Raw genomic sequence first — 57,671 nt, forward strand, 5'->3', positions numbered from 1 at the left:
CAGGAGAGTCCCATGCGTATTGTAACGATTGTTGTATTACTGACTGCGCTCAGCGGTTGCACCCGCTGGGCGATGAATTCCAACCTTGATCACGCCTACCGTGCCTATCAGGAAGGTGATTGTGATCGGGTGATGCTCGATCTCTCCAAGGTCGAACGCCAGAGCCGCTCACGCCGTTATGTCCAGCCGGAAGTGTCGATGTTGCGCGGCCAGTGCCTGGAACGGCAGAAATTGTACGTCGATGCAGCGCAGACTTATCAATTTCTGATGGCCCAGTATCCAGAGAGCGAATACGCCTTCCGTGCACGCGCCAGACTCGACACGCTGGCACAAACGGGTCTTTATCCCAAGGCTCAGCCGGCCAGAACCATACCTGTACCTGTTCGAAACGCTCCTGTATCGAAATAATTACCCTCGTTTGAATGGAAGGCGTTGTGTTCGGGTGGCTTTCGAATAATTCTGAGCTAGGCTGAGGTCACACATTGGACGAGCTGCAGGGCACCGGGTCGAGGCTGTTTCCTGGATCGCTTCTGTAGTGCAGCGCAGTTGAAGTCCGCAACGAATACACGGTGTTGCCTGGGCGCAACACCCGACTCGGAAGGCAGCCTGCCATGTATAAAGAGCGGAAAATCGAACGCCATCAACTGCAGGATTATCTGCAGGTTTTCAATCGCCATACTGGCAAGCTGATGGGCTGTCTGGGGAATGTGTCCGGTGAGGGGCTGATGCTTATCAGCAGCCTGCCGATCCTGGTGGGCGTCAGGTTCGATCTGTGTCTGAAATTGCCGAATGGCAATGTCGGACAGCCCATCGACGTGAGCGCCACGTGCCTCTGGTGTCATGAAGATGAGACACCTGGCAGTTATGACTCCGGTTTTGAATTGTGCCAGGTCTCGACAGAGTATCTGGAGTTCGTGCAGCTGTTGCGACAGTACTTCTGTTTTTACCCTTCCTATGAAGCCTCTGCCTGAGGCTGCTGCCTGACGGGCAGGACGTCGTTCATAACGCCCCTGCCTTTTTCCAGCTCATGTAACGGTTGACCAGCTGTGGCCCCAGTTCTCCTGGTCGCGCATCCATGATCACGATGCCTTGCGCACTCAAACGGTCGTGCAGCGAAGTACGGGCGTTGAGAAAGTCGATTGTCCCGCAATAACTCAGCGCTTCATCGTACGTGTGTACCGGTGACTGACGCAGGCCGTCGAGCACTTCTTCGCGCAGACTGGCGATCAGTACCCGATGCTGTTTGCCAAGCTGTCTTGCGGCGGCCAGCAGCTCCTCATCGTCTTCATCGCGCAAGTTGGTCATCAACACCACCAGTGAGCGTCTCTTATGACGAACCATCAGCTGGCGCACAGCGGCGCTGTAGTCAGCGGGGCGCCGGGTGGTCTGCAGGTCATAGACCGAGTTGAGCACGCGATTCAACTGCCCGGGCCCCTTCACCGGAGCTAGATAACGATCCTGCTCGCCGGCAAAGGTCGCAATGCCGACAGAATCACCCTGACGCAGCGCGACATAACTCAATAGCAGGCAGGCGTTGAGCGCATGATCGAAGTGAGACAGTTCGCCGTCCTGACTGCGCATTCGGCGTCCGCAATCCAGCATGAAAACGATCTGCTGATCCCGCTCGTCCTGATACTCCCGTGCAATGGGCGCTCGCTGGCGGGCGGTAGCTTTCCAGTCGATCTGGCGCAGGCTGTCGCCCTCGCGAAACTCACGCAACTGGTTGAACTCCATGCCCAGCCCGCGACGTTGCAGCTGGCGCACACCCAGTTGGCTCAGCCAGTTATCCACCGCCACCAATTGCCCGCCGCAGAAGCGGGCGAAATCCGGATAGACCCGCGTGGTGCCGGGCACTGCCAGGTAGCGTCGTACTGTCCACAGGCGCAAAGGCCCCGGCAGGCTGATTTCGCACCGTTCAAACGTGAAATGACCCCGGCTTGAGGGGCGCAGGCGATAGCCGATGCTGCCTTTTCCGCGTGCGCCCAGGGTGAGGGACTGAGGCAGGTTTTCGTGTTCCAGCCCGTGCGGCATATGATCGAATAGCCGCACGGTAACGGGTCGGCCACCGTCGTGTTGCACGTCGAGTCGGGCTTCGTTCCAGCGGTCCAGCGCCAGACTGCCCGCCAGCTCGCGCTGCACGCGTGGCGAGGGGCTTCTGAGCAGCCAGATTGCATCCAGCAGGCTCACGGCAACGAGGGCCAGCAATGCTCCCCAGTAAAGGTCATCGATTTTTGCCGGATACTCGATGCTCAGCGCACGAAGCGTGCCGAGCAGCAAGGCCACGCCCATCAGTCCGCCGAGCCAGCGCAGCAGCGTTATCGACGGCTTGAGGACCTGTGTCACAGGCGCGGGGCCGAGACCTGATCGAGGATCTGCCTGAGCACCTGATCCACCGACAGCCCTTCGATGTCCAGCTCCGGCGACAGCCTGACCCGGTGTCGCAGCACCGCCAGTGCACAGCCCTTGATATCGTCCGGGGTCACGAACTCGCCGCCACGCAATACGGCTCGGGCCCGCCCGCCACGCACCAGCGCAATCGAAGCGCGGGGGCCAGCGCCCTGACTCAGACCCAGCCAGGTGCGCGTGCTGCGTGCCAGCCGCACGGCGTAGTCCAGCACCTGCTCATCAATCGGCAGCTCGCTGGCAATGCGTTGCAACGCCTGAACCTCGCGGGCCTGCATGATGACCCTGAGCGGTCGCACGTCCAGCATGTCAGCCCGGGACGAGCGGGTGACCTGACGCACCATGTTCAGCTCTTCCTGCGCTTCGGGATAATCCATGCGCAGTTTGAGCATGAAACGATCCAGTTCAGCTTCAGGCAGTGGATACGTGCCTTCCTGTTCGATGGGGTTCTGGGTCGCCAGCACCATGAACGGCTGCGGGATCGGCAAGGCGCGCCCTTCAAGGGTGACTTGCCGCTCCTGCATCGCTTCGAGCAATGCGGCCTGGGTCTTGGCCGGTGCCCTGTTGATTTCGTCGGCCAGCAGCAGGTTGGTGAACAGCGGCCCCTTGCGCAGCTTGAACTGCTCGGTCTGCATGTCGTACACCGCATGGCCGGTGACATCGCTGGGCATCAGGTCCGGCGTAAACTGGATGCGGGCGAATTCGCAGCCGATACAACTGGCCAGCGCCCGAACCAGCAGCGTCTTGCCAAGCCCCGGAACACCTTCCAGCAGTACATGTCCGCCGCCGATCAGCGCGGTCAACACGTCGTCGATAACCGCATTTTGTCCGATCACGGCCTTTTGCAGCTCGTTGCGCAACGCCTGGGCCAGCTGGCTGGCGCGTTGACGCTGCTGCAACTGGGTGCTTGCCGCAACGGTCGGGCTGACAGGCTCGATGGAGGGCTCGATAAATGGCTCGGTGCTTACCGATGGGTCGGGCGTTTGCTCGCTCATGCGTTCCGGCGTCCTGTTGACGGTTGCCTGTGTTTATCGTCGGTAAATCAGGCGCTAAGCTGATTTGGCTTTTTTCAAGTTTCTCAGTGTGCTGAAAAGAGGGGGGAGCGGTCTACCACTCCGTGTGAAATCGCGCTTGTACCCGGATTATCTCCGAGCGCGACGATTGCCTCCGCTGCGCATCGTCACCCCGCCTCAAACCAGCCTTTGAGCCGATCACGAAAGCTCTGTATCAACGGTTCCCTCGATCTGCCCCTGCGCAACGCCAGAGAAAACGGTGCCTGATAGCCGAACGTGGTCGGTAGCAACACCTTCAAGCGTTTCTGATCCGCCCAGAATTGCGCGTAATGCTCGGGCAGGTAGCCGATATACGCCCCCGACAGCACCAGAATCAGCTGGGCCTCCATCGACTCCACCGTAGCGGCGCTATGTTTGAACCCATGCCGCGCCAGTTCTGCCTGGCTCCAGTAGCCGCGTCCGACCATACGCTGCCGGGTGATCACTTCTGCCGGAATGCGGCGCTGGTCGAACAGTTCATGGCGATCGCTGCAATACAGCCAGTGTTGTTCGCGATAGAGAGCCTGATACATCAGGCCGCTCATACGAACCGAGAAGGCACCGATGGCCAGGTCCAGGCGATTTTCCTGTACGCCCAGTTGCAACTGCGCCGGGCTGAGAACACTCAAGTGCACGGCAGGGTGCTCCTTGCTGTAGGCGCCGATAACGTCCGCGAGCGGCAGGGCCGGGTCGCTGACAGTGGAGTCGAGAACGCCGAGGTTGAGGGTGCCGCGCAGTTCACCCTTGAGGGCAGCGCTGTAGCGTTCGAAGCCCTCCAGTTCAGCGAGCAGCCGCAGGGTTTCCTGGTGGAACAATTCGCCTTTGCTGGTCAGACTGAATCCACCGCGGCCCCGATGGCAGAGAACCAGACCAAGCTGGCTTTCGAGTTGGCTCATGTAGGTGCTGATTGCAGACGTGGAGAGGTTGAGCTCCTGCTGCGCGGCGGCGAAGCCCTGATGGCGCACAACGCTGGCGAAGATGCGCAGCAATTTGATGTCAGGCAGGACAGAGGACATTGGCGTCTCCGATGGCAGGCGCAGCGTGGCTCGGGTATTTCCGGTTCAGGCCGGCTGGCGTGTATCTATGTTCAGGGAGTGGGTATGTAACGTTCTTGCCGTGGGCTGAGCCCCTTCACGCAGGTGCAAAGCCGGCGGGAGTGTGGAGAGGATCAGGGGCAGAGTGTATCCATGGATAGTTTAGAAATCTCTGAACTGATTTTTTGTCTGCAGCGATTCTTCCGGCTGCCAGGCGTCACCAGAATGGCCTCACATTAATGACAACACGGTGAGGCACTCCTGTGGACACGACTTTCCACCAGCCCCTGAGCGGCAACGAGATGCCTCGTTTTGGCGGTATCGCCACCATGCTGCGTTTGCCGCATGTGCAGAGCGCTGAAGAGCTCGACCGGCTGAACGCCGCGTTTGTCGGCATTCCGCTGGACATCGGCACCTCGCTGCGTTCCGGCACTCGTTTCGGGCCACGGCAGATCCGCGCCGAGTCGGTGATGATTCGTCCTTACAACATGGCCACGGGGGCCGCGCCGTTCGATTCGCTGAACGTGGCAGACATCGGTGACGTGCCGATCAATACCTTCAACCTGCTGGACGCAGTACGCATTATCGAGCAGGAGTACGACCGGATTCTGGGCCACGACATCGTGCCGCTGACGCTGGGCGGCGATCACACGCTGACGCTGCCGATCCTGCGCGCCATCCACAAGAAGCATGGCAAGGTCGGGCTGGTGCATATCGATGCGCATGCCGACGTCAACGATCACATGTTCGGCGAAAAGATCGCCCACGGCACCACATTCCGCCGTGCGCAGGAAGAGGGCCTGCTGGACAGCAACCGTGTTGTGCAGATCGGTCTGCGTGCGCAGGGTTATACCGCTGAGGATTTCAACTGGAGCCGTAAACAGGGCTTCCGCGTCGTGCAGGCCGAAGAGTGCTGGCACAAGTCATTGACCCCGCTGATGGCAGAAGTGCGCGAGAAGGTCGGCGGCGGTCCTGTGTATCTGTCGTTCGACATTGACGGTATCGACCCGGCCTGGGCGCCAGGCACCGGGACACCGGAGGTCGGCGGGCTGACCACGATTCAGGCGCTGGAAATCATTCGCGGTTGTCACGGGCTGGACTTGATTGGTTGCGATCTGGTCGAGGTGTCGCCGCCGTACGACACCACCGGCAACACCTCGCTGCTGGGTGCCAATCTGCTCTACGAGATGCTCTGTGTGCTGCCTGGTGTGATACGCCGGTGATTCGCGAAGCCGGGTGATCCGTACGGCTGAGGAACGTCGTTGCAGGCGTGCGAGACGATTGTGTTCGGCTACGACAGCGGGCAATGGCTGGCCTGGCACGCACACTTGTCGGTGGTGACATCGGTTTAAGGACGGTTTGTTCGCAACAATAACAATGAGCACGACACACGTTTCATTCGCGGGAGCGAATGTGGTTCGCGAACCGGTGGGCAAGACTCACGCACCGGTGTAGTCGCGTGCTGACGTTGGAAGTGTGCCGGAAGTCGATTGAATGGAACCCCCCCGTCCGTGGTTAACGGGCGGCTATAAAGGGTCAGCGTGCCTGCGCTGGCCTTACAACAACCGTGACAGGCGCTGGAGCAACACATGAGCCATTCGACGCGTATCGAAACCTTTGGTGTGGAACAGATACCCGACACCCAACGCGATGCTTCCCCTATCGATCTGTTTCGTCTGATCTTCGGCGGTGCCAATACCTTTGCCACGGCGGTGCTGGGCAGTTTTCCGGTGTTATTCGGGCTGTCGTTCCAGGCCGGCGTCTGGGCGATCGTTCTGGGCGTGACAATGGGCGCGTTGATCCTCGCGCCGATGGGCCTGTTCGGTGCGATCAATGGCACCAACAACGCGGTATCTTCCGGCGCGCATTTCGGTGTGCACGGGCGCATCATCGGTTCGTTTCTGTCACTGCTGACCGCAGTGGCCTTCTTTTCCCTTTCGGTCTGGAGCTCTGGCGATGCGCTGGTCGGCGGCGCTCAGCGGCTGGTCGGCCTGCCGGAAAACAATACCAGCCTGGGGCTGGCCTACGGGCTGTTCGCAGTGCTGGTGCTGATCGTATGCATCTTCGGCTTTCGCTTCATGCTGTGGATCAACAAGGTCGCGGTCTGGGCATCCAGCCTGCTGTTTCTGTCGGGAATCCTGGCCTTTGCAGGGCCGTTCGATCCGGGCTATGCCGGCAGCGTCAATCTGCTGCAACCGGGCTTCTGGGCGGCCTTCACCGGGTCGGCCTTGCTGGCGATGAGCAACCCTGTTTCGTTCGGCGCCTTTCTCGGCGACTGGTCGCGCTACATCCCGCGCGACACCTCCAGATCGCACATCATGCTGGCAGTGCTCGCGGCTCAAGCCTGCACGCTGATCCCTTTTCTGTTTGGCCTGTGCACCGCGACGCTGGTCGCGACTCAGGCGCCGCAGTACATCGAGTCCAACAACTATGTCGGTGGCTTACTGGCGATTTCACCCGGCTGGTTCTTTTTACCGGTGTGCCTGATTGCGGTGATCGGAGGGCTGTCTACCGGCACCACGGCGTTGTATGGCACCGGACTGGACATGTCGAGCATGTTCCCGCGTCTACTCAACCGAGCCGCAGCCACGCTGTTGATCGGTGTGGCGGCGATTGCCTTTATTTTCATAGGTCGCTTCACCTTTAATCTGGTGCAGAGCGTGTCGACCTTCGCAGTGCTGATCATTACCTGCACCAGCCCATGGATGGTGGTGATGATCCTCGGCCTGATCAGTCGTCGCGGTTTTTACCACGCCGATGACTTGCAGGTGTTCACCCGTGGCCAGCGTGGCGGGCGTTACTGGTTTCACCACGGCTGGAACTGGCGCGGGCTGGGCGCGTGGATTCCGAGTGCGGCGGTGGGCCTGTGCTTTGTCAATCTGCCTGGCCAGTTTGTCGGGCCGCTGGGCGAACTGGCCGCAGGCATCGACATCAGTCTGCCGATCACTCTGGGCCTGGCGGCGCTGCTGTACCTGACCTTGCTGCGCTCGTTTCCGGAGCCAGTGTCAGTGTATGGCCCCAAGGGCGCGCACCCGATGCTGGGGCGCAAGGCCATCAGCAGCGCCACCCCGTCAGCCACCGCCCATTCGTGATCCGCGCTGTGCCACTGCGGGCACAGGCGGCGAGGTTTGCCCATGAAACTGGAACTCTTTCGTACACTGTGGGGCTATCGCGGCACTTGGCAGCAGGCGCTGCTTGAGGCGCGTGAAGCGGGCTTCGAGGGCTTCGAGGCGCGCATCCCCGAGCAGACAGCCGAGCGTGCAGCGTTCGCGGCGTTCCTGCGGGATAACTGTGTGCCGTACATCGCCACTCTATTCACCTCCAGCCAAGTGCTGCCGGTGCAGGCGGCGACGCCTGCCGAGCATCTGGTGGATTTCGCCGGCAAGCTGCAACAGGCTGCCGAACTGGCGCCGCGGTTTGTCAATGTGCTGGCCGGCAACGACCGCTGGCCGCTGGCTCAGCAAGTGGATTTCTTTGGCGAAGCGCTGGAAATCGCCCGGCGCAGCGGCCTGACCTGCAGCTTCGAGACGCACCGCGCGCGCTCACTGTTCAACCCATGGCTGACCCTGCAATTGATCGAGCAGGTGCCGGATCTGCGTTTCACCAGTGATATCAGCCATTGGGTGGTGACCTGCGAGCGCTTGCTCGATGACCCGGCCGACGATCTCAGCGCTTTCGTCGAGCGTGTGCACCACATTCAGGCCCGGGTCGGTTATGACCAAGGGCCGCAAGTGCCGCACCCGGGCGCGCCGGAATACGCCGCCGCGCTGGCATTCCATCAGCAGCACTGGGAAGCGATCTGGCGCTCGCAGCGCGCCCGTGGCTTTGCCGGCACCACGCTGACGCCGGAGTTCGGGCCTGATGGCTACCTGCATCATTTACCGTTCACCAATGTGCCAGTAGCCGATCTGTGGGGCCTTAACGCCTGGATGGGCCGTACCGAGCGTGAACACTTTTCTGCGCTTTTCAACCGTCCGGGGAGCCTGCTGCCATGAGTCAATCTTCTGCTTTCACCCACGTTCCGCTGGTCGATATCCACGGCCTGTTCAGCGAACGTCTGGACGATCGCCAGGCAGTGGCCAAGGCTCTCGGCGAAGCGGCCCGGCGTGTGGGCTTTGTGTATATCACCGGTCACGGTATCGCGCCTGAACTGATCGAGAATCTGCACCGCGCTGCCGAGCAGTATTTCGCCCAGCCGCTGGACGCCAAGATGCGACATTACATCGGCGCTTCGCAGAGCCACAAAGGCTTCGTTCCCGAGGGCGAGGAAGTGTACGGGACTGGCAAGCCGGACCATAAAGAGGCGTTCGACATCGGCTTTGAAGTGCCCGCCGACAACCCATTGGTACTCGCCGGCACACCGCTGCTGGGGCCAAACGACTGGCCGGCCTTGCCGGGCTTTCGGGCGGCGGTGCAGGCCTACTATCAGGCGGTATTCGCCCTGGGGCATCAGTTGTTCCGCGGTTTTGCTCTGGCGCTTGACCTGGACGAGCATGCCTTCGATGACATGGCCCGCTTTCCACCTTCCAAGCTGCGCCTGATCCACTACCCGTTCGATGGCGATGCCCAGGACGCGCCAGGCATTGGCGCGCACACCGACTATGAGTGTTTCACCATTCTTCAGGCCGATCAGCCGGGTCTGGAGGTCATGAACGAGGGGGGTGAGTGGATCGATGCGCCGCCGGTGGAAGGGGCCTTTGTGGTCAATATCGGCGACATGCTGGAGGTAATGACCGCGGGTGCATTTGTCGCCACCGCGCACCGAGTGCGCAAGATCCAGCGAGAGCGTTATTCGTTCCCGCTTTTCTATGCCTGCGACTACCACACCCTGATCAAACCCCTGCCGCAGTTCGCGGACGGCGAGCAGAACTACGCGCCTGTCGCCATTGGCGAGCACATGTGGGCTCAGGCTTTGCAGACCTACCAATACCTTCGCCAGCGTGTTGCCGATGGGCAGCTTGCCCTGCCTCAGCACGCCAGAAAGCCTTCAAGCTTCGGGCACCTGAAAAACCAGAGCGTGACTTAGTGATCTGCCTTTTCCCTCAATCTGGAATGACGACTATGCCAAACACCACGTTTTCGCGCTTCGCCACATGTCTGTTGGGCCTGGCCCTGTTTGCCGGCAGCGTTCAGGCTGCGCCCACCGCCACACCCGGTACGCTGAAAGTCGGCATGGAGATTTCCTATCCACCGTTTGAGTCCTACGAGGGTGACAAGGTGGTGGGTTTTGACCCCGAGGTGGCGAACGAGCTGGCCAGGCAACTGGGCGGTATGAAGGTCGAGTTCGTCGACACACGCTTTCCGAATCTGATCCTGGGCCTTAACGCCAACCGCTTCGACACCATCATTTCCGGCATGTACATCACTGATGAGCGGACCCGGCAGGCCGAGGCGATTCCATATGCGCAGGTGGGCGCAGCCATCATGGTACGCAGCGACAGCACCGCGAAACCCCAGCAGCCTGAAGACTTGTGCGGCCTGAAGGTCGGTTTGCAGCAAGGCACCAACTGGATCAATCAGCTCAAGGCCGTGTCAGCCGATTACTGCGTCCGGCAGAACAAGGGCGAAATCGCGATCAGTGAGTTTCCGACCACGGCAGAGGCGTCGCAGGCACTGATCTCCGGCAATATTCAGGCACATCTGGAGATCTCGGCGGCGGCGAAAATGATCGTCGACAAGGCCCGTGGCCGCATCGTGATCAGTTCTGAAAAGTCCCTCTACCCGCAGACGCTGGGCATCTATGTGAAGAAGGGCAACGGCGAACTGATTGAAAAACTGCGCGATGTGGTCGAGCGCTACAAGCAGAGCGATGCGTACCGTGAGCTGCTGAGCAAGTACAACCTGGAACCGGCGTAAGTCACGGCTGCCCGCACACTTCACAGCAAGCGGCTTTTTGTCACGCGCGCGCATCGCGCAGCCGGCAAAGAGCTGCTTGCGCGAATGCGGTGCCTGCTTAACGGCCAGAGACGGTCCTGCGGCGACAGCGGTTCGCCGTTCGGCCTTCGCCATCCATCTGCTGCACCGAGGTCATCATGGCATTCGAATGGGCCTATTTTTTCTCGCTGTTCTCCGTACAGGCTTTCTGGAAAGCCTGCCTGACGGTGGTTCAGCTCAGCGTCCTGTCCTGGTCGGCAGGTCTGGCACTGGGTTTCCTGCTGGCCAGCGCCAGGCTGTCGACGCATGCGTGGTTGCGCGTGCCGGCCAGCCTGTACATCTGGCTGTTTCGTAGCATCCCGTTGCTGGTGCTGCTGGTGTTCGTTTACAACCTGCCGCAACTGTTTCCGGCCTCAAGCAGTGTCTTGTCGCAGCCGTTTTATTCCGGGCTGATCGCCCTGGTACTGACCGAAACGGCGTACATGGCCGAGATTCACAGAGGCGGGTTGCTGTCAGTGCTCAAGGGCCAGCGTGAAGCCGCCAGAGCGCTGGGCATTCGCGGTCTGGGCGCGCAGCGTCTGGTGGTCATTCCGCAGGCGATTCGTATATCGCTGCCAACGCTGACCAACGAATACGTGACCATCGTCAAACTGACGTCGCTGGTGTCGGTGATCTCGCTCAACGAGTTGCTGCTGGTTGGCCAGCGCCTTTACGCACAAAACTTTCTGGTGCTGGAAACCCTGGCGGCAGTAGCGATGTACTACGTGCTGATCGTCACGCTGTTTGGCTGGCTGTTGCAATGGGCCGAGCGTCATCTGGACTTGTCGCGCAAAAACGCACGGACCCTGGAGGATGCGCAGACCGATGCCCTGCGCCAACCCGCAGGGTCTGGCAAGCCACGTTGCGTGCCGGTTCCGGGACAACCCGATGCCCTGCTGCTGCGCGGTATCCACAAGCGCTATGGCAACCACGAAGTACTCAAGGGCATCGACCTGCTGGTCAGGCCCGGTGAAGTCATTTCGATCATTGGTCCGTCCGGCTCCGGCAAGACTTCGTTGATCCGCACGATCAACAATCTGGAAAGCATCGATCAGGGCGAGATTGTCCTGTTCGGCAATGACTTCATTCGCGCAGGAGAACGCGCCGACTCTCCGGTGATCCGGCAGGGCATCCGGCGCATCGGTATGGTGTTCCAGAACTTCAACCTGTTCCCGCACCGTACCATTCTCGACAACGTCATTCTCGCGCCGCGTTATCACGGCCTGGCCAGCACCGCTCAATTGCGTCGCAAGGGCCATGCGCTGCTGGATCGTGTCGGGTTGCTGGCGCATGCCGACAAATACCCGCATCAATTGTCGGGCGGCCAGCAGCAGCGTGTGGCGATTGCCCGTGCGCTGGCGATGGAGCCGGACATCATGCTCTTCGACGAACCGACTTCGGCGCTGGACCCGGAGTTGGTCGGCGACGTGCTCAACGTCATTCAGGATCTGGCTGCCGAGGGCATGACCATGCTGATCGTCACTCATGAGATGGATTTCGCGCTGTCGATTTCCGATCGCATCGTGTTCATGGAGAACGGCCATGTGGTCACTGATGCCTCGCCCGCGACCATCCGCCAGGACGGCGATCCGCGCGTGCGACGCTTTATCGGCCTGGAACAGGAGCGCGCAGCATGACCACCTGTGGAGAGTTTCTGGTCAGACAACTGAGCGCCTGGGGCGTCGACACGGTATTCGGCATCCCCGGCGTGCATACGGTTGAGCTGTATCGCGGCCTGCCGGGCAGTGGCATTCGACATATCACGCCGCGCCACGAACAAGGCGCGGGCTTCATGGCCGACGGTTATGCACGGGTCAGCGGCAAGCCCGGGGTGTGCTTTATCATTACTGGCCCAGGCATGACCAATATCCTCACGGCAATGGGCCAGGCGTATGCGGACTCGATCCCGATGCTGGTGATTTCCAGCGTCAACGAACGTCATCGGCTGGGTCTGGGCAATGGCTATCTGCACGAGTTGCCGAACCAGCGCGCGATGGTCGCCGGGGTCAGTGCCTTCAGCCACACGCTGATGAGCGTCGAGGAACTGCCTGCGGTTCTGGCACGGGCCTTTGCCGTCTTCGACAGCCAGCGTCCACGGCCTGTACACATCGAGCTGCCGCTGGACATTATCGTCGCCAGCGCCGCGCACATGACACTGCAGCCGCGCCAGATCATCGATCGACCCGCGCCGGACCCTACAGCCATTGCCCGGGCCGCTACACGGTTGCGCTCGGCCCGGCGTCCGCTGTTGCTGCTCGGCGGTGGCTGTGTCGCAGCGATGGAGCAAGTGCACGAGCTGGCGGCCCGGCTGGATGCACCGACGGCCCTGACCATCAACGCCAAAGGCCTGCTGCCGGCCGGGCACCCGTTGCTGCTGGGCAGCAACCAGTCGCTGATGCCGGTTCGGCAATTGGCGCTGGACGCCGATGTGGTGCTGGCGATTGGCACCGAGCTGGGCGAGACCGATTACGATGTGGTGTTCGACGGCAATTTCAGGATTGGCGGCGAGTTGATTCGCATCGATATCGATGCCGGGCAGTTGACCCGCAACCATCCTCCGAGTCTGGCGATCCTCAGCGATGCCACTGCGGCAATAAGTGCCTTGCTTGCCGAGTTGCCAGTGCGTGCGGCCAATAAAGCCAGCCCGGGTGCTCAACGAACCGCGGCGGCGCAGGAGCAACTGGCCGAAGGCTTCAGTGCCTGGGCGCATTACCGAAAACTGTTCGAGTGCGTGCTTGAAGTGCTGCCCGAGGCGCGTTTTGTCGGTGATTCGACGCAGACGGTGTACAGCGGCAATCATCTGGTGGAGCTGGACAGTCCACGTCGCTGGTTCAATGCCTCCACCGGTTACGGCACCCTGGGCTACGGCTTGCCTGCGGCCATCGGGGCCAGACTGGCCGAGCCCTCGCGCGCGGTGATCAGCCTGATGGGCGACGGCGGCATTCAGTTCACCCTGCCGGAACTTGCCAGCGCCGTGGAGGCGCGGGTCGGCATTATTGTGTTGTTGTGGAATAACCAGGGCTACGGCGAGATCAAGCGCTACATGGAGCGCCGCGACATCACGCCGCTGGGCGTGGACATCCATACGCCGGACTTTCTGACCATCGCCCGAGGGTTCGGCTGTGTGGCTGAACGTGCTCGCGATTACCAGCACCTGCAGGCGCTGCTGCGTGAAGCGCCGGATGACCGGCCGCTGATTATCGAAATCGAAGAGGCGCCGCCGTTTGCGCCTTGAGCCGCCGCGCGTCGTCACCGCCGCCGCTGCGAGCCAATCCGCTTCAGCCGCAAATCGGTGGCGTCTGCCTGGCGGATAAAGCCTGCCCGGTGCAATTGCGTCCTGCATGGAATTCTTGATGGAGCTCTGCCATGAACACCCCGCATTACATCAACGGTCGTTGGCTGGAAGGCCAGGGCGCCGACGTTCTGATCGTCCACGAGCCCGCTCTGGGCCAGCCCTTCGCCGAAGTGATCAGCGCCAGCAGCGCGCAGGTCGATCAGGCTGTCGCTGCTGCCCGCGCCGCGCTTCCCGTCTGGAAAAATACGCCTGCTGCCGAACGTGCCTCATTGCTGCGCGGCTTTGCTGATCACCTCGCGCAGCGCCGCGAAGCCTTGATTGCGCTGCTGATGCGCAATAACGGCAAGCCTCGTCATGAAGCCGAAGTCGATCTGGATGACGCCGTGGCAACGTTCAGTTACTTCGCCCACCTGATCGAGGCTCAGCCCACCCATCGCGAGGTTGAACTGGCCGCCCCCGGCTTTACTTCGCGTACCCGCCTGGAGCCGGTGGGCGTAGTGGGTCTGATCGTGCCGTGGAATTTTCCGTTGGTCACCAGTGCCTGGAAACTCGCTCCGGCGTTGGCTGCCGGTTGCACTGTGGTGCTCAAGCCCTCGGAGGTCACGCCCCTGATCGAGCAGGTTTACGGCGAAATTGCCGACGCGCTCGGCTTGCCCGCCGGAGTGCTGAATATCGTCAGCGGCAGGGCTGATACCGGCGCAGCGTTGAGCAACCATCCAGGTCTGGACAAGCTGTCGTTCACCGGCAGCAACGGTGTGGGCCGCCAGGTCATGCACAGCGCAGCGGCGTATTGTCGGCCGGTGACGCTGGAGCTGGGCGGTAAATCCGCGATTATCGTATTCGACGACTGCGACCCGGATCAGGCGGTGGAATGGATCGTCGCAGGCATCTGCTGGAACGCCGGGCAAATGTGCTCGGCCACCTCGCGGCTGTTGGTTCAGGAGGGCATCGCCGAGGGATTGATTCCTCGTTTGCAGAAGGCATTCGAAGCGCTGCGGGTCGGTAATCCGCTGACTGAAGACGTCGACATGGGACCACTGAGCAGTGAGGCGCAGTGGCACAAGGTCCGTGAGTATTTCACTGTTGCCCGGGAGGAGGGTATGCAGTGTCTGACCGGTGGAACAGCACTGGCACGTGATGGTTGGTTCGTCAGCCCGACGTTGTACCGCGACGTGCCTGTCAGCAGTCGCCTGTGGAGTGAAGAAATCTTTGGTCCGGTGCTGTGCCTTCGCTGTTTCAGCACTGAACAGGAAGCTGTCGACCTGGCCAATGACAGCTGCTTTGGGCTGGTGGCGACGGTTGCCAGCGCTGATATCGAGCGCGCCGAACGGGTGGCCGATGCGCTGGAAGTAGGGCATGTGTGGATCAACTCGATCCAGGCGGTATTTGTCGAAACGTCGTGGGGCGGCAACAAGGGCAGCGGTATCGGGCGTGAGCTCGGGCCTTGGGGACTGGCGGCCTATCAGGCGGTGAAGCATGTGACCCGGTGCCTGGGGTAGGTCTCTTTCTGCCTGGAAAGAGCCTCCCTTTATTCTTTATACGCTGCTGGACGTGGTTTATCGGACAGGGCTCACTGGAATGATCCCTATTCGGCCTGGCATTCACACACCGGGTGATTGATGTACAGAAAAACGGCCCTCTGCGGGTGCCGGGTTACAAGGCATTCCTGAGCGTTTGCAGGTGGGCTACCTGGCGGGTGAATTCGCTGTGTGACAGGCGTTGCGGCGGGCGAGGGCGCAGTGCGTCGCTGATGGCGCTGGTGGGCTGACGGGTCAGGCGTGCAAGCACTTGCCATTGTTCGGCAACGACCAGCCGTTCGAAACCGGGATGCAGTTGGCGGGCGCGACGCAGGATGTCCTGTTGCAGGCGTTTGATCAGCGCCTGCTGCCCGGTGTGTTTGCGCAGGAACTCGGCGCTGGCGCGCAGGTGCTCGGTCAGTTGGCGGCGTGCAAGTGGCGCGGGCCTGCGTAACGGGCCCTCGCGCAGACCGATGTGCCAGAGACCCAGGCCGATCAGCAGTGCCAGCGTCAGCAGCGCCTGAGGATAGTTACGCAGCAACAGGCTCAGCAGGTTGTCGTGTTCGGTTTGCAGCACCAGGGTCACTTGGCTGTCCTGCGTCAGATACCAGAGCAGCCAGGCATTGTCATAGTGGCCGATCGAGCGGGTTTTCCACAGGTTGGCGTCCGTGACGACGGTGATCAGCCCGTTGCCCCGGCTTATTTGCAGCAGGTGTGTGGCATCGGCGCTGTTGGCCCAGGATTGAGCGTTATCTTCCGGGTCTTCGAGGTGAAACGCCGGATCGAAACTCATGTAGGCCGGGGCGCTCTCGTTTTCCAGGTACAGGCGGGTCAGCTCCGGCCAGGGCATTTTCTTGCGTTTGGGGGCGGGCGTCATCAGCGGGATGGGCAGTGGCGGCTGAGCGTCGGTCAACTGCTGTTCCTTGGCATTGATGTCTTTGGTGAGGTACTGATGAATCTGCAGACTGTCCAGCAGCAGATCGCCGCTGCGGCCTTTTTGTTCGTCCCAAAGTTGTTCGGCGACGAACAGCAGGTGCCCGCCTGCCTCGGCCCAGTTCAGCAGCTTTTGGGTTTGCGCCGGGGTCATGTCTTCCCGGTCATCGAGCAGCAGCAGGGTCTGGGTGCTCTGAGTCGGGTCGGGAAGTTGAGCCAGCGTGTCGATGGTATTGACCGTGATGGAGCGGCCACGCAGAAAATGTTCGGCCGCCAGCCAGGGATTGGCCTTTGCCTGTGGCGAGGGGCCCTGATCGACCGTTTTCTCGTAGCGCTCGAGCTGAGTGCTCAGAAACAGCGCGCCGCCTGCCAGCAGCAACAGGGCCAGCAGCCCGATCAGCAGGCCGGTGCGGCGGCTCATGGCTGCGCTGCCTGGCTGAACAGACGACGCCAGCCATCGCAGAGTTCCTGCCGGGCATGGGCCGGTGGCAGGCGATGTCCATAGGCGAGGTTCTGCCAGTGCAGGGTCAGCGTGTGGCTGAACTCACTCAGCCGCGGCTGGTTGAGCGCGGCGATACGTTCCAGCACCTGACTTTCGGTATCGGCATTTTTTAATGGCAATCGATAGTCGCTCAGCAAGCGGCTGAGCAGGGCGCGATACAACAGACCCAGCGCTTCGCGAGGCTGGCTGTTCCAGAGCTGTTCGGCCCGGCCGGCAACATCGTCGGGCAGGCTTTCGGCACTGACTTGCAGGCCGAAAAGTTGCTCCGGCGCCGGGCGGGTGGTTTTTACCTTGCTGACCTCTCGGCCTGCGAAGGTCCTGAACCAGTCCCGATAACGGAAGATCACCAGCCCCACAAGCACGATGACCACGGCCCACAGCAGCACTTCAATCAGGCTGGCCAGGGCGCTCGCTGCGCGCAGAAGCCGATTGAGCCAGGTCATCAGCCAGCTCTGGTCGCGCGTGTCCCGAGCCGCAGACTGGCCTTTCTGTTTTTCAGGAAAGCGCCAGCCGGTTTCAGTCTTTGGATTACGGAAGGGCGGTTGTTGCAGAACGTTCTGGATCTGGCTGCGTGCCGCTTCGCTGGTCAGGGACTGGCGGGTCAGGCGCGGTGTGTCGGGCGCGGCCATGGACGGGTCAGGGTCCGTCTGAGCGGTTTCCGGCAATGGGCAGCTGTAGCTGGGTTGATCGGCCCAAGCCGGTGCTGGCGCTGCAGAAAGTACCAGCCCGACGCCCATCAACACCGCATAGGCCGTGCCGATCAGGCGCTGCCGCAGGCGCCGGAAGATCAGCTCTATATCCCAGGCTTCAAGAACCGTGCGGCGATTCAAATACAGGGTGAAGCCGCAGGCGACATACACAGGCTCCCAGATGACCAGCGCCAGGGCATAGAAAAGGTTGGTCAGGTGGTCGATCCATAGCCACTGGTTTTCAACGTCGAGCAGACTCATCCAGTGCCAGTCGATCTGGATCTGCTGCGGTATCAGGGCGTAGAGCAGGATCAGCAGGCCTATCCACAGTGCGTATTCCAGGTGTGCGCCAACGATGGTGAGCAACTGTGCGGCACGCAGGTCTTTCTGGCTTAGCAGGCTGATGCGCAGGGCGCGCTCGGTACCTGCCAGATGCTCCAGTTGCTGCACCGGCAGTTGGAAACTGCGACTCAGGGAAAGACGCCGCCACAGGAGGCTGGGCAGCAGTTGCTCCTTCAGTGTCGCCGGCCATGCCTTGAGGGCCTGTCGCAGTGTCGGCGTGGCACCGAACAGTGACTGCGAAAGGATCAGCAGCGGCAACCGTTCGAACGCAGGTTTGAGCCACCAGAACAGCAGGATGGCGGCCGTGGGGTAATCCCAGAGCAACGCACTGAGGATGCCGAAAAAGGGCAGGGTGACGATTGCCCAACTGCTCATCAGCACGCGGCGGTGCCGCCCGGCGAGCAGCACGCCCAGGTCGATGGCTTCCCAGGGCAAGCGCGGGCGTATGGCAACGGTCGACTCAGTCAGGCGCATGAGGTGTACGTCCTGCCAGAGTCAGATACGCGGCCACCATCACCCACAGGACGGTACCTGTCACGTACTTGAGAAGTGGTCCGGGCCAGGTCATCGATGACCAGTACGCCTCGATGAAGGCTGCGATCAGCAGAAACAGGATTACCCCGCCGACCAGTTGCATACTGGCCCGCGCGGCGATGCGCAGCGCGGCACTGCGCGTCAGCCTTCCGGGGGCCAGCAAGGCCCAGCCCAGCTTGAGACCCGCCGCCCCGGCCAGGGCGATGGCCGTCAGCTCGAAGGCGCCGTGACCAATGACGAAGGGCCAGAAGGTCTGCCCGTAACCGATGTCTGTCAGGTGCCCGGCGATTGCGCCGGTCATCAAGCCGTTGAAGAGCAGGAAGAACAGGCTACCCAGCCCGAACAGCAAACCGCTGGCATAGGTCTGGAAGGCGATACCGATGTTGTTCATGATGTAGTAGCCGAACATCATCCAGTCCGTATCGGAACCCCGCTCGACGGGCTGTCCGACCCGGCTGGCCGACGGGTCATACATGCTCTGCATGTCTGCCAGTTGTTCGGGGCTGACGACGCTGTAGATCAGTTGTGGAAAACCATACACCAGCAACGCCATGCCGATCAGGCTGCCGAACAGCAGGAGGCTGGCAACCAGTACAAAGCGCCACTCGGCCCGCACGCGTCGCGGAAAGCCGCTCAGAACGAAGCTCAGCAGTCGTACCCCGGCAGTGCTGCGGTGACGGTAGAGTTGCTGGTGACCGCGCATGGCCAATTGGTGCAGGGGGTCGACCAGATGGCTGCTGTAGCCGCGCTCCTGGGCCAGCGCCAGATGGTGGCAGAGGCGTCGATAATCGCCGGGAAAGCTCTCGCCGCCGCTGACATCGCCCTTGCCCTGTTCAAGGGCCGTCAGGCGCTGCTCAAAGCGTTGCCACTCCTGCTGATGGCGGGTTTCAAACAGGCTCTGCTTCATGTCGGCCCCAGCAGGTGGCGGGCGATGCCGTTGACATGAGCGACCGCCGTGTCGGCGGGGATACGCAAGGGTTCGGCAAGGATGGCCGCCAGTTCCTGGGTTCGTGCGCTGGACAGTTCACCCTGCCGCTCCGCCAGGCCGAGCACCGCCCGCTGTTCATCCAGATGCAGGGCAAAGGGCACCATGACCGGTTCGGCCTGCGGCAGGGTAGGGCGCGCCACCGGCCGGTCGCTGTAAATCACCAGCGTTCCGGCGGCGAGATCACCCAGCCGTTTGAATAGCGGATGGTTCAGACAAGTGATCGCCCCCAGCCCGTAGCCCAGCGGGAGCATGTCGACGAAGCGCAGCAGATTGCGGATCAGCGACGAAGACCAGTCTATGGGCGTGCCGTCGTCATGCACCACCCGCAGCCCGAGCAAGCGCTTTCCGGGTGTGCGTCCCTGGTTGAGCACTTCAAACAGTACCATGTACCACCAGTTCAGCAGAAAAAACACCAAAGCGGCCAGACCCATGCCGAGCTTGTCGAACAGTTGCAGAAGCACAAAGAACACGCCGATGAGGGCTGCGCGAATAGCAAAGTCGATGCCGAACGCCAGTGCGCGGGAAACCAGCCCGGCAGGGCGCAGAAGCATGTCGATGCCTTCTGGCGTCTCGATTTCAATGCGCGTGTCCAATGGCGTGGGCAGCGCTGCATTCCTTGGCGAAGCGGGACGGGATGACATTGTCGGAAGGACGCGCCTGAAAACGAAAACTGATGCTAGCTACCGCAGCGGAGCTAAGCAACCGACCATTCAATACGCGGGCTGTAAGAAAACATTTCCCGGTGCGCCGGATACGACCCGATTAGCCAATGACACCTGTCACGCCCTACACTTCGCGGGTCTTTTGTTCAGGATCAGCCCGTGACTTCCAGCATCTTCTGGTACGACTACGAAACCACCGGTATCAACCCGCGCAATGATCGTGCGCTGCAGATGGCCGGGATTCGCACGGATACCGACCTCAATGAAATCGCGGCTCCGGTCAATCTGCACTGCCAGCTCAGCGATGACATCCTGCCTCATCCTGCCGCCTGCATGATTACCGGAATCACTCCAGCCACGCTGGTAGAAAAAGGCTTGTGCGAGGCCGATTTCATGACGCGCGTACATGCCGAACTGTCGGCACCGGGTACCTGTGGCGCGGGTTACAACACCCTGCGTTTTGATGACGAAGTCACGCGCTACAGTTTTTATCGCAACTTCTTCGACCCCTATGCCCGCGAATGGCAGGGGGGCAACAGTCGCTGGGATCTGATCGATGTTGTCCGGGCTGCCTATGCATTGCGCCCCGATGGCATTGTCTGGCCGGAACAGGACGGTCGGGTCACGCTGAAACTGGAGCGGCTGACGGCTGCCAATGGTATTGATCATGGACAGGCGCACGACGCGTTATCCGATGTGCGTGCAACTATTGCTCTGGCCCGTTTGATTCGTGAAAAGCAGCCGAAGCTTTATGACTATTTGTTTGCATTGCGCAGCAAACAGAAAGTCCAGGAGCAGGTTCGCCTGATGCAGCCTCTGGTGCATATTTCCGGACGCTTTTCTGCGGCGCGCAATTACCTCGGCGTGGTGCTGCCGTTGGCATGGCACCCGCATAATCGCAATGCGCTGATCGTGTGTGATCTGCACCTGGATCATTCACCGTTGTTGCACGAGGACGCTGAAATACTCAAACGGCGTTTATATACGCGGCACGACGCGCTGAGCGACGGCGAATTGCCCGTGCCGCTCAAACTATTGCATATAAACCGCTGCCCGGTGATCGCGCCGCTGGGGGTGCTGCGTAGCGAAGATCAGCAGCGGCTGCAACTGGACATGGCCGGCTATCAGGCACGCGCAACGCAATTGAGTGAACACCGCGAAGTTTGGCACGATAAACTGGCGGTCGTTTACGGCAAGGACGATTTCGCCGCAAGTGAAGATCCCGAACAGCAGTTATATGATGGTTTTATGGGGGACCGTGATCGTCGACTGTGTGAGCAAGTTCGGCAGGCCGAACCCGAACAATTGGCGCGTGACGCCTGGCCGTTTGATGATGCCCGATTGCCTGAATTGTTATTCCGGTATCGCGCTCGTAACTTTCCTGACACCTTGAGTGGCGAAGAGCAAACACGCTGGCGGGATTTCTGTCAGCAGCGATTGCGCAGCCCGGAATGGGGCGCTCCCAACACCCTGCATGACTTTACGGCCGCATTGATAGAATGCTCCCTTAGTGCCGCGCCAGAGCAGTTGGAGGTGTTGCGGCAATGGCAGGATTATGCAAACGAACTGAGTAACCGTCTGGGCGTATAGAAAATACCGGGCAATAAAAAACGCCAGCAAGCTGGCGTTTTTGCAATCGCGATGAACCGCGACCTTGTGAAGCTTAGCCCAGCAAAGTGGCCCAGCTTTCAACGTCGTCGCTGCCCCACTTGGCTTTCCACTCTTTCAGCGTCTTGTGGTTGCCACCTTTGGTTTCGATGACTTCACCGTTGTGCGGGTTCTTGTATTGCTTGACCTTGCGCGCGCGTTTGGTGCCGGCAGGTTTAACAGCGCCGCCACGAGGGGCCTTGTTTACCTTGGCATCCGGATCCAGCAGGGCAATGATGTCACGCAGCGACTTTTGGTATTCGCCCATCAGCGTGCGCAGTTTGCCTTCGAATTCCAGCTCGGTTTGCAGTTTGTCGTCTTGCGACAGGTTCTTCAAACGGGCTTGCAGTTCTTTGATGGCTTCTTCTGTGGCGCGGTATTCGTTGATCAGGGACATGAGGAGACCTTATGTTGTGAGGGTTGCAGGGATACAGTGCGGCAATAATAGTCACTGTAAATGAGCAAGTAAACATTAAATAAAAGTTTTATTTGAATTATTTAGCAATATACACGCGTCCTACAGACCTCTGAACTAGGGGTGGGCCGTGCGTCCTTCAAAAGATCGCCGCTATAAATCCCTCCTTATTACAGGTTTTGTTTAGCGGCGGACCCCGTAAAAACCCATACTGGCAAGGTGCAATCTTTGGCCTTGGCGGTGTGCTTTTTCGGCATCTGAATTCAGGCAACAGAGATACTGCAGTTTTGCTGCGCAGCCGCTAGAATAGCGGCTTTGCGAAGTTCTGGAGTTTCCCCTAATGCGCACTTTTCGTCTGGTGATTGCTTGCCCGGACCGTGTAGGCATCGTTGCCAAAGTCAGTAACTTTCTGGCGTCCCATAACGGCTGGATCACCGAAGCGAGTCATCATTCTGACAATCTCAGCGGCTGGTTTTTCATGCGTCACGAGATTCGTGCCGACACCCTGCCTTTTGACCTGGACGGGTTCCGTGAAGCCTTCACGCCGATCGCCGAAGAGTTTTCGATGGACTGGCGCATTACCGACTCGGCGCAGAAGAAGCGCGTCGTGCTCATGGCAAGTCGTGAATCGCACTGTCTGGCTGACCTGCTGCACCGTTGGCACAGTGACGAACTCGACTGCGACATCGCCTGTGTGATTTCAAACCACCAGGACCTGCGCAGCATGGTCGAGTGGCATGACATCCCTTACTACCATGTTCCGGTGGACCCGAAAGACAAGGAGCCTGCGTTCGCCGAGGTATCGCGTCTGGTCGGTCATCACCAGGCCGACGTCGTGGTTCTGGCGCGTTACATGCAGATCCTGCCGCCACAGCTGTGCCGTGAATATGCCCATCAGGTCATCAATATCCACCACAGCTTCCTGCCATCGTTCGTCGGCGCCAAGCCTTATCACCAGGCCTCGTTGCGTGGCGTCAAACTGATCGGTGCGACCTGTCACTATGTGACCGAAGAGCTCGACGCCGGTCCGATCATCGAGCAGGACGTCGTGCGCGTCAGCCACCGTGACAGCATCGAAAACATGGTGCGTTTCGGCCGCGACGTGGAAAAAATGGTGCTTGCCCGCGGCCTGCGCGCTCACCTGGAAGACCGCGTTCTGGTTCACGACAACAAGACAGTCGTCTTCGACTGATCTATCTTTTCCGGAGCGCGCCCGTCGCGCTCCCGACTCAATGTCGGCAATGGTGCAACGCGCAAGGTGACCGCCAATGACCGATCCTCTCGACAAAGCCACTTCCATCGCTCCGGCAACGCTTGGCGAAGGCTGCCTGAGCCGCTATGACCCTGCTGAACTGACTGCGGAAAACGGCACTGATTTCGACGGAGCCGCAGCACTGTGGCGCGAGCTGCAGCAAGCGCAAGCGCCTGTTGAAGGGCTTGAGGAGGAGGGGACGCAAGAGGGGAAGTGAGTCAAACCCTTGAGCGGCGCCGTGCATGCACCGCCCAAAGGGTTTCAGATCAGGCCAGGGCTTTGGAAGCCAGCCAGAACAGCGCTGCGGACAAGGCGACGGTCGCCGGCAGGGTCAGCACCCAGGCCAGCAGGATGGTGCGCACGGTTCCGCCTTGCAGGCCGCTCTTGTTGGCGACCATGGTGCCAGCTACACCCGACGACAGAATGTGCGTGGTGGAGACTGGCAGACTGAACACGTTGGCCAGACCGATCGCGCAGGCGGTGGTGATTTGCGCCGACATGCCTTGTGCGTAAGTCATGCCCTGCTTGCCGATCTTCTCGCCGATCGTCAGGACCACGCGTTTCCAGCCGACCATGGTGCCGATGCCCAGCGCCAGTGCCACCGCGAGAATCACCCAGAACGGTGCGTATTCGGTGGTGGTGGTCAGGTCCTTGCGAAGTTTCTCCAGGTCGGATTTTTCACGCGCAGACAGGTCCGGAAGTTTGCCGACCTTGCGGGCGGTGTCGTCCAGGCACAACAGATAGCGACGTACTTCGATGCGGCTTTCAGGGGCCAGCGCGTGGTAGTCGGACACGCCTTTCAGGCGGTCGAGCAGCGCGTCGATGGTAGGTTCGGTCTGCTTCGGATTACAGGCGGAGCTGGACGGCAGGTCGCCTTTTTCAGCTTTACCCATCGCCAGATATTCACCCAGCGTGCTGCTGTTGCGCTGATAGAACTGGCTCAGGTGCTGGGTCGCATCGCGGGTGCGTTCGATCTGATAGGTGGTGCTGGTGAGGTCAAGCACGAACTGGCTGGGCACGATACCGATCAGCACCAGCATGATCAGGCCAATGCCTTTCTGGCCGTCATTCGAACCGTGTACGAAGCTGACCGCCATGGCGGAAATGACCAGCACCAGACGGTTCCAGAACGGCGGGTGCTTCTTGTCATCCAGCTTGCGGCGCTGGTCGGGGGTCTTGTGCATCTTCGACAGCGGGCGCCACCATTTCAGGGCAACCAGCACCAGACCCGCAACGATAAAGCCGGCCAGCGGCGAGAACACCAGCGAAGCACCGATATCGATCGCTTTTTGCCAGTTCACGCCATCGGCCAACGGTATATCGTTGAGCAGCGCATTGGCCAGACCCACACCGAGTATCGAGCCGATCAGCGTATGCGAACTGGAGGCCGGAATACCGAAGTACCAGGTACCGAGGTTCCAGGTAATCGCCGCCGCCAGCAGCGAGAACACCATGGCCAGGCCATGTCCGGTGTTGACGTTGATGAGCAGCTCGACTGGCAGCAGATGGACGATGGCATAGGCAACGCCTACGCCGCCCAGCAACACGCCGAGAAAGTTGAATACACCGGAAAAGAACACGGCCAGATGAGGCGGCATCGCTTTGGTGTAAATGACTGTCGCCACCGCGTTGGCGGTGTCATGAAAGCCGTTGATGAACTCGAAGGTGAGGACGAAAGCCAGGGCGAGCAACAGGCTCACAAGCACCCAGGCATCAAGCCCGCTGAATAAATCGATCATGTAGGTTTTCTGACCGGGTCTGAAGGGGGCGCGATTATGACAGAAAAAATACCGAACGACTTGTCGTCACCGCCAGGTGTCGCCTCAAACCAAAAAAAAGACGCATGAGCGCCGCCCCGTTGAATGCTCAATGAGGCAGTAAGGCATGTAATTCAGAGTGCTGGAAGTGAGAGGCGAATCGGGCTGGGTCATCAGACCCGCGCTGTCACGGCTCTTCTTTCAGGCCTTCTTCCATTTTTTGCAGTTCTTGCTTGAACGCTTGGTCCAGCAGGCTGGCTCTTTTGCGCCAGGGCTTGCGTTCCGGTTCCGGTTGCGCGGCGTAGGTGGTGATTTCACCGCCGTAGACATCCTTGTAGCGTTGCTCCTGGCGCTCAAGTTCCGCGCGCAGTTCATCTTTAGTCACTTTAATACCTGTTTGAGTCGAATGGGCTCTGGCGATGACGCAAAACATTGCAAGTATGTTCACTCCAGTCTGGCTGTATACCCAATACAGTCAGCGACCTGTTCGGACAGTTGCGCGAAAGGTTTACCGGACATGCCTGTTGTTGTCTGCGGCTACGTGCACCAGAGAAAAACACCTGTCGTAGCGACACTCGTTTGATTTCAAGCGCAGGGCTTGCGCTGGCAGGCCTGCTTAAGGTCTCGCTGCGAGGGTGCACCGCGACAACGCGCCGACAGGACAGTCGAGGCGGGAATCGGGTGAACGGATCAATCGTTGCGAGGGTAATGCCGACCAACTGACGGATACTATCTCCAAGAACTTCTGCTACGTCAACAACAGAGGTTGAATGAGTTCACAGGTCTGGTTTTTTTGTACGATTGTTCCGAAGTTTCAGTGAGCCGTTTATATGACATAAGTTTTATAAAACAGTTTTCACTTTCGACGACAAAATGTTGGCGAAGAAATTCAACGCCTTTTATATGCAGGATGTGTGGAGTTACGCGGCGGGCACAGACCGGGAACGGGATGACGAGGAGGGGGTCGCAAGCGTCTGTCGCGCGGAAGGTGCCTGAATAATGAAAACGGCCTTGCTTGGTGAGCAAGGCCGCTGCCTTGGACTTCTCAGTGGGTACCTGACCAGTATTTCCAAGAAGTCACTTCATGGCAGAGGTAAAGGTATAAGTATATTTACATGGGGTCAATTGCGATTATCGGCCACCTGTTCGATAATCGCACAAGTGGGTGCGGGTTTCGCTTCTCTAAAAAGAGCTGAAACCTGCGGTTTACAGGGCTTCAAGGCAGTTACATAAGGTGTGTCAATGAACGACGAACTGCGTAAATCTTTTGCCTCATTGGCACCGCCCATCGTGGCATCGCCCGCAAAGCGCATTCAGGCGCTGACCGGTGACCCGGATTTCATGACGTCGCTGGCGCGTGGGCTGGCCGTGATTCACGCCTTTCAAGAGCGCAAGCGGCACCTGACCATTGCGCAGATCAGCCACCGCACGGAAATCCCCCGCGCGGCAGTTCGCCGTTGCCTTCACACGCTGATCAAGCTCGGTTATGCGACCACTGACGGCCGTACCTACTCGCTACTGCCCAAGGTGCTGACCCTGGGCCACGCCTATTTGTCATCGACGCCACTGGCAACGTCTTCGCAGCCTTATCTGGACCGTATGAGTGACCAGTTGCATGAGGCGTGCAACATGGCCACGCTGGAAGGCGACGACATTCTTTATATAGCGCGCTCTGCCACGACGCAGCGGCTGATCTCGGTCGACCTCTCCGTGGGCGGCCGTCTTCCAGCGTACTGCACGTCCATGGGCCGCATTCTGCTGGCCGCACTCGATGACGTGTCGTTGCATGAATACCTTGACCATGTGGATCTGCAGCCCAAGACCAGCCGCACCATTCGCACGCCGGAAGCCCTGCTCGAATGTCTGCAACTGGTTCGGCAGCAGGGCTGGTGCATTGTCGATCAGGAACTGGAGCAGGGGCTGCGTTCGATTGCCGTGCCGGTCTATGATGCGTCGGGCCAGGTGCTGGCCGCGCTGAATGTCAGCACCAGTGCCGGGCGTGTGGCACGCAGCGAGCTGGAGCAGCGCTTTTTGCCGATCATGCTCGATGCCAGTCGTGACCTGAGCACGCAACTGTTTACCTGACGTGGCCGTGTTTTCGACTGATTGAATTCGTTCGATTACCGAACGTTTAGTCGATTATCGGATTGTTTGCCCTCGTGCTCAGGCATAACCTCATTTTCATTCCGGCGCAGGTCTTCGCGCTGATCATTGAACGTGATGTTGGGTTCGGAGCACCTCATGGCAGACATTCTTTCTCTACGCGATGCGGTGAAGCAACTGGTCAACGATGGCGACACCGTTGCGCTGGAAGGCTTCACTCATCTGATCCCCACGGCCGCCGGCCATGAAATCATCCGTCAGGGTAAAAAAGACCTGACCCTGGTGCGCATGACGCCTGACCTGATCTACGACCAGTTGATCGGCGCCGGTTGTGCGAAGCGGCTGATTTTTTCGTGGGGCGGCAACCCTGGGGTTGGCTCCTTGCACCGTTTGCGCGATGCCGTTGAAAAACAGTGGCCGCGTGAAATGGAAATTGAAGAGCACAGCCACGCCGACCTCGCCAACGCCTATGTCGCTGGCGCGTCCGGTCTGCCGTTTGCGGTGCTGCGCGCTTATGCCGGGTCCGACCTGCCCAAGGTCAACCCGCTGATCAAGACGGTCACCTGCCCGTTCACCGGCGAAGTATTGGCAGCGGTGCCTTCGGTACGTCCCGACGTCACCGTGATTCATGCGCAGAAAGCCGACCGCAAGGGCAACGTGCTGTTGTGGGGCATTCTCGGTGCGCAGAAAGAAGCCGCGCTGGCTGCGAAGCGTTGCATTGTGACGGTGGAGGAAATCGTCGATGACCTCAAGGCACCGATGAATTCCTGCGTGCTGCCAACCTGGGCGCTGAGTGCGGTGTGCCTGGTGCCAGGTGGCGCTCACCCGTCTTATGCGCACGGTTACTACGAGCGTGACAATCCGTTCTATCAGGCCTGGGACCCGATCGCCCGAGACCGGGAGACGTTCACGGCGTGGATCGATGAATACATCCACGGCACCGCAGACTTCAGTGAATTCCAGAGCAAGCTGGCTCACGCTTCGGAGGCCAAATAATGACTTACTCCACCAGTGAAATGATGACCGTTGCCGCAGCCCGTCGCTTGCGTAATGGTTCTGTGTGCTTCGTCGGCATCGGCCTGCCTTCGAAGGCGGCGAATCTGGCACGTCTGACCTCTGCGCCCGACGTGGTACTGATCTACGAGTCGGGTCCGATCGGCGCCAAGCCCACGGTGTTGCCGCTGTCTATCGGTGATGGCGAGTTGGCTGAAACCGCAGACACAGTGGTATCCACCAGCGAAATCTTTCGTTACTGGCTGCAGGGCGGCCGTGTCGATGTCGGCTTTCTCGGCGCGGCGCAGGTCGACCGTTTTGGCAACATCAACACCACCGTGGTCGGCGATTACCACCAACCAAAAGTGCGTCTGCCGGGAGCCGGTGGTGCGCCGGAGATCGCCGGGTCGGCCAAGTCAGTGCTGATCATTCTCAAGCAGTCGGCGCGTTCGTTCGTCGACAAGCTGGACTTCATCACCTCGGTTGGCCATGGCGAAGGCGGCGATTCGCGCAAGCGTCTGGGGCTGCCCGGTGCTGGCCCGGTGGGTATTATCACCGACCTGTGCATCATGGAGCCGGAAGCCGGCACCCATGAGTTCGTCGTGACCACGCTCCACCCTGGCGTGACCCGCGAGCAGGTTATTGCCGCAACCGGCTGGGCGATCCGCTTTGCCGACACCGTTGTTGTGTCCGAAGAGCCTACTGACGTCGAACTGACGGCGCTGCGTGATCTGGAAGCACGAACCGCTGCGGCTCACGGTCAGGTTGCGGGAGAAGCGTGATGCGTGAAGTATTCATTTGCGATGCGATTCGTACGCCCATCGGTCGGTTTGGTGGCGGGTTGTCTTCAGTGCGTGCAGACGACCTGGCCGCGGTGCCGATCAAGGCGCTGATGGAGCGCAATCCTTCGGTCAACTGGGAAGAAATCGACGAAGTGTTCTTCGGCTGTGCCAACCAGGCCGGTGAGGACAACCGCAACGTTGCGCGCATGGCTGCTCTGTTGGCCGGGCTGCCGGAAAGCGTACCGGGCGTCACCCTCAATCGCCTGTGTGCTTCCGGAATGGACGCCATCGGCACCGCTTTCCGGGCCATCGCGTCAGGTGAAATCGAGCTGGCAATCGCCGGAGGCGTCGAGTCGATGTCTCGTGCGCCCTTCGTGATGGGCAAGGCCGATGCCGCGTTTTCGCGCAACATGAAGCTGGAAGACACCACTATCGGTTGGCGCTTTATCAATCCGGCGATGAAAGCGCAGTACGGCGTGGACTCAATGCCGGAGACAGGCGACAACGTTGCAACCGACTTCAGGATTTCTCGAGCCGATCAGGATGCTTTCGCCCTGCGCAGCCAGCAACGCACTGCCGTTGCCCAGGCTGCGGGCTTTTTCGAGGAAGAGATCGTGCCGGTGCGGGTCGCGCACAAAAAGGGCGAAACCATTGTCGACAAGGATGAGCATCCGCGTGGCGATACCAGTCTGGAAACCCTGAGCAAACTCAAGCCGGTCAACGGCCCGGACCGCACAGTGACTGCCGGTAATGCGTCCGGGGTCAACGACGGTGCTGCGGCGCTGATTCTAGCGTCGGCCGAAGCGGTGAAAAAGCATGGCCTGACACCCCGTGCCCGCGTACTTGGCATGGCCAGCGCGGCGGTTGCACCACGGGTGATGGGCATTGGCCCGGTGCCAGCGGTGCGTAAACTGGTCGAGCGGCTGGGCTTGGCGGTGACCGATTTCGATGTCATCGAACTCAATGAAGCATTTGCCAGCCAGGGTATTGCGGTGCTGCGCGAACTGGGTCTGGCGGACGATGCGCCGCAGGTCAATCCCAACGGCGGGGCAATTGCCCTTGGCCATCCGCTGGGCATGAGTGGCGCGCGGCTGGTGCTGACGGCGCTGCATCATCTGGAGAAAACCGGCGGGCGCAGAGGCCTGGCAACCATGTGCGTCGGCGTCGGGCAGGGGCTGGCGCTGGCCATCGAGCGGTAAGCCCTCCCGTTTCAACCTGTTGTCCAGCAACCCGGATCGTTTGTCTGCCTCCACGAAAAGGCGGGCCGATGATCCGGGTTGTTGTTCGTCCGGGCACTGGATGTTCAACCCTGCCGATTTTTCCTGGTGGCTGAATTGCTCTGACTTATTGTGCTCGATTAAAGACGGTGTTACAGATTGTTTCTTATGGACAGTTCTGCTTGGGGAAAATAATGACTACAACATCAAAAGCACCGCATTACACCGGCGAGGAGCGAAGCAAAAGAATATTCGCCATTGTCGGTGCTTCATCCGGCAACCTGGTCGAATGGTTCGACTTTTATATCTACGCCTTCTGCGCGATTTATTTCGCACCGGCTTTCTTTCCTTCCGATGATCCGACCGTTCAGTTGCTCAACACTGCAGGTGTGTTTGCCGCTGGCTTTCTGATGCGTCCGATTGGCGGCTGGCTGTTTGGTCGTGTCGCAGACAAACATGGCCGCAAGAACTCCATGCTGATTTCGGTCACCATGATGTGTGCCGGATCATTGATCATTGCCTGCCTGCCGACCTATGCATCGATTGGTGCCTGGGCGCCGGCCTTGTTGCTGATGGCGCGCCTGCTGCAAGGCCTGTCGGTGGGTGGCGAGTACGGCACCACGGCCACTTACATGAGTGAAGTGGCGTTGCGTGGCCAGCGTGGCTTTTATGCTTCGTTTCAGTACGTGACTCTGATCGGCGGGCAACTGCTGGCGGTGTTGACGGTGGTCATCCTCCAGCAATTCCTGACCACCGAAGAGTTGCGTGACTACGGCTGGCGCATCCCCTTCGTGATCGGTGCTGCCGCAGCGGTCATCGCCTTGCTGCTGCGTCGCACCCTCAACGAAACCACCACAGCCGAAAGCCGGCAGGACAAGGACGCCGGCAGTATCGCGGCACTGTTCAAGCATCATGCCGCAGCCTTCATCACAGTGCTGGGTTACACCGCCGGTGGCTCGCTGATTTTCTACACCTTCACGACCTACATGCAGAAATACCTGGTCAACACCGGAGGCATGGAAGCCAAGACCGCCAGCTACATCATGACCGGCGCGCTGTTTCTGTACATGTGCATGCAACCGTTTTTCGGCATGCTCGCGGACCGCATCGGCCGTCGCAATTCGATGCTTCTGTTCGGTGCGCTGGGTACGCTGTGTACAGTACCGATCCTGATGACGCTCAAGACCACCACCAACCCGTTCATTGCCTTTGTGCTGATTACCCTGGCGCTGGCGATCGTCAGCTTCTACACCTCGATCAGCGGGCTGGTCAAAGCCGAGATGTTTCCACCTCAGGTTCGCGCACTGGGCGTGGGGCTGGCGTATGCGGTGGCCAACGCGGTGTTCGGTGGCTCGGCTGAGTGGGTTGCGCTGAAACTCAAGAGTGCCGGGATGGAGAACAGTTTTTACTGGTACGTGACGGCCATGATGGCGGTAGCGTTCCTGTTCAGTCTGCGCTTGCCCAAAGAGCCCAAGTACCTGCATCAGGATCATTGATCGCAGGGTTTGTTTCGGCCACAAAAAAACCACCTGATCAGGTGGTTTTTTTGTGTGCCGCTGTCAATCAGAACAGCTGAACCGAAGGCTTCTCCTTGGAGATGGTTTCGGTCTGTCCGGTTCTTTCATACCAGCCGCCGCCGAGGGCCTTGTACAGGTTGACCTCGCTGGTCAGCTGCGACAGGCGATCGGTGATCAGCGTTTGCTGCGCACTGAACAGCGAGCGCTGGGCGTCGAGGAAGGTCAGGTTGCTGTCGATGCCGATCCGGTAGCGACGCTCGGCCAGACGGTAGTAGTCCTGGTTGGCTGCGACGAAGTCGCGTTGCGCCTGGAGCTGCTCGTCATAGGTCTTGCGTGAAGCCAGGCCGTCGGACACTTCCTGGAAAGCGGTCTGAATCGCCTTCTCGTAGTTGGCGACGCTGATTTCCTTCTGGATTTTCGAGTAGTCCAGGCTGGCGCGCAGGTTGCCGGCGTTGAAGATCGGGATGTTGATGCTTGGCTGGAACAGCCAGGCACCCGATCCGCCCTTGAACAGGCCGGACAGCTCGCTGCTGCTGGTCCCGGCACTGGCCGTCAGGCTGATGCTCGGGAAGAACGCCGCACGTGCCGCGCCGATGTTGGCGTTGGCCGCCTTGAGCGAGTGCTCGGCCTCCAGAATGTCCGGACGACGCTGCAGCAGGTCGGACGGCAGGCCTGCCGGCATTTCGGTCAGCATGTCGGAATCGAGCAAGTGGCTGGCCGGCAGATTGTCAGGCAGGCTGGTGCCGAGCAGCAGCACCAGGCTGTTCTGATCCTGGGCAACCAGGCGCTGGTACTGGGCCAGTTTGGCGCGCGCGCTTTCGACGGCGGTGCGCGACTGGCTCAGGTCCAGTGCCGAAGAAACGCCGACTTCGCTGGCACGCGAGGTCAGGCGGAAGCTTTCTTCGTAGGTCTTCAGGGTGTCCTGCGTCAGCTTGAGCAGTTCCTTGTCGGCCTGCCAGGTCATGTAGGCATTGGCGACGCTGGCCACCAGACTGATCTGGGTGCTGCGACGCGCTTCCTCGCTGGCGAAGTAGGTCTCCAGCGCCTGCTCGCTGAGGCTGCGGACCCGGCCGAAGAGGTCCAGCTCGTACGAGCTGACGCCGAGGCTGGCCGAGTAGCTGCTGGTGATGCCGGACTGACCGGTTTGCGACTGGTCGGCTGGCACGCGCTGACGTGTACCGCTGCCGGTGGCCGAAACAGCAGGGAACAGGTCCGAGCGCTGGATACGGTACTGGGCGCGGTAAGCGTCGATGTTCAGCGCCGCAACCCGCAGGTCACGGTTGTTGAGCAGTGCAGTCTGAATCAGCTGTTGCAGCGCCGGGTCATTGAAGAAGTGCCGCCAGCCTTGTTCCGCGGCGGCCATTTTGGCGCCTTCGACCGGCGAGTACGCCGGCCCTTGCGGATATTGTGCGGCGACCGGTGCTTCCGGCTGCTTGTAATCGGGGATCAAAGAGCAGCCGCCGAGAATGAACGCGGTAACTGCAAGTGAGATCAATGACTTGCTCATTGGCCAGCCTCATCGTGTGAAATATGTTTCTGCTTGCTCTTGAAGAGCCCCGAAACCGTTACGAAGAACAGGGGCACCCAGAAGATCGCCAGAATAACTGCGGTGATCATACCGCCAATTACGCCTGTACCGATCGAATGCTGACTGCCCGAACCTGCGCCCGAGGAAATCGCCAGCGGTACAACGCCGAGGATGAAGGCCATGGAGGTCATGATGATCGGGCGCAGACGCATGCGGCAGGCCTCGATCGCCGAGTCGACCAGGCTCTTGCCCTGTTCGTGAAGCTCTTTGGCGAACTCGACGATCAGAATGGCGTTTTTCGCCGCCAGACCTACCGTCACCAGCAGCCCGACCTGGAAAAACACGTCGTTGGACAGACCGCGCAGGCTGGTTGCCATCAGTGCACCGATAACCCCCAGTGGCACCACGAGGATGACCGCGATCGGAATCGACCAGCTTTCATACAGCGCCGCCAGACAGAGAAACACTACCAGCAACGACAGGGCATACAGGGCAGGGGCCTGCGATCCGGACAGGCGTTCCTCGTAGGACAGACCGGTCCACGAAATGCCGATACCTTGTGGCAGCTTCTTGGCCAGCGCCTCGACTTCAGCCATTGCCTCGCCGCTGCTGTAACCAGGGGCGGGAGTACCGAGCACTTCCTCTGCCGCCACGCCGTTGTAGCGTGACAGTTTCGGCGAGCCGTAGGACCATTTGCCGCTGGCGAAGGCCGAGAACGGCACCATCTCACCCGCGCTGTTGCGCACGTACCATTTCTTCAGGTCTTCAGGTGTCATACGCGCACCTGCATCGCCCTGGATGTACACCTTCTTCACACGGCCACGGTCGATGAAGTCGTTGACGTAGCTGCCACCCAACGCGATGGACAGGGTGTTGTTGATGTCCGACAGAGTGATGCCCAATGCACTGGCGCGCTCATCGTCGATGATCAGTTGGTACTGCGGTTCGTCGTTCAGCCCGTTCGGACGTACGCCCGCCAGAATCTTGCTCTGTGCGGCCATGCCGAGGAACTGGTTACGCGCTTCCATCAGCTTGTCGTGACCCACGCCGCCCTGATCCTGCAAGTAAACGTCGAAGCCGGTGGCGTTACCCAGTTCGAGTACCGAAGGCGGGACGACCGCAAACACCATCGCGTCGCGCAGGCTGAAGAAATAGCCCTGAGCCCGCTTGGCCAGTTCGAAGACGCTGTTATTGGAATCACGCTCCTCCCACGGCTTGAGCATCACGAAGGCAATCGCCGAGCTTTGACCGCGGCCCGCGAAGTTGAAGCCGTTTACCGAGAACACCGACTTCACTGCGCCGCTTTCCTTGGTCAGCAGGTACTCACGCATCTGATCGATGACTTCCTGCGTACGCGCGGTCGAGGAGCCGGCCGGTGTCTGGATCTGGGCGAAGATAACGCCCTGGTCTTCTTCGGGCAGGAACGCAGCCGGAATACGCATGAACATGAACACCATGCCCGCACAGATCAGTATGTAACCCAGATACGCAGGCCACTTGTGCTTGAGCATGTTGCCGACGCCGCGCTCGTAACTCAGAACGCTGCGGTCGAAGGTGCGGTTGAACCAGCCGAAGAAACCACGTTTCGGTTGCCCGTGCTTCTCGTGATCGATGGGCTTGAGCATGGTGGCGCACAGCGCCGGGGTGAAGATCAGCGCAACCACGACCGACAGGGCCATGGCCGAGACGATGGTGATCGAGAACTGCTTGTAGATCACCCCGGTGGAGCCGCCGAAGAACGCCATTGGCAACAGAACCGCCGAGAGCACCAGGGCAATACCGACCAGCGCGCCCTGAATCTGAGTCATGGATTTGATCGTGGCGTCGCGCGGGGAGAGCTTTTCCTCCTCCATGACCCGCTCGACGTTTTCCACCACGACAATCGCATCGTCCACCAGCAAGCCGATGGCCAGCACCATACCGAACATGGTCAGGGTGTTGATGGTGAAGCCGAAGGCCGCGAGGATACCGAACGTACCCAGCAAGACCACCGGAACCGTCATCGTGGTGATGATGGTTGCGCGGAAGTTCTGCAGGAACAGGTACATCACCAGGAACACCAGCACGATCGCTTCGATCAGGGTGTGCACCACGCCGTTGATCGATTCGCTGACCACCGGTGTGGTGTCATACGGGTACACGACTTTCATGCCAGGCGGGAAGAACGGCTCCAGCGAGGAAACGGTCGCGCGGATGGCCTTGGCGGTGTCCAGTGCGTTGGCGCCGGTGGCGAGTTTGATGGCCAGACCGGAAGCCGGTTTGCCGTCGAACTGCGAGTCGGTGCTGTAGTTCTCTGCGCCCAGGCCCACGGTGGCGACGTCTTTCAGGCGAACCTGCGAGCCGTCGGTGTTGACCTTGAGGAAGATATTGCCGAACTGCTCGGCGGTCTGCAGACGGGTCTTGCCGATGATCGTGGCGTTCAACTGCTGGCCGCTGATCGATGGCAGGCCGCCCAACTGGCCGGACGACACCTGGACGTTCTGCGCGGTGATCGCGTCTTTCACGTCCACTGGCGTCAGCTGGAAGTTGTTCAGCTTGGCCGGATCGAGCCAGATACGCATGGCGTACTGCGAACCGAACACCTGGAAGTCACCCACACCGGAGGTCCGCGAGATCGGGTCCTGCATGTTCGACACGATGTAGTTGGCCAGGTCTTCCTTGCCCATGCTGCCGTCTTCCGACACCAGGCCGATCACCATCAGGAAGTTCTTCACTGCCTTGGTGACGCGGATACCCTGTTGCTGCACTTCCTGCGGCAGCAGCGGGGTGGCGAGGTTGAGCTTGTTCTGTACCTGTACCTGCGCCGTATCCGGGTTGGTGCCCTGATTGAAGGTCGCCGTGATGGTCATGCTGCCGTCGGAGTTACTTTCCGAGCTGACATAACGCAGGTTATCGATACCGTTGAGCTGTTGCTCGATGACCTGAACCACCGTGTCCTGCACCGTCTGGGCAGACGCGCCCGGATAGGTGACCTGGATACCGATGGCAGGCGGTGCGATGCTCGGGTACTGATTGATCGGCAGGCTGGAAATCGACAGCGCGCCGACCAGCATGATCACGAGGGCAATAACCCAGGCAAAAATGGGTCGATCAATAAAAAATTTCGACATGGGTTACTCCCCTTTGCTGCCTGCGGCTTTATCAGTGGCCGGGGCAGGTGCCGGGTTTGCTCCTTTGACGTTGGTCGCTTCGGCGACTTTCACTTCGGCGCCGGGTTTGACGTACTGCAAGCCTTCGGTGATGACACGATCGCCTTCCTTCAGGCCGTCTTCGATCAGCCAGTCGCTGCCCACGGTGCGATTGGCCACCAGCGTACGCATTTCAACCTTGTTGTCCTGATTGACGACCATGGCGGTCGGCGTGCCTTTCAGGTCGCGGGTCACGCCTTGCTGCGGTGCCAGAATGGCTTTCGAGTTGACGCCAGCCTGCAATTGGGCGTGAACGAACATGCCCGGCAGCAGACGGTGTTCAGGGTTCGGGAACACGGCACGCAGGGTCACGGAGCCGGTGGTCTGGTCAACCGACACTTCGGCGAATTCCAGTTTGCCTTCCTGGCCGTAGACGCTGTTGTCTTCCAGTGTCAGCTTGACCTTGGCGGCGTTGTCGCCGGCTTTCTGCAGCTTGCCGCTGTCCAGATCGCTGCGCAGCTTGAGCATGTCGGCAGACGACTGCACCACGTCGACATAGATCGGATCGAGCTGCTGGATGGTTGCCATCGCGTCGGTCTGCGCGCTGCTCACCAATGCGCCTTCAGTCACCGCAGAGCGACCGATACGGCCGGAAATAGGGGCCAGCACCTTGGTGTAGCGCAGGTTGATCTGGGCGGTCTGCAGGGTAGCCTGAGCTTCCTGGGTGGAGGCCAGCGCCGTGTCGTATTCCTGACGGCTTACCGCTTGCTCGCTGACCAGTTGCTTGTAGCGGTCGGACATCGACTTGGCGGACTGCAGGGTGGCCTTGGCGCTGTTGGCGTTGGCCTCATAGACAGCCGGGTCGATCTGATAGAGCTGCTGACCGGCTTTGACATCGCCACCTTCGGTGAACAGACGCTTGAGAATGATGCCGTTGACCTGAGGGCGAACCTCGGCGACGCGGAAGGCGGTGGTCCGGCCTGGCAGCTCGGTGGTCAGGGTATACGGCTGTGCTTTGATGGTAACGACGCCTACCTGAGGGGTTTGCGCAGGCGGGGCGGCCTGTTCCTTCTTGCTACAGCCACTGAGCAGGGTTGCCAGGGCGACGGCAGTGACCAGAACGGTAACAGCTGGCTTGAATTGCATGAAGATCCTCGGGGCAGGAGCCTGTTATCTCAACAGTACGTTGAAGTGTAAAAAAATATTTCGGCTAGATAAGTAGCATGCTAAGGAATATACTTACATTCGCGGCTGTTTGTAAACACCGCAATGCGCATTCGGCCACTATTCAGGGAGCCGGGAGCCGATTCGGGACAAGGCGAGACAAATGCCGCCCGGCCATATCTCGAGGCATGACGCAAGACGCGTGCCTGAGGTGAATTTTTTGAGGTCTTATTGCCATGGTTCGTCGCACCAAAGAGGAAGCTCAGATCACTCGCAGCCAGATCCTGGAGGCTGCCGAGCAGGCTTTTTATGAGCGAGGCGTCGCCCGCACCACGCTGGCCGATATTGCGACGCTTGCCGGTGTGACGCGAGGCGCCATTTATTGGCACTTCAATAATAAGGCCGATCTGGTGCAGGCCATGCTCGACAGTCTTCAGGAGCCTCTCGACGAAATGGCGGAGGCCAGTCAGAGCGAGGACGAGGAAGACCCGCTGGGCTGCATGAGAAATCTGTTGATTCACCTGTTTCATGAACTCGCACTGGACCCGAAAACCCGTCGCATCAATGAAATCCTGTTTCACAAGTGCGAGTTTACCGACGAGATGTGTGATTTTCGTCGTCAGCGCCAGGACAACGCCATACAGTGCCACGACCGTATCACCCTGGGGCTGAACAATGCCGTACGCCAGGGACAATTGCCCAAAGGGCTGGACACGGCCCGGGCTGCAGTGGCCCTGTTTGCCTACGTCAATGGCATCATCTATCAGTGGCTGCTGGTCCCGGACAGCTTCTCGTTGCCCGCAGAGGCCGAGCAATTGGTCGACGTGTGTCTGGACATGCTGCGCTTCAGTCCGACGTTGCTGATCAATGACACTCGCTCAACGACTGGCGTCTGACTGAACATGACCGGCGGCACCCGCCGGTTCCGCCTCCCAGCGACTCTGTGCAGAGCCTAACTCCAATTCGTGCCTCTTATATAGCGGGTTTACCGATCGTTTATCGGTATTCATGGATTGCGCTCGCCGTGCAAGCATCGGCGAGCGTTGATCTGACAAGATATTGTAGGAAGCAGGTAGGACATTTCCTGATACATGTAGCTGATTTCCCAAAGTAAATTCCGAGTATTGCTCCGCAGGAAAACTCCCTTCACTCTTCGCCCCCTGAAAGAACAGAAGAGAGGAAAGTTGCATGTTTTTGCCGGATCTTGCGCTTATGTGCCCTGAAATCATCGCCAGTTACGTTGATGTCCAATCGGGCGGGCAGGGCCTCGGCTACCCCATGAGCGGGGAGATTTCCGGGCTGATCAAAACCTGTGAAGGGCATGCACGCACGCGCAAAAACCTGACTTCCGCGAATAATGGGAGGGCGGAGCATGTCGGATACTGCAACTGACGCTGTGAGGTTATTGGCCAGGATCACGCAACAATCCGAGCGTGTGGCCATGGATTCCGTATTGGGCACACCGGTCATTCGATTGGGGTTGATCACCACGCTGTATTTTCGCAACGGCCACAGCGTGGAGATGAAGCGTCGCGTCGAGGCCTGTTTTTCGCGCTTCTATGACGCGTTCAAAACGAAACTCAAATGGCAACTGTTCAAACGCATGCGGCGCCTGAGCGGCGCCGGGTTTGCCTCGACCCGGCGTCAGATTGTCGAGAGTCCGCCAGACGAGCAGTTCATCTGGTCTATCGCCAGTGCGACTCAGGCTGAAGTCGCCACCTACAGCCTGTTTGTGATGAACACCTCGGAGGGGCAGGCCGACAACGATCGATCGTGTCTGAAAATGGTCTTGCCCTGGTCGTATCTGACCGAGCCCGAGGGGTTGAAGCATTACGAGAACTGGATCAGGTACCTCAGCAGCGAACTGCAGGCCGAGCACGGCTTTGGTGGTCTTGCCTGCGTGTTGCCGTGTGACGGTCATCAGTATTTGCCTTGGGAATATCGGCTGGCTCAGGATTACAGCGGGCTGATGGTCGACCCCGGCCCGCACATTGAAAGCCTGCGCCTGCTGGACCGTATCAAGGGTGTCAGTTGGTACACCGTGCTCGGTGATGCGTTCGTCAGGCAGTTGGGAGGCAGTGACAAAATGCGCGGCGAGATGAGTGCACACAGCGAGATCGTGTTCCACACCTACCGCAACGGCCTGATCATTCGCGCCGGTGAGGTGCCCGAGCTGGGTGGGCGAGGGCTGCCGCCGCCAAAGCCTTATGTGACGGTCAACAGGATGATCAAGCCAATCCGCTTGCAGGACACCGGCAATCTTCATCCCTACCTGGCTCCAGGAATTGGCTTTACCGATGAAACCACTGCGCAGTGGTATGCGCGATTCGATGAAAAGCCGCTGCCGCCGGTCGATGCCGGGCAAGTATGCCCTCGCTCAGGCAGTTGGTTCAGCAGCGCTCAGTCAGGCTCCCGTCGGCACTTCGATGAGGGCGAACTGATGCCTGAGTTTGCCCATATAAAGAGCAAGAAAACGCAGTGGTTCTGGGCCGGGATGCCTTCCTGAGCCCGAGAAGCGAATCAGTCCCGTCCTCGCAATAGCGTATTGGGCATCACTGCGGCTGCCGCAAGGCCGAGCAGCGAAATGGCCGCGCTGGTGATCAGCAGGTTTCTAAAGGTCAGTGCCAGTTCGGCGCGCAGGGTTTCCAGCGCGGGTCCGGTGGCCGCGTTCAGACTGTCGAGCAGGACGTTGCCGGAGCTGCCTTCGCCACCCAGCGCCCCTGCACCGAGTTGACCGACGCCGGTGTGCTGCAACATGGCCAGCAGCAGCGCCGACATCAGTGCCACGCCCACGGCGCCACCCAGCGAGCGGAATAGATTGGTCGTGCTGGTGGCCACGCCCATATCCCGCGGCTGAACCGAATTCTGAGTGCCCACCAATGAGGTGGGGAACTGCATGCCGGTCGCAACCCCCGTGAGAATCATGAACAGGCTCATCACTATCAGCGATTGCGGCGGCGTGAAGGCCATGCCCAGAATCGCAATCGGCATCAGCAGCGCACCGGTCAGGATAAGCGGCTTGTAGCGCCCGGTATGCGCGGTGCGTCGCCCGGCGAAATAGGCACCCATCGGCATGCCGATCGCCAGCGGAAGCAAGTGCAGGGCGGCGCTGTCTGCTCCGCCACCGGTGACGGTCTGGTAACGCAGCGGCATCAGGACAATCAGGGAGATGGCCTGAAAGCTGGTGAAGAACACGGTGCACCAGCACAGCACCGCGCTCTTGTTGGTGAACAGATGCATGGGCAGCAAGGGTTCGGCCGTGCGACGTTCATACCAGACGAAAATAGCCAGTGTCAGCAGGGCGGTGCCCAGTAACAACTGAACCTCGGTATCGTCCAGACCGTGCCCTTGGCCAATCTCGGTAATCCCCAGCAGCAGTGCTGTCAGGCCGATGATCATCAGCACGGTACCCAGATAATCGATAATCGGCTTGCGTTGCGGTACTGGCAGGCCGACGAGGGTCCGATACGCGACGATCAGCGCGGCGGCCCCCAATGGCAGATTGATCAGAAACACCCAGCGCCAGGACAGGTATTCAGTCATCAGGCCACCGAGTACCGGCCCGGCGACGCTGGCCACGGCGTACATGCTGCTGAAGTAACCCTGATAACGGCCGCGCTCACGAGGTGGAACGATGTCGGCGATGATCGCCTGGCTGACCGAAACCATCCCGCCCGCGCCGATACCCTGAAGGACGCGCGCCAGCACCAGTTGTTCCATGCTTTGCGCCAGACCACAGAACAGCGAGGCCAGGGTAAAAATCCCCAGCCCGAACAGCATCAGTTTACGTCGCCCGTAAAGATCGCCGAGCTTGCCGTAGATGGGCACAGCCACGGTCAGCGACACCATGTAGGCGGAAATAACCCACGCCAGTAGATCGATGTCCCTGAACTGGGCGGAAATGGCAGGCATCGAGACCGCGACGATGGTTTGGTCCAGCGCGCTGAGCAGGACTGCCATCATCAACGCAAACAGGATGCTACGAATGGCCGGAGGCGTATGAGTAAGACTGGTCAAGGCAAAACCTGATGGCAGTGTTGACCCGCCGCAAGTGTGGCGGGAGAGTCTGGCCAGTCTAATCCGATAGCTTGCTAATCGATAGGTGCCTTTGCGGAATGGCGATGCAATTCACGCTGTGCGAGCCTCATCGCAAGGCGCTGAAGGTGGCATCGGTTGGCACGCAATGGCCAAACGTACAGCTGGAGACATAAGGGGCCTGGCGCGCCAGTTCGTTACGATAGGCGCCGGCGGTGTAGACGGCCAATACCGCCAGAGCTCCTGCGACAACCATGCATTTTCTTGTTATTGCTTTCATGACGCACTCCTTACCTCGGCTACAGAGCAGTTTGAAAGAACTGATTAGAGTGTAGGACAAGGTTGGGTTTTGCGTCGGTTGCCGTTATCGCTGAATGCCGCATGTCGGACGAACCGGAAGACGCGCTAGAATTCGCGCTTTGACGTATTGGCAGGGTTGAGACACATGGCACGCAAGGAATACAACGGGTTTGAAGTGGTCTCGGCAGTGATGCCGTCCGAGCAGGGTTATAACGCGGCGATTGCCGTAAAGGCGCTGGGTGCCGGCGGCGCACCGCGCTTCCATGCGCTGCTGCCGGACCAGAAATTCAAGACCGCCGATGATGCCGACCTGGCCGCTGTGCAAGAGCTGCAGCGGCTGGTCGATATTGATGCAGAGGGCGAACCGGTCTGGGCTGACGCCTGATCAGGCGCCTGGGCGGAACATCTTGAACAGCGCTTCCGGGCCAAGCTGGAAGTAATCCGCCGGGCCACCGCCGCGCAGAATCGGCTCGGCGGCGGCAGTGTCGTAAACACCGTCCTTGAGCAGTGACTTGTCGATGTGCACCGCCACGACCTCGCCCAGAATCAACCAGCTGGGCACCAGTTCCTTGTCGGCGCGTTGCAACTGAATGATCTGCGTGACCTTGCACTCGAACGACACCGGCGTTTCGAGTACACGCGGCACCGAGACGATCTGCGAGGCCAGTGGTGTCAGGTTTGCCAGCTCGAATTCGCTGACATCCGGCGCTACCGGTGCGCAGCTCTGGTTCATGGCTTCGGCCAGCGAGCGGGTCGCCAGGTTCCAGACGAACTCGCCGGTCTGCTCGATATTATTGAGGCTGTCCTTGCGACCCACGCTGCAGAACCCGATGATCGGCGGCACGTAGTTGAACGCATTGAAGAAGCTGTAAGGTGCCAGGTTGAGTTTGCCGTTGGCATCCTGCGACGAAATCCAGCCAATCGGGCGTGGGCCTACAATCGCGTTGAACGGGTCGTGCGGCAGGCCGTGACCCTTGGAAGGCTCGTAGGAGTGAATAGCGTCTGACATGCTCGGTTCCTGATGGGCTCAATAATGGATGTCAGCATAGTGCTGCGCATTTGCAGAGGATGCCAGAGCAGTTCGCGTGTTTCACTCTGAGCCAGACATGAAGAAGCCCGACATTGGCCGGGCTTGGGATGTTGCGTGAGCGATCAGCCCAGACGATTGGCGCCTACGCGATCTGCACCGTCTGCCGCAAGACGATTGGCACCGACGTGGTCTGCACCATCGGCAGCCTGACGGTTGGCACCTACACGATCTGCACCATCAGTGGCCAGACGATTGGCACCGACGTGATCTGCGCCGTCAGCAGATACGCGGATCGAGCCGACGTTGGTATGTTTGGTACCGCCTTCAGCAACGAGGGTGGCGCTGGACAGGTCGCTTTGAACGTGGGTGACTGGAAGTGCAAATGCGCTGGAAGCCAGAACAGAGATAGCCAGGCCAAAGATCAATGTGTTGGTTTTCATGATGATGTCTCCAATGAGTGTCGGGTGAGTTGTCATCCCGGTATGGAGGCAATGCTACGCGCCAGCGGATTATTAAGAAGTTAATAGGATTGCTAGCGATCATCGCTGAAAATGATAGTTGGCTGTAATGCTCTGGTTTCGGGCCTTTCAGGCGGGGTTGCATTATTGTGGTGCAATTCTTGAAAAGTCTTGTAATAAAGGCCCTTGACAAATTAAAAGTACAGCTAATTCAAGCGGTTATTGCTGAAAGTTGGCCAAATGATGCACCGCCCTGTAACACTTTGTTGCAGGTCATGGATGTAATTGATTGTTTTGTAGCGGCTGATGTATCGATGCGGACGATGATATTGATCGTTGTAAGCGAGCTTGATGACTCTCGTGCCTTGGCAGAGTCCTCAGCGTTATATACAGGTCTCGATAAGCCCGAAAAATGGAGTGAACGGGGCGGCGATCCCCATTGCTCACGAAGAGTCAGTCATAACGCTCTATTTCTGGAGGTTGTACCGGCCTCTTCGCGAGCAAGCTCGCTCCTACGAGATTTATATATAACGATGAGAGCGGAGCCTGGGCACGAGAATCGTCGCAATCCGATCAGTCGGTTTCGATGCGCGAGTGCTTGCGGGTATCTTTCATGAACACATACACCAGCAGCGAGCAGGCGATACAGGCAGTGACGTACCAGTAGTAACCGGTTTCCATACCGATGCTCTTGAACCACAGCGCGATGTATTCCGCAGTACCGCCGAAGATCGATACCGTCAGGGCGTAAGGCAGGCCGACGCCCAGCGCGCGGATCTCGGTCGGAAACAGCTCGGCCTTCACCACTGCGTTGATCGAGGTATAACCGCTGACGATGATCAGCGCCGCCATGATCAGGAAGAACGCACCCCACCATGTCTGAATGGTATGCAGCGTGGTCAGGATCGGTACGGTACACAGCGTTCCCAACACGCCGAACGCAATGAGGATCGGACGACGCCCGACCTTGTCGGACAGCGCGCCGACGATCGGTTGCAACAGCATGAACAGAAACAGTGTTGCCGCTGATATCGACGTCGAGTCGGTGATGCTCATGCCGACGGTGTTGACCAGATACTTCTGCATGTAAGTGGTGTAGGTGTAAAAAGCCAGTGTCCCGCCCATGGTCAGACCGACGACGGTCATCAGTTCCTTGGGATGACGCATCAGCGTGCGCATCAGGCTTTCCTTGGGCTTTTCCTTCTTCTTGCGCGTGAACGATTCGGTTTCTTCCATGCCACGACGCAGGAACAGCGCGACGATTGCGCACAGGGCACCGATGACGAACGGGATGCGCCAGCCCCAGGCATACAGTTGCTCGGTGGTCAGCGTCTGTTGCAGCACGATCAGCACGCCCAGTGCGATGAGCTGGCCGGAAATCAGCGTCACGTACTGAAAGCTGGAGAAAAAGCCGCGACGTTCCTTGGTCGCCATTTCGCTCAGGTAGGTGGCGGACGTGCCGTATTCACCGCCGACAGACAGCCCCTGCAGCAAGCGGGCGAACACCAGCAGGATCGGAGCACCGACGCCGATGCTGTCATAGCCTGGTGTCAGGGCAATGATCAGCGAGCCGAAGCACATCAGCAGCACCGAGGCCATCAGCGCAGCCTTGCGCCCTTTGTAGTCGGCGTAAAGCCCCATCAGCCAGCCACCGATGGGCCGCATCAGAAAGCCGACGGCGAAGATCGCGGCGGTGTTGAGCAGCTGCGCGGTGGTGTCGCCCTTGGGAAAGAAGGCTTTGGCGAAGTACAGCGAGAAGGCGGCGTAGACGTACCAGTCGTACCACTCGACCATGTTGCCGACCGAGCCACTGAAAATCGATTTGAGACGGCTGGAGGTGGTTTTCTGGCCAGCAGCAGTAGCAGCCGACCCATGGGAGGCGGGATTGGAGGTTTCCATGGTGTTCCTTGTTTTCATTATTTTTGGAAGGAGGCATTGGGTGCCCTGCCTGTTACATAGCAGGAGCTGTGCCAGACCATGAGGGCTTGTTCTAGAGCCGTCGGGAATCTTTGATGAGCAAGAATCCGCTTATCTGCCCGGTTGAGGTAAGCGGATTCTTGCCGATGGGAGCGCTCGCAGCAGGGCGTTCTGGTCGATTGCCGACAGAAGACCGCTCAAGCGCTCAGTCTGGAGGAGAGCAACAGCGCCGCCATGACGATGCTCAGCGTGCCGATGATCACCATGATCGTGTGCCTTGCATAAAACTGCCGAATCCTTTGCCGGATAGGCGCTGTTTGAAACAGGTAGCGATAAGGCGACACGGCGACCCACAGCACCGCCAGCACCAGATAAGCCAGAAGTGTCCGCGGGCCGTCGAGCACCTGGACAAGGCCCAGAAACAAAAAGGGGAGGCCATGCCGCAAGACCAGCGCCTGGGCACCGGGCCAGCTCAGCACCTTGGGCAGTAACTTGCTGCTCAGCCACGCATCGGCTGGCTCTGCCAGAACCATCAGCGGACGCCATATGCAGATGAAGATGAAGAAGCCGACGGTTGTCCAGAGCGGTGACAGGAATAGCACGAGGACCCGCGTTCCTGGATCGTACTCCACACCTTCAGGCGCCGGCGGGGGTGCCAGCAACGCCAGCAGAAACGCGCCTATGTAGACCCAGATGAGCGGCGTGAAGTCGCTCTGCTCACGCATGAGTTTCCAGGCGCTTAGGTCCGCTTCGGGGTAGCGCTTGAGGACGTCGGGGTAGTGAACGGTTAACTGCTCCTGAATATGCGCGCAGGCGTTCCACACCGAAGCGTCTTGCTTGACTGCGGTACGGATCCGCGCGGCCAGACGTGGCGGCTTGAACATCAAATGCGCGGCCTTGCCTTCGGCAGTGCTCGGTTTGGCATCGAGCAGGCGTTGCAGATGCTCGGCATACTCCACTTCTTCGTATCGCTGGCGCAGCGCCTGCCAGAGGTCTTCGGGACCGGGGTGGAGGTTTTGCTGCAGGTTCCAGCCAAATACCGCGCGCGTCTGTTCCAGCAGGTCAGAGGTCACAGGGTGGCTGGCAATCAGCAAGACCATGCACCTGCATTGCAAATGCTCGCGACGCTCCAGTTCTGTCAGCCAGGGCTGTTGTTCCAGCGCCCGAAGTTCTTCAATGAAGCGCGCATGCTGCCCGTTCTCGATGAGTGCGCTGAACGCTTCGAACGCCTCGCGCAATATCGCCTCTGCCAAGGCGTGCTGCTGGTAGCTGCTGATATGAATGCTTTGCCATACCGTCAGCCAGCGCAAATGCTGAAATGCAGCTTTGATCAACTCGACACGGCGCGCCGAGTCGTTCAGGCACTCCAGCAGCAACAGTTGTTGAAAGCGCTCCGCCTGTCCGTGCTCCATGGCGATCTGCTGTTGCTCGGGCAGATTCTGCGCAGTGGTCTGCCTGACCTGTTGAAGCCAGTCCATGCCATCGGGCTGCTCGATAACAGTCGTTGTCAGGAGGGGGGCAGGCGAGAGCTCAGGCAAAGGCTGGCGCAGCATGACGGGCGGGTCATCTTCGTCCGCGCGTGATCGTGCCAGCTGCAGCGCCTCTTCATAGGCATCACGCAGATTCTGGAAAGCTGCCGGGTCTTCATCAGGACGGTTGACCTTCAATAACCGGGCATATTGTCGTTTGATGCTGCGCTCGTCGGCATCGTTATTCAGCTCAAGTACGGACCAACAGTCGATCATCTTGCGCCCTGCTCGAACGTGTCGACTTCCTGTTTGAGTTGCCTGCGAATTTCGCTGATCTGCCGCTCGTCCTGTGTCTCCAGCACATGCTGAAACTGGCTGGTCCAATGACCGATAAGTTCTCGATCACTGCCCAGGCATTCCTGGTACAGGCGTTCAAGTCTGGCGATCAGGTGAGTGTTGGCCTGCTGTTCGCGTGGATGGACTTTGAGCGCTTCGAGTACCTGAAGGCGTTCCTGTATTTCATCAGGCGTCATCACGCCAGGGTTGTTTTCGATAACCAGCTTGTGACGTTCCCCGGTCAGCTGTGTCATCACATCGGCCTCCAGCAGGCCGTTGTTGTCATAGGTAAAGCGCACATCCAGCGCTACTTCGCCGGCCTTGGCTTTGGGGATCGGAATGATGAGCTCACCCAGCGCAATGTTGTCCTTGACCATGCGACTTTCGCCCTGAAAGATCCGCACCATGACGTGTTCCTGATCATCACTGACGGTCTGAACTGTTTTTACCCGGCTGACCGGTACGACGCTGTTGCGTTCGATAATGGGCAGGTAATGACCGCTTTCATAGCGATTGGCAATTTGCGCGATGGTCTCGATTCCCAGCGTGTAAGGGCATACGTCGGTGAGGACGATCTCCTCCAGCGCTGCGTCCCGCTGCTTGAGCGCCGCTTGCACCGCGGCGCCCTGTGCGACGATTTCATCAGGGTTGAGTGCGATGGAAGGGAAGCGCCCGAACAGGCTCGCGGCGAGCTTGCGGATCAGTGGCATCCGCGTTGTACCGCCCACCAGCAGAATCTCATCCAGATCGGCGACGCGTATCCTCGCGTCTCGAAGCGCACGCTCGGCCGGAGCGCGCAGGCGGTTAAGCAGGGGCGCATAAAAATCGCTCATCTGCTCTTGAGTAATGGTCTTGCGCCATTCCCTCTCGGCGTGACGCAATACGAAGTCGGCACTTCCGTCCTGACCCAAAGCCCTGCGCACTCGCTCGGCTTCGCGCCGCAAGGCCGGGGCAATCAGCTCCGTTGACGGGAAGTCCGGCTCATCGCGGTGCAGGTTCACGAAGTGCTCGACCATGACCTGGTCGAAATCTTCACCCCCCAGAAAGTTGTCGCCCGCACTGGCACGCACTTCCATCACGCCGTCGAAGAGTTCGAGGATCGAGATGTCGAACGTACCACCACCCAGATCGAAGACCAGAAACGAAGTTTCGCCTTCCTTCTGGTGAAGGCCATACGCGAGTGCCGCCGCTGTCGGCTCGTTGATGAGCTTCTCGACCTTGAGCCCCGCCAGCTCTCCGGCAATACGCGTGGCTTTACGCTGAGCGTCGCTGAAATAGGCCGGAACGCTGATCACCGCTTCCGTGACAGGCTCGCCAAACGCGCGCTCGACATCGGCTTTCAGGCTTTTGAGGACCAGCGAGGACAACTCTTCCGGGCGGTAAGTAGCAGAGCCCAGTCGAATTTCCTGGGCACTGCCCATGTAGCGTTTGAACAGGGCCGTGGTTTTTTCCGGGTGAGTCTGCAGTCGTTCGCGGGCCGCCTTGCCGACCAGAATCTGCCCGTCATCGTCCAGCCCGACAACGCTGGGGGTGAGAGTTTCACCCAGTGCGTTGGTCACCAGTTCACTGCTGCCGTCGCGCCATACAGCCACCAGGCTGTTGGTAGTCCCCAGATCAATACCAACGATCATCTCGAAAATGCTCCCTGCTCTAAGAGTGTTGCGATGTTTTGCGTGATTCTGAATCAAGGCAACCGGTGTTGTCTTGGTTTTATGCGTGGGAAGTGCCGGGGTTCACTCATGCGTATCAGGCATCAGTGAATCCGCTGGCATGATGGATTCAGACCAATTCACACCATCAGTGCTCGCCGGTACGACTCACGGCCTTGTGCAGAATCGCCGCCAGATCATCTTTGGAATAGGGTTTCTGCAGCAGGTCGAAGCGGTGTGTTTCGTCCTGAGCGATCGTCGCGAACTCAGTGCTGTACCCGGTGGTAAGAACCACCGGCATCCACGGATAGCGCGCTTCGATTTCGGCGTACAGCTCCAGTCCGCTCATGCCCGGCATGGCGATGTCCGAGAACACCACATGAAAGTTTTCCGGGTTGCCGGAGAGCTCTTTCAGCGCCTCGGCGGCACTGCTCACCCAGAGCACCTGAAAGCCCAATTGCTCAAGCATCGGGCGTGTATAGGTGCCGATGTCCTGATTGTCCTCGACCATCAGCACGCACATCCCTGGCAATGGGGGGAGGATATGGTGATTATCTTCCTGGATCACTTCGTGACGTTGTGCGCTGGGCAGGCACAGCGTGAAGCGGCTGCCCTTGCCCAGCTCGCTTTCAACCAGAACTTCACCGCCCGACTGTTTGGCAAAACCGAATACCTGCGACAACCCCAGCCCCGTGCCCTGGCCGACACTCTTGGTGGTATAGAACGGTTCGAAGATCAGCCCCAGCTTCTCCTTGGCGATACCTGCGCCGGTATCGGTCAGCGATACCCTTACATAATCACCCTCACCGAGTGAAGCGGGTTGATCGTCGGCAGTACAGGCAGCGCAATCAACCTTTATGACCAACTTACCCGCGCCGGACATGGCATCGCGGGCGTTGACCACCATGTTGACCAGCGCTGTGTCGAACTGGCTGCCGTCGGCAAAGATGAAGCACGGCTCGGCAGGCAGGTCGATGCTGACCTGAATACGTGCGCCGGTAAGCGTGTCCATCATCTCGCCAATGCGCGCCACGCTCTTGCAGACATCGAACACTTCCGGCTGCAAGGCCTGGCGGCGGGCAAACGCCAGCAACTGTCCGGTCAGGCGAGCGGCTCGGTCTACCGTGCTGGAAATGGCCTCGACATACTTAACGCGACGGGACTCTTCGAGGTTTGGCGATTTCAACAGGTCGCTGCAGGAGCGGATCACCGTCAACAGGTTATTGAAATCATGCGCCACGCCGCCGGTCAGTTGACCGATGGCTTCCAGCTTCTGCGCCTGGTGCAGGGCGTCCTGCGAAAGCCGCAACGCTTCATTGGCCTCTTCCTCGGCCTGAATGTCACGGCCGACGGCATGGATGAATTGTTTGTCCGGCACGGCAGTCCAGGAGATGGTCCGGTACGACCCGTCCAGATGGCGATAGCGGTTCTTGAAGTGAGGAATAGTGCGGCCGTTCTCCAGCCCGCTCATGGCGGCCAGCGTACTTTCCACGTCTTCAGGGTGCACCAGTGCCAGGAACTGGCTGTTGAGCAGTTGCTCTTCCGACCAGCCCAGAGCCTGATTCCAGGCCGGATTGACCGCCGAGACGATCCCGTCGAACTGCGCCACCAGCATCAGGTCGGTCGACAGCCGCCAGATACGATCACGGTCCTGGGTGCGTTCGATCACGCGCTGCTCGAGTGTCTCGTTGAGCGACAGCAACGCTTCTTCAGCGTCTCTGAGCTGGGTCATGTCTCGGGAAACACACAGAATCTTTTCCGGTTTGCCATCCTTGCCGAAAATCGGGCTGACCTGCACATGCCACCACTTGGTGGTACCGGCCATGGTCTGCGCCGAGCCGGTGAAGCTGGCGTTTTGACCCGATCTGGCCGCTTCGACCGCAGTGATGGCGTCCAGATTGCCCTGGTCCTGCCAGAAGTCGGGCCAGGGGCAGCCGCGAATCGCGTTGAAATCGCTGACTTCCATGATCCGCTGGCCGCCTTCGCTCATGAAGGTCAGGCGCGAGTCGAGGTCCAGAACCTTGATGCAGTCGTTGATGCTCGACAGCACACGGTCCGTGAACGCTTCGTTCTCCGACTGACGGGCTTCAGCCATGACCTGCGAAGTGGTTTCGTTGACCCGGCAGAATACCCCCTCGATCAGGCCGCTATCGCCGTACAGTGGAGAATAGGACAGCGACCACCAGGTCTGCTCGGGCTTGCCATTACGGACGATGGTGCGCTGAATATTGTCGGATCGGCGGCTTTGTCCGGCCAGCGCGTGCTCGGCGAGTGGCCGCACGGCGTCCCAGGCATCGCCCCACACCGAGGCAATGGGTTGGCCCTGCGCCTGTCGTGCCGCAATGGGCAGCACCTGAGAGTAAGCGTCATTGAAGAACAGAATGTAGTCAGGGCCCCAGAGCAGGTACATGCTATCCGGGCAACTGAGCATCAGGTTCATTGAAGACAGTAGCGCTGCGGGCCATGCTTGCTTCGGTCCAAGCGCGGACGTAGACCAGTCCGTCTCTCGGATAAACCGACCCATTTCGCCGCCTCCCAATGGGAGGTCGAGGGGAGTATTCACGGTAGAAAATGCCCCATCTTTCGGACTGTCAAAGTGAGCTGAATAGCCAAGCGGGCATGATGTCATTATGCCTTGTCGTTATCCAGCCATCACGACCGCACATGGCCGTGACAGTATGCAGACCCGGCGCTGCGGGAAATGTTCGGTTATCGCCGGAACAAGCTGTACGGAATATGCGCAGCCCTCATTCGAGGAACGTTTCGCGTACCAGAGCATGGCGCTGCATCTTCTCGTTCAGCGTCCTTCGAGGCAGTTGCAATTCATTGAGCACCGCCTTGATGTCGCCTTTGTGACGGGCCAGCGAGGCGCGCAGGCATTGTGCTTCGAAGGCCTCCTGACGCGCCGCCAGCGAGTGCCCCGGCCATTGCGTATCAGGTTGCGGCAGGGCTTGCTCCAGCCCCAGGGCCTGGCGCTCGGCGGCATTGGCCAGCTCGCGCACGTTGCCTGGCCAGTCATGGCCGAGCAACTGACCTAGATGTGCGGCATCCAGCGCTGGCGCTTCCCGGCCTACACGTTCGGCGGCGGCGCGGGCGAAGTGGCTGAACAGTTGCGCGATGTCTTCAAGGCGCTCGCGCAGCGGCGGCAGGCGCAGCTCGGCAACGTTGAGGCGGTAGGCCAGGTCTTCGCGGAAGCGCCCGGCACGCGCTTCTTCGAGAAGATCAGGCTTGGTCGCCGCGATGATTCGCAAGTCGACGTCGATACTCTGATTCGAGCCCAGCCGCTCAAGGCGCTTGTCCTGTAGAACGCGCAGCAGCTTGACCTGTTGCGCCATCGGCATGCTCTCGATTTCATCAAGGAACACCGTGCCGCCGTGGGCATACTCTAGGCGACCGACGCGCTTGCCCTGTGCGCCGGTGAAGGCGCCGCTCTCGTGGCCGAATAGCTCGGCTTCGAACAGGTGCTCCGGGATGGCCGCGCAGTTGAGTGCGACAAAAGGTTTGGCGGCGCGCGGCCCAAAATCATGCAGGCAGCGAGCGACCAGCTCCTTGCCGCTGCCGGTCTCCCCGCGGATGATCACGTTGACCGGCAGTTGCGCCAGTTCCAGCACCTGGCGACGCAGGGTCTGCATGCCGGGCGATACGCCGAGCAACGTGGCGTCCAGGCGGGTTCTGGCATCGGCCTGCTCATGCAGGCGGCGGTTTTCCAGCACCAGCTGGCGTTTCTCGAGGGCGCGCCGCAGGTTGCTGATCAGGGTTTCCGGGCTGAAGGGTTTTTCCAGAAAGTCATAGGCCCCTTCGCGCATCGCCTCCACAGCCATCGGCACGTCGCCATGGCCGGTCAGGAGGATGACTGGCAGGTCGCGGTCTGCGCCTTGCAGCCGGGTCAGCAACTCCAGGCCGCTCATGCCCGGCATGCGCACATCGGTCAGCACGACGCCGGGGAAGTGCTCCGGTATACGGTCCAGGCACTCTTCGGCGCGGGCGAAGACCTGCACCTCGAACCCCGACAGCGTCAGCCATTGCTCGACGGCTTGCCGAATGGGCGCCTCGTCGTCTACCACGATGACCGAATTCAACATGCCGGGTCAGGCCTCCAGAAAGTCATTGGGCAAGCTGAACCAGAACTCGGCGCCGTCCGCATGGTTTTGCGCCGTCAGTTGTCCGCCCAGTTCATGAATGATGGCGTACGACACAGCCAGGCCAAGGCCCAGGCCGTCGCCTACCGGTTTGGTGGTGAAGAACGGATCGAAAATGCTCGGCAGATCCTTCGCAGCGATCCCGCTTCCGTTGTCCCTGACGCTGAGCCGCCACTGGTTGTCGACGGCGTCGATACGCACTTCAAGGCGCCTGGAGCGGCACTCGCGCATGGCGTCCAGCGCATTGCGCAGCAGGTTTATCAGTACCTGTTCCAGGCGGATGGCGTCGCCGCGCACCCATGCCGGACGTGACACATGCAGAACGCAGTCGACGTGCTCCTCGCGCAGGCGCGGGTCGAGCAGCAACAAGGCCTGATCGACCACCGTGGCCAGGTCCAGCCGTTCGCGCAGTCCGCTGGGGCTCTTGCGTGCGAAGGTCTTCAGGTGGCTGGTCAAGGCGGCCATTCGTGTCAGTTGCTGATCGACGGGAACCAGTGCTTTGCAGGCTTCATCGATTCGGCCCTGATCGAGCAGCAGCCGCAGGGTCGCCAGTTGCATGCGCTGGGCGGTCAACGGCTGGTTGATTTCGTGGGCCAGCGCTGCCGACATCTGCCCCAGCGCCGCCAGTTTGGCCGACTGCACCAGACCGTCCTGCGCGGTTTGCAGATCACGCGTGCGTTCTTGCACCAGGCGCTCCAGTTCATCCCGGTTGCGCTCTCTCAGTCGCGCCAGTCGCCAGCGCTGATAGAGAAACAGACTCAGAAATACCAGCGCCAGCCAGATACCCGCGGCGGCCAGTCCTGCATTGCGAACGTCCTCACTGGCCGCGGGCGGCTTGCGCAGCAGATGCAGAGTCCAGTTCTCATCCGCAAGGGGCAGCGACTGCCAGAGATAATCCGTGGTGCCGTCCGGGCCTTCGACACGGCTCAAATGACTGTTTTCGCTGAAGCTGTCGAGGACCCGGCTGCGTAGCGGTGACAATACCTTCTTGTCGTACTGGCGGGTGCGCAACAGGCTGGCACGATCTTCCACCGAGATTGGCAGCAGCTCGCGATAGCGCCAGCCTGGCTGATTGGCGATGAACACAATGCCTTTCTCATCGCTGACCAGCAGCAGGTCCTCACCCTGATCCCACTCCTGCTCAAGGCTCGGGAACTCCAGCTTCACGACCATCGCCCCCATGAACCCGCCGGTATCGTTCAATACCGCACTGGACAGAAAGTACCCTGGAATTCCGGTGGTCACACCGACCGCATAGAAACGCCCGGTGCCCTTGGCGCGGGTTTGCAGGAAGTAGGGTCGAAAAGCGTAGTTGTGGCCGACATAGCTATTGGGCGTGCGCCAGTTGCTCGCGCCAATCGCCAGACCCTGCCGGTCGAGCAACTCCAGCGTCGACGAATGAGCCGCGCTGTTGATCTTTTCCAGCTTGAGGTTGAGGGCGTTCTGCACCTCCCCGGTCACCGGGCCGCTCAGCGCGGCACGAATTTCCGGGTCCAGCGCCAGAACGGAGGGCAGGGCGCGATAGCGCTCGATCAGGGTGTGCAGGGTATTGGCATACAGTGCCAGCTGTCCTTCGGCACGCGCGGCATCTTCCGACATGGCGTGACGCTGCGCCTGACGCATCGCGAGCCCGGCGCACAGGGCCGCACCGGCCAGGATCAGCAGCACGTACAGGGTAATGCGCCAGTAGCGATGCTTGAGCGTCATGTCGCAGCCTGATCGGACCCTGTCGGCGCGTTCCCGAGCGAATGCTCACGAACGCGCCACGCGCAGGGTTTACAACAGATTGAAGGTCGCTTCTTTCACTGCTTGCGAGTCCAGACCGATCATGACCTTGAATTCGCCAGGTTCCGCCACGTGCTTGAGCTCGCTGTTGTAGAACTTCAGATCGTCTTCACTGAGGGTGAAGGTCACGACTTTTTCTTCTCCGGGCTCAAGCATTACCTTTTCGAAGTTCTTCAGTTCTTTTACCGGACGGCTGATCGACGCTGCCACGTCATGCAGATACAACTGCACAACGGTTGCACCGGCCACCTTGCCGGTATTCTTCACGGTCACGCTGGCAGTCACCTTGCCTTTGCGCGTCATGCTGGCGTCCGACAACTTGATGTCCGAGACGTCGAACTGGGTGTAGCTAAGGCCATAACCGAACGGAAACAACGGGCCATTGGGCTCCTCGAAGTAGTGCGAGGTGTAGTTGCCTGGCTTGCCTTCGTGATACGGACGGCCGGTGTTCAGGTGCGCATAGTAGACCGGCAGTTGACCGATCGAGCGTGGAAACGACATGGCCAGCTTGCCCGACGGGTTGTAGTCGCCGAATAGCACATCAGCCACTGCGTTGCCGCCTTCGGTGCCCGGGAACCAGGTTTCGAGCATGGCGTCAGCCTGTTCCTGTTCGTCGACCAGAACCAGCGGACGGCCATTCATCAGCACCAGCACCAGTGGTTTGCCAGTGGCCTTGAGCGCCTTGATCAGGTCGCGCTGTTTGCCCGGAATGTCCAGGCTGCTGCGGCTGGCCGACTCATGCGACATGCCGCGCGACTCGCCGACCACGGCAACGATCACATCGGCCTGCTCGGCGACCTTGACCGCTTCGTCGATCATTTCCTGCGCCGGGCGTGGATCGACCTCTACTTCCTTCTCGATGAAGTTCAGGTAGTTGAGGACGTGCTCGTTGTCACTGACGTTGGCACCGCGCGCATAAACCAGCTTGGCCTTGTCGCCGACCGCGTTGGCCAGCCCTTCATACACCGTCACCGACTGGTTGGGACGACCTGCTGCCGACCAGCTGCCGAGCATGTCGAGGTGACTTTGTGCCAGTCCGCCAATCACTGCGATGGTGCCTTGTTTCTTCAGCGGCAGTGTCTCGTTCTGGTTTTTCAGCAGTACCAGTGTCTTGCGCGCCACATCGCGAGCTTCGGCACGGTGCAGGCGGTCATCGGAATAGGTATCGGCAGGGTCATCGGCAGCGACGCCGATGCGGCCGTAAGGCGAGGCGAACAGACCCATGTCGTACTTGGCACCCAGCACTTCACGCACGGCGTTGTCGATTTCCTTCATGGAAACTTCGCCGTCTTTCACCAGGCCAGGCAACTGCTCGCCATAGGCCGCGTCGTTCATGCTCAGGTCGACGCCCGCCTTGATCGCCAGCTTGGCGGCCTCGCGGAAATCCTTGGCCACGCCGTGGTCGATCAGTTCCTTGAGCGCACCGTGGTCGCTGATGGTCACGCCCTTGAAGCCCCAGTCCTTGCGCAACAGGTCCTGCATCAGCCATTTGTTGGAGGTCGACGGCACGCCGTTGATCGAGTTGAGTGCGACCATGATGCCGCCGGCGCCGGCATCGATGCCGGCCTTGTAGGGCGGCAGGTAGTCCTGGTACATGCGCGTCATGCTCATGTCCACGGTGTTGTAGTCGCGTCCGCCTTCTACTGCGCCATACAGGGCGAAGTGTTTGACGGCAGCCATGATGCTGTCATTGGCTGCGACGTTCTTGCCCTGGAAGGACCTGACCATCACGTCGGAAATGCGTGACACCAGGTAAGTGTCTTCACCGAAGCCTTCGGAGCTGCGGCCCCAGCGAGGGTCGCGGGAAATATCCACCATGGGGGCGAAAGTCATGTCGATGCTGTCGGCACTGGCTTCTTTGGCCGAGACCCGGGCCATCAGTGCGATGGCGTCCATGTCCCAGCTGGCGGCCATGCCCAGGCTGATCGGGAAAATCGTGCGATGACCGTGAACCACGTCGTAGGCAAAGAACATCGGAATTTTCAGACGGCTTTTGGCGACTGCGGCTTCCTGCAGCGGACGATTTTCCGAACGGGTAATGGAGTTGAACGTTCCGCCGATTCTTCCGGCGGCAATTTCCTTGAGAATTTGCGGCTGTGGCATTTCCGAACTGATACTGATGAGTCGTAACTGACCGATCTTTTCGTCCAGAGTCATTTGTTTCATGAGTTTGCCGATGAAGGCATTCTTGGCTTGAAGCGTTGTATTGTCCGTGGCGGCAGCGGTCTGGGCCATCACCGACTGACTGGCCATACCGACCAGCAAACCTAATAAACACAGCTTATTCATGAATAATTTCTCAAGGCTTTTGTCAGTAACTCGCGTTTAATGTCCGACAGCCAGTTTTTGGGTTATGGACCTTTGGCGTTATGGTTCGCACGGGATGCAAGGATAGTTGCTATCCGCTTCACTGTACGAAGTCTCCCCAAGGTGTGTACGAAAATGGCGTTTTGATTGATTTTTGTACAGACCCTGTCGATCAAATAGTGACCGCATCAGGTGTTGGCGGTGGATTATGCCGGGGAACTTGTGTTTTGGCTAAGGCGTGTCGTTTCAATGGATTCAAAAAAACACCGGAGGTCTGGATTTTGAAGTCTGTTTCACAGTGGATGTTATACGTGGTGATGCTGTTGGGAGGGGTATTGCGTGCCGAGGCAGAGCCAGAAGCACTGGTTTTTCCGCCGATGACCGGCAGTGTGGTGGATGCCGCACAAATGCTCGACAGCCAGACTACGGTTCGTCTGGCGAGACTTCTAAGCGCCCACGAAAAGGCGACCGGGGAGCGTGTGGTGGTGGTGACCCTCGCGGATCTGCAGGGCGCGAGCATCGAAGAGTTCGGCGCTCGACTCGGGGACACCTGGGGCCTGGGGCTGCACGGCAAGGATGACAGTGTTCTGCTGGTGGTCTATCGCGACAAGCGCAAGGTGTTCATGGAGGTCGGTGGAGCGCTGAAGGATCGTCTCAATGACGCCCAGGCTTCTCTGATCATCGACATGCTGATGACTCCGGAGTTTGACGACAACCGGTTTGCCGTCGGTATAGAGCGCGGTACACGTGCGATCATCGCGGCACTGGGCGGGCAGATCCCCGATTACCCCGAGCCGACAGGTCAGATGTCCGAATATGACGAGCAGACCAATGACGACCAGGTCTGGCTGATCGGTATCGTGTTGACCCTCATCGTTC

47 protein-coding genes (1 of these 47 only partly in view) are annotated in these 57,671 nt (G+C 59.8%); 23 read left to right on the plus strand and 24 right to left on the minus strand.

The genetic code is table 11. From position 1 onward, the window contains the following. The first annotated feature begins 12 nt into the window (after positions 1-12). Positions 13-408 (plus strand): hypothetical protein, encoded by a 396-nt coding sequence (locus LCH65_RS02755; RefSeq protein WP_003363891.1) that lies wholly within the window; start codon positions 13-15, stop codon positions 406-408. A gap of 203 nt (positions 409-611) precedes the next feature. Next, the gene (locus LCH65_RS02760) at positions 612-971 is read left to right on the plus strand and encodes a PilZ domain-containing protein (RefSeq protein ID WP_058416565.1); all 360 of its coding nucleotides are present in this window, start codon (positions 612-614) and stop codon (positions 969-971) included. Between the two features lie 28 nt (positions 972-999). Here the strand turns inward: LCH65_RS02760 and LCH65_RS02765 are convergent, their stop codons facing one another. From LCH65_RS02765 to LCH65_RS02775, 3 genes are all read right to left on the minus strand, one after another. Next, the gene (locus LCH65_RS02765) at positions 1,000-2,343 is read right to left on the minus strand and encodes a DUF58 domain-containing protein (RefSeq protein ID WP_003363888.1); all 1,344 of its coding nucleotides are present in this window, start codon (positions 2,341-2,343) and stop codon (positions 1,000-1,002) included. After that, a complete protein-coding gene (locus LCH65_RS02770; protein ID WP_003363887.1) occupies positions 2,340-3,398 on the minus strand; it encodes a MoxR family ATPase in 1,059 nt (352 codons plus the stop codon). The genes LCH65_RS02765 and LCH65_RS02770 overlap by 4 nt, the downstream gene beginning before the upstream one ends. 185 nt (positions 3,399-3,583) lie before the next feature. Then, positions 3,584-4,471, minus strand: a complete 888-nt coding sequence (locus tag LCH65_RS02775) for a LysR family transcriptional regulator (RefSeq protein ID WP_226439115.1) — start codon at positions 4,469-4,471, stop codon at positions 3,584-3,586. Positions 4,472-4,752: 281 nt separating this feature from the next. On the opposite strand from LCH65_RS02775, the gene speB reads away from it, so the two are divergent. The 8 genes from speB to LCH65_RS02815 all read left to right on the plus strand — a co-directional run bounded on the left by speB (position 4,753) and on the right by LCH65_RS02815 (position 15,196). Continuing rightward, positions 4,753-5,712, plus strand: coding sequence for an agmatinase (gene speB / locus LCH65_RS02780; RefSeq protein WP_044308907.1), 960 nt, complete (start codon positions 4,753-4,755; stop codon positions 5,710-5,712). Positions 5,713-6,078: 366 nt separating this feature from the next. Further along, positions 6,079-7,581: a cytosine permease gene (locus LCH65_RS02785; RefSeq protein WP_003431399.1), complete on the plus strand. Its 1,503-nt coding sequence runs from the start codon at positions 6,079-6,081 to the stop codon at positions 7,579-7,581. 42 nt (positions 7,582-7,623) lie between these two features. Further along, complete coding sequence (locus tag LCH65_RS02790) at positions 7,624-8,484, plus strand: TIM barrel protein (RefSeq protein WP_226439116.1); 861 nt, start codon at positions 7,624-7,626, stop codon at positions 8,482-8,484. Then, positions 8,481-9,515 (plus strand): 2-oxoglutarate and iron-dependent oxygenase domain-containing protein, encoded by a 1,035-nt coding sequence (locus tag LCH65_RS02795; protein ID WP_226439117.1) that lies wholly within the window; start codon positions 8,481-8,483, stop codon positions 9,513-9,515. Before LCH65_RS02790 ends, LCH65_RS02795 begins: the two co-directional genes overlap by 4 nt. 35 nt (positions 9,516-9,550) lie before the next feature. Further along, a complete protein-coding gene (locus LCH65_RS02800) occupies positions 9,551-10,345 on the plus strand; it encodes a transporter substrate-binding domain-containing protein (protein ID WP_003363874.1) in 795 nt (264 codons plus the stop codon). 176 nt (positions 10,346-10,521) lie between these two features. Further along, the gene (locus tag LCH65_RS02805) at positions 10,522-12,039 is read left to right on the plus strand and encodes an amino acid ABC transporter permease/ATP-binding protein (protein WP_226439118.1); all 1,518 of its coding nucleotides are present in this window, start codon (positions 10,522-10,524) and stop codon (positions 12,037-12,039) included. Beyond that, positions 12,036-13,637 carry a 5-guanidino-2-oxopentanoate decarboxylase gene (locus LCH65_RS02810; protein WP_226439119.1) on the plus strand — a complete coding sequence of 534 codons (1,602 nt, stop codon included), beginning with the start codon at positions 12,036-12,038 and terminating at the stop codon, positions 13,635-13,637. The genes LCH65_RS02805 and LCH65_RS02810 overlap by 4 nt, the downstream gene beginning before the upstream one ends. Positions 13,638-13,768: 131 nt before the next feature. Further along, positions 13,769-15,196 carry an aldehyde dehydrogenase family protein gene (locus tag LCH65_RS02815; protein ID WP_226439120.1) on the plus strand — a complete coding sequence of 476 codons (1,428 nt, stop codon included), beginning with the start codon at positions 13,769-13,771 and terminating at the stop codon, positions 15,194-15,196. A 154-nt stretch (positions 15,197-15,350) separates the two neighbouring features. Here LCH65_RS02815 and LCH65_RS02820 read toward each other — a convergent pair whose 3' ends face one another. From LCH65_RS02820 to LCH65_RS02835, 4 genes are read right to left on the minus strand one after another with little or no spacing between them, the layout of a single operon-like run. Then, a complete protein-coding gene (locus LCH65_RS02820) occupies positions 15,351-16,568 on the minus strand; it encodes a DUF4350 domain-containing protein (RefSeq protein WP_226439121.1) in 1,218 nt (405 codons plus the stop codon). Continuing rightward, positions 16,565-18,154: a DUF4129 domain-containing protein gene (locus LCH65_RS02825; RefSeq protein WP_032609155.1), complete on the minus strand. Its 1,590-nt coding sequence runs from the start codon at positions 18,152-18,154 to the stop codon at positions 16,565-16,567. Before LCH65_RS02825 ends, LCH65_RS02820 begins: the two co-directional genes overlap by 4 nt. Next, positions 18,141-19,121 (minus strand): stage II sporulation protein M, encoded by a 981-nt coding sequence (locus LCH65_RS02830; RefSeq protein ID WP_003431389.1) that lies wholly within the window; start codon positions 19,119-19,121, stop codon positions 18,141-18,143. The genes LCH65_RS02825 and LCH65_RS02830 overlap by 14 nt, the downstream gene beginning before the upstream one ends. Next, complete coding sequence (locus tag LCH65_RS02835) at positions 19,118-19,843, minus strand: RDD family protein (RefSeq protein WP_226439122.1); 726 nt, start codon at positions 19,841-19,843, stop codon at positions 19,118-19,120. The genes LCH65_RS02830 and LCH65_RS02835 overlap by 4 nt, the downstream gene beginning before the upstream one ends. Before the next feature lie 180 nt (positions 19,844-20,023). On the opposite strand from LCH65_RS02835, the gene sbcB reads away from it, so the two are divergent. Further along, positions 20,024-21,454, plus strand: a complete 1,431-nt coding sequence (sbcB, locus tag LCH65_RS02840) for an exodeoxyribonuclease I (protein WP_226439123.1) — start codon at positions 20,024-20,026, stop codon at positions 21,452-21,454. A 73-nt stretch (positions 21,455-21,527) separates the two neighbouring features. Here the strand turns inward: sbcB and mvaT are convergent, their stop codons facing one another. Next, positions 21,528-21,908 (minus strand): histone-like nucleoid-structuring protein MvaT, encoded by a 381-nt coding sequence (gene mvaT / locus LCH65_RS02845; RefSeq protein ID WP_002554971.1) that lies wholly within the window; start codon positions 21,906-21,908, stop codon positions 21,528-21,530. A gap of 358 nt (positions 21,909-22,266) precedes the next feature. Here mvaT and purU point away from each other — a divergent pair, with 358 nt between their 5' ends. Together purU and LCH65_RS02855 are read left to right on the plus strand one after the other, a co-directional pair. Then, complete coding sequence (purU, locus tag LCH65_RS02850) at positions 22,267-23,118, plus strand: formyltetrahydrofolate deformylase (RefSeq protein WP_003363851.1); 852 nt, start codon at positions 22,267-22,269, stop codon at positions 23,116-23,118. Between the two features lie 76 nt (positions 23,119-23,194). Continuing rightward, on the plus strand, positions 23,195-23,395 hold the full coding sequence (locus LCH65_RS02855; RefSeq protein ID WP_226439124.1) for a hypothetical protein: 201 nt from the start codon (positions 23,195-23,197) through the stop codon (positions 23,393-23,395). A 49-nt stretch (positions 23,396-23,444) separates the two neighbouring features. Here the strand turns inward: LCH65_RS02855 and LCH65_RS02860 are convergent, their stop codons facing one another. Next, positions 23,445-24,917 carry an inorganic phosphate transporter gene (locus tag LCH65_RS02860; RefSeq protein ID WP_003363847.1) on the minus strand — a complete coding sequence of 491 codons (1,473 nt, stop codon included), beginning with the start codon at positions 24,915-24,917 and terminating at the stop codon, positions 23,445-23,447. Between the two features lie 205 nt (positions 24,918-25,122). Beyond that, positions 25,123-25,320: a hypothetical protein gene (locus LCH65_RS02865; protein WP_002554967.1), complete on the minus strand. Its 198-nt coding sequence runs from the start codon at positions 25,318-25,320 to the stop codon at positions 25,123-25,125. A gap of 857 nt (positions 25,321-26,177) precedes the next feature. Between LCH65_RS02865 and pcaR the strand changes: the two genes are divergently transcribed. The 5 genes from pcaR to LCH65_RS02890 all read left to right on the plus strand — a co-directional run bounded on the left by pcaR (position 26,178) and on the right by LCH65_RS02890 (position 31,526). Continuing rightward, positions 26,178-27,020: a pca regulon transcriptional regulator PcaR gene (pcaR, locus tag LCH65_RS02870; RefSeq protein ID WP_003363842.1), complete on the plus strand. Its 843-nt coding sequence runs from the start codon at positions 26,178-26,180 to the stop codon at positions 27,018-27,020. A 156-nt stretch (positions 27,021-27,176) separates the two neighbouring features. Next, positions 27,177-28,034, plus strand: coding sequence for a CoA transferase subunit A (locus LCH65_RS02875; RefSeq protein WP_058416590.1), 858 nt, complete (start codon positions 27,177-27,179; stop codon positions 28,032-28,034). After that, positions 28,031-28,813 carry a CoA-transferase subunit beta gene (locus LCH65_RS02880; RefSeq protein WP_226439251.1) on the plus strand — a complete coding sequence of 261 codons (783 nt, stop codon included), beginning with the start codon at positions 28,031-28,033 and terminating at the stop codon, positions 28,811-28,813. The genes LCH65_RS02875 and LCH65_RS02880 overlap by 4 nt, the downstream gene beginning before the upstream one ends. Further along, entirely contained in the window at positions 28,813-30,012 is a 1,200-nt protein-coding gene (gene pcaF, locus LCH65_RS02885; protein ID WP_003431382.1) for a 3-oxoadipyl-CoA thiolase, read from the plus strand. The genes LCH65_RS02880 and pcaF overlap by 1 nt, the downstream gene beginning before the upstream one ends. Positions 30,013-30,224: 212 nt before the next feature. Next, on the plus strand, positions 30,225-31,526 hold the full coding sequence (locus LCH65_RS02890) for an MFS family transporter (protein ID WP_003431380.1): 1,302 nt from the start codon (positions 30,225-30,227) through the stop codon (positions 31,524-31,526). Positions 31,527-31,593: 67 nt separating this feature from the next. On the opposite strand, the gene LCH65_RS02895 is transcribed toward LCH65_RS02890, so the two are convergent. The 3 genes from LCH65_RS02895 to LCH65_RS02905 are packed head-to-tail and all read right to left on the minus strand — an operon-like array spanning position 31,594 to position 37,349. After that, positions 31,594-33,054: an AdeC/AdeK/OprM family multidrug efflux complex outer membrane factor gene (locus tag LCH65_RS02895; protein ID WP_003431378.1), complete on the minus strand. Its 1,461-nt coding sequence runs from the start codon at positions 33,052-33,054 to the stop codon at positions 31,594-31,596. Further along, entirely contained in the window at positions 33,051-36,185 is a 3,135-nt protein-coding gene (locus tag LCH65_RS02900; protein WP_044308897.1) for an efflux RND transporter permease subunit, read from the minus strand. Before LCH65_RS02900 ends, LCH65_RS02895 begins: the two co-directional genes overlap by 4 nt. Before the next feature lie 3 nt (positions 36,186-36,188). Continuing rightward, on the minus strand, positions 36,189-37,349 hold the full coding sequence (locus LCH65_RS02905; protein ID WP_003413226.1) for an efflux RND transporter periplasmic adaptor subunit: 1,161 nt from the start codon (positions 37,347-37,349) through the stop codon (positions 36,189-36,191). Positions 37,350-37,603: 254 nt separating this feature from the next. On the opposite strand from LCH65_RS02905, the gene LCH65_RS02910 reads away from it, so the two are divergent. The 3 genes from LCH65_RS02910 (at position 37,604) to LCH65_RS02920 (ending at position 39,873) form a co-directional block, all read left to right on the plus strand. After that, entirely contained in the window at positions 37,604-38,263 is a 660-nt protein-coding gene (locus LCH65_RS02910) for a TetR family transcriptional regulator (RefSeq protein ID WP_003363819.1), read from the plus strand. Between the two features lie 292 nt (positions 38,264-38,555). Further along, positions 38,556-38,759 carry a hypothetical protein gene (locus LCH65_RS02915; protein WP_054082081.1) on the plus strand — a complete coding sequence of 68 codons (204 nt, stop codon included), beginning with the start codon at positions 38,556-38,558 and terminating at the stop codon, positions 38,757-38,759. Continuing rightward, positions 38,740-39,873 (plus strand): DUF3396 domain-containing protein, encoded by a 1,134-nt coding sequence (locus LCH65_RS02920; protein ID WP_054082082.1) that lies wholly within the window; start codon positions 38,740-38,742, stop codon positions 39,871-39,873. The genes LCH65_RS02915 and LCH65_RS02920 overlap by 20 nt, the downstream gene beginning before the upstream one ends. 14 nt (positions 39,874-39,887) lie before the next feature. Here LCH65_RS02920 and LCH65_RS02925 read toward each other — a convergent pair whose 3' ends face one another. Together LCH65_RS02925 and LCH65_RS02930 are read right to left on the minus strand one after the other, a co-directional pair. Continuing rightward, positions 39,888-41,402 (minus strand): MDR family MFS transporter, encoded by a 1,515-nt coding sequence (locus LCH65_RS02925; protein WP_306424316.1) that lies wholly within the window; start codon positions 41,400-41,402, stop codon positions 39,888-39,890. Between the two features lie 109 nt (positions 41,403-41,511). After that, on the minus strand, positions 41,512-41,682 hold the full coding sequence (locus LCH65_RS02930) for a hypothetical protein (RefSeq protein WP_164989056.1): 171 nt from the start codon (positions 41,680-41,682) through the stop codon (positions 41,512-41,514). Positions 41,683-41,847: 165 nt separating this feature from the next. On the opposite strand from LCH65_RS02930, the gene LCH65_RS02935 reads away from it, so the two are divergent. Next, positions 41,848-42,087 (plus strand): hypothetical protein, encoded by a 240-nt coding sequence (locus LCH65_RS02935; protein ID WP_003406313.1) that lies wholly within the window; start codon positions 41,848-41,850, stop codon positions 42,085-42,087. Here the strand turns inward: LCH65_RS02935 and LCH65_RS02940 are convergent, their stop codons facing one another. The 9 genes from LCH65_RS02940 to bglX all read right to left on the minus strand — a co-directional run bounded on the left by LCH65_RS02940 (position 42,088) and on the right by bglX (position 56,774). After that, the gene (locus LCH65_RS02940) at positions 42,088-42,711 is read right to left on the minus strand and encodes a flavin reductase family protein (protein WP_003406312.1); all 624 of its coding nucleotides are present in this window, start codon (positions 42,709-42,711) and stop codon (positions 42,088-42,090) included. 143 nt (positions 42,712-42,854) lie between these two features. Then, positions 42,855-43,172 (minus strand): hypothetical protein, encoded by a 318-nt coding sequence (locus tag LCH65_RS02945; protein ID WP_226439125.1) that lies wholly within the window; start codon positions 43,170-43,172, stop codon positions 42,855-42,857. Between the two features lie 591 nt (positions 43,173-43,763). Next, complete coding sequence (locus LCH65_RS02950) at positions 43,764-45,089, minus strand: MFS transporter (RefSeq protein WP_226439126.1); 1,326 nt, start codon at positions 45,087-45,089, stop codon at positions 43,764-43,766. Positions 45,090-45,304: 215 nt separating this feature from the next. Next, the gene (locus LCH65_RS02955; RefSeq protein WP_226439127.1) at positions 45,305-46,852 is read right to left on the minus strand and encodes a J domain-containing protein; all 1,548 of its coding nucleotides are present in this window, start codon (positions 46,850-46,852) and stop codon (positions 45,305-45,307) included. Beyond that, the gene (locus tag LCH65_RS02960) at positions 46,849-48,543 is read right to left on the minus strand and encodes a molecular chaperone HscC (RefSeq protein ID WP_074804964.1); all 1,695 of its coding nucleotides are present in this window, start codon (positions 48,541-48,543) and stop codon (positions 46,849-46,851) included. Before LCH65_RS02960 ends, LCH65_RS02955 begins: the two co-directional genes overlap by 4 nt. Before the next feature lie 166 nt (positions 48,544-48,709). Further along, positions 48,710-51,085, minus strand: coding sequence for a PAS domain-containing protein (locus LCH65_RS02965; protein WP_226439128.1), 2,376 nt, complete (start codon positions 51,083-51,085; stop codon positions 48,710-48,712). Between the two features lie 223 nt (positions 51,086-51,308). Continuing rightward, positions 51,309-52,643, minus strand: a complete 1,335-nt coding sequence (locus LCH65_RS02970; RefSeq protein WP_044308889.1) for a sigma-54 dependent transcriptional regulator — start codon at positions 52,641-52,643, stop codon at positions 51,309-51,311. A gap of 6 nt (positions 52,644-52,649) precedes the next feature. Beyond that, on the minus strand, positions 52,650-54,407 hold the full coding sequence (locus LCH65_RS02975) for an ATP-binding protein (protein ID WP_054082088.1): 1,758 nt from the start codon (positions 54,405-54,407) through the stop codon (positions 52,650-52,652). 69 nt (positions 54,408-54,476) lie between these two features. After that, positions 54,477-56,774, minus strand: coding sequence for a beta-glucosidase BglX (bglX, locus tag LCH65_RS02980; RefSeq protein ID WP_060708217.1), 2,298 nt, complete (start codon positions 56,772-56,774; stop codon positions 54,477-54,479). Between the two features lie 320 nt (positions 56,775-57,094). Between bglX and LCH65_RS02985 the strand changes: the two genes are divergently transcribed. Then, on the plus strand, positions 57,095-57,671 hold the 5' portion of the coding sequence (locus tag LCH65_RS02985; protein ID WP_060708216.1) for a TPM domain-containing protein. Its footprint extends 116 nt past the window's final position; the window shows 577 of its 693 coding nt (coding positions 1-577); it begins with the start codon at positions 57,095-57,097; the stop codon falls past the right edge of the window.

Source organism: Pseudomonas sp. MWU16-30316 (genome assembly GCF_020515645.1).
Classification (GTDB): Bacteria; Pseudomonadota; Gammaproteobacteria; order Pseudomonadales; family Pseudomonadaceae; genus Aquipseudomonas; species Aquipseudomonas cerasi.

Coding starts and splice junctions, on each gene's coding strand:
- LCH65_RS02755 (WP_003363891.1), top strand. CDS start 13: ATGCGTATTGTAACGATTGTTGTATTACTGACTGCGCTCAGCGGTTGC.
- LCH65_RS02760 (WP_058416565.1), top strand. CDS start 612: ATGTATAAAGAGCGGAAAATCGAACGCCATCAACTGCAGGATTATCTG.
- LCH65_RS02770 (WP_003363887.1), bottom strand. CDS start 3,398: ATGAGCGAGCAAACGCCCGACCCATCGGTAAGCACCGAGCCATTTATC.
- LCH65_RS02775 (WP_226439115.1), bottom strand. CDS start 4,471: ATGTCCTCTGTCCTGCCTGACATCAAATTGCTGCGCATCTTCGCCAGC.
- LCH65_RS02785 (WP_003431399.1), top strand. CDS start 6,079: ATGAGCCATTCGACGCGTATCGAAACCTTTGGTGTGGAACAGATACCC.
- LCH65_RS02790 (WP_226439116.1), top strand. CDS start 7,624: ATGAAACTGGAACTCTTTCGTACACTGTGGGGCTATCGCGGCACTTGG.
- LCH65_RS02795 (WP_226439117.1), top strand. CDS start 8,481: ATGAGTCAATCTTCTGCTTTCACCCACGTTCCGCTGGTCGATATCCAC.
- LCH65_RS02800 (WP_003363874.1), top strand. CDS start 9,551: ATGCCAAACACCACGTTTTCGCGCTTCGCCACATGTCTGTTGGGCCTG.
- LCH65_RS02805 (WP_226439118.1), top strand. CDS start 10,522: ATGGCATTCGAATGGGCCTATTTTTTCTCGCTGTTCTCCGTACAGGCT.
- LCH65_RS02810 (WP_226439119.1), top strand. CDS start 12,036: ATGACCACCTGTGGAGAGTTTCTGGTCAGACAACTGAGCGCCTGGGGC.
- LCH65_RS02815 (WP_226439120.1), top strand. CDS start 13,769: ATGAACACCCCGCATTACATCAACGGTCGTTGGCTGGAAGGCCAGGGC.
- LCH65_RS02820 (WP_226439121.1), bottom strand. CDS start 16,568: ATGAGCCGCCGCACCGGCCTGCTGATCGGGCTGCTGGCCCTGTTGCTG.
- LCH65_RS02825 (WP_032609155.1), bottom strand. CDS start 18,154: ATGCGCCTGACTGAGTCGACCGTTGCCATACGCCCGCGCTTGCCCTGG.
- LCH65_RS02830 (WP_003431389.1), bottom strand. CDS start 19,121: ATGAAGCAGAGCCTGTTTGAAACCCGCCATCAGCAGGAGTGGCAACGC.
- LCH65_RS02835 (WP_226439122.1), bottom strand. CDS start 19,843: ATGTCATCCCGTCCCGCTTCGCCAAGGAATGCAGCGCTGCCCACGCCA.
- mvaT (WP_002554971.1), bottom strand. CDS start 21,908: ATGTCCCTGATCAACGAATACCGCGCCACAGAAGAAGCCATCAAAGAA.
- purU (WP_003363851.1), top strand. CDS start 22,267: ATGCGCACTTTTCGTCTGGTGATTGCTTGCCCGGACCGTGTAGGCATC.
- LCH65_RS02855 (WP_226439124.1), top strand. CDS start 23,195: ATGACCGATCCTCTCGACAAAGCCACTTCCATCGCTCCGGCAACGCTT.
- LCH65_RS02860 (WP_003363847.1), bottom strand. CDS start 24,917: ATGATCGATTTATTCAGCGGGCTTGATGCCTGGGTGCTTGTGAGCCTG.
- pcaR (WP_003363842.1), top strand. CDS start 26,178: ATGAACGACGAACTGCGTAAATCTTTTGCCTCATTGGCACCGCCCATC.
- LCH65_RS02875 (WP_058416590.1), top strand. CDS start 27,177: ATGGCAGACATTCTTTCTCTACGCGATGCGGTGAAGCAACTGGTCAAC.
- pcaF (WP_003431382.1), top strand. CDS start 28,813: ATGCGTGAAGTATTCATTTGCGATGCGATTCGTACGCCCATCGGTCGG.
- LCH65_RS02890 (WP_003431380.1), top strand. CDS start 30,225: ATGACTACAACATCAAAAGCACCGCATTACACCGGCGAGGAGCGAAGC.
- LCH65_RS02895 (WP_003431378.1), bottom strand. CDS start 33,054: ATGAGCAAGTCATTGATCTCACTTGCAGTTACCGCGTTCATTCTCGGC.
- LCH65_RS02900 (WP_044308897.1), bottom strand. CDS start 36,185: ATGTCGAAATTTTTTATTGATCGACCCATTTTTGCCTGGGTTATTGCC.
- LCH65_RS02905 (WP_003413226.1), bottom strand. CDS start 37,349: ATGCAATTCAAGCCAGCTGTTACCGTTCTGGTCACTGCCGTCGCCCTG.
- LCH65_RS02910 (WP_003363819.1), top strand. CDS start 37,604: ATGGTTCGTCGCACCAAAGAGGAAGCTCAGATCACTCGCAGCCAGATC.
- LCH65_RS02915 (WP_054082081.1), top strand. CDS start 38,556: ATGTTTTTGCCGGATCTTGCGCTTATGTGCCCTGAAATCATCGCCAGT.
- LCH65_RS02920 (WP_054082082.1), top strand. CDS start 38,740: ATGTCGGATACTGCAACTGACGCTGTGAGGTTATTGGCCAGGATCACG.
- LCH65_RS02930 (WP_164989056.1), bottom strand. CDS start 41,682: ATGAAAGCAATAACAAGAAAATGCATGGTTGTCGCAGGAGCTCTGGCG.
- LCH65_RS02935 (WP_003406313.1), top strand. CDS start 41,848: ATGGCACGCAAGGAATACAACGGGTTTGAAGTGGTCTCGGCAGTGATG.
- LCH65_RS02940 (WP_003406312.1), bottom strand. CDS start 42,711: ATGTCAGACGCTATTCACTCCTACGAGCCTTCCAAGGGTCACGGCCTG.
- LCH65_RS02945 (WP_226439125.1), bottom strand. CDS start 43,172: ATGAAAACCAACACATTGATCTTTGGCCTGGCTATCTCTGTTCTGGCT.
- LCH65_RS02950 (WP_226439126.1), bottom strand. CDS start 45,089: ATGGAAACCTCCAATCCCGCCTCCCATGGGTCGGCTGCTACTGCTGCT.
- LCH65_RS02955 (WP_226439127.1), bottom strand. CDS start 46,852: ATGATCGACTGTTGGTCCGTACTTGAGCTGAATAACGATGCCGACGAG.
- LCH65_RS02960 (WP_074804964.1), bottom strand. CDS start 48,543: ATGATCGTTGGTATTGATCTGGGGACTACCAACAGCCTGGTGGCTGTA.
- LCH65_RS02965 (WP_226439128.1), bottom strand. CDS start 51,085: ATGGGTCGGTTTATCCGAGAGACGGACTGGTCTACGTCCGCGCTTGGA.
- LCH65_RS02970 (WP_044308889.1), bottom strand. CDS start 52,643: ATGTTGAATTCGGTCATCGTGGTAGACGACGAGGCGCCCATTCGGCAA.
- LCH65_RS02975 (WP_054082088.1), bottom strand. CDS start 54,407: ATGACGCTCAAGCATCGCTACTGGCGCATTACCCTGTACGTGCTGCTG.
- bglX (WP_060708217.1), bottom strand. CDS start 56,774: ATGAATAAGCTGTGTTTATTAGGTTTGCTGGTCGGTATGGCCAGTCAG.